Origin of the sequence: Streptomyces sp. HD (assembly GCF_028369295.1) — a bacterium.
GTDB lineage: Bacteria > Actinomycetota > Actinomycetes > Streptomycetales > Streptomycetaceae > Streptomyces.
In genome coordinates, this window is sequence record NZ_JAQMYP010000015.1 from 115,344 (window position 1) to 173,014 (window position 57,671).

The 57,671-nt window shown below is 71.0% G+C and carries 40 protein-coding genes and 1 pseudogene (2 of these 41 cut by a window edge); 22 read left to right on the forward strand and 19 right to left on the reverse strand.

The window, feature by feature from the left end; all coding sequences use genetic code 11:
* From POF73_RS17050 to POF73_RS17070, 5 genes are all read left to right on the forward strand, one after another.
* Positions 1–432 carry the 3' end of a sugar ABC transporter substrate-binding protein gene (locus POF73_RS17050; protein WP_272116123.1) on the forward strand. The gene continues 669 nt to the left of window position 1, outside the view, so only the last 432 of its 1,101 coding nucleotides appear in the window; its start codon lies off the left edge, out of view; the stop codon is at positions 430–432.
* Between the two features lie 200 nt (positions 433–632).
* Positions 633–1,427 (forward strand): ATP-binding cassette domain-containing protein, encoded by a 795-nt coding sequence (locus tag POF73_RS17055; protein ID WP_272116025.1) that lies wholly within the window; start codon positions 633–635, stop codon positions 1,425–1,427.
* Complete coding sequence (locus POF73_RS17060; protein WP_272116027.1) at positions 1,424–2,719, forward strand: sugar ABC transporter permease; 1,296 nt, start codon at positions 1,424–1,426, stop codon at positions 2,717–2,719. Before POF73_RS17055 ends, POF73_RS17060 begins: the two co-directional genes overlap by 4 nt.
* A gap of 294 nt (positions 2,720–3,013) precedes the next feature.
* Positions 3,014–4,942 (forward strand): 1-deoxy-D-xylulose-5-phosphate synthase, encoded by a 1,929-nt coding sequence (dxs, locus tag POF73_RS17065; protein ID WP_272116029.1) that lies wholly within the window; start codon positions 3,014–3,016, stop codon positions 4,940–4,942.
* Between the two features lie 176 nt (positions 4,943–5,118).
* Complete coding sequence (locus POF73_RS17070; RefSeq protein ID WP_272116032.1) at positions 5,119–6,642, forward strand: amino acid permease; 1,524 nt, start codon at positions 5,119–5,121, stop codon at positions 6,640–6,642.
* 142 nt (positions 6,643–6,784) lie between these two features.
* Here POF73_RS17070 and POF73_RS17075 read toward each other — a convergent pair whose 3' ends face one another.
* Entirely contained in the window at positions 6,785–7,165 is a 381-nt protein-coding gene (locus tag POF73_RS17075; protein WP_272116034.1) for an NTP pyrophosphohydrolase, read from the reverse strand.
* Between the two features lie 140 nt (positions 7,166–7,305).
* Here POF73_RS17075 and POF73_RS17080 point away from each other — a divergent pair, with 140 nt between their 5' ends.
* Positions 7,306–8,124 (forward strand): class I SAM-dependent methyltransferase, encoded by an 819-nt coding sequence (locus POF73_RS17080; protein ID WP_272116036.1) that lies wholly within the window; start codon positions 7,306–7,308, stop codon positions 8,122–8,124.
* A gap of 67 nt (positions 8,125–8,191) precedes the next feature.
* Here POF73_RS17080 and POF73_RS17085 read toward each other — a convergent pair whose 3' ends face one another.
* Positions 8,192–9,082, reverse strand: a complete 891-nt coding sequence (locus POF73_RS17085; RefSeq protein ID WP_272116038.1) for an NAD(P)-dependent oxidoreductase — start codon at positions 9,080–9,082, stop codon at positions 8,192–8,194.
* Positions 9,083–9,192: 110 nt separating this feature from the next.
* Between POF73_RS17085 and POF73_RS17090 the strand changes: the two genes are divergently transcribed.
* Entirely contained in the window at positions 9,193–10,209 is a 1,017-nt protein-coding gene (locus tag POF73_RS17090) for a hypothetical protein (protein WP_272116040.1), read from the forward strand.
* Between the two features lie 91 nt (positions 10,210–10,300).
* On the opposite strand, the gene POF73_RS17095 is transcribed toward POF73_RS17090, so the two are convergent.
* Together POF73_RS17095 and POF73_RS17100 are read right to left on the reverse strand one after the other, a co-directional pair.
* The gene (locus tag POF73_RS17095; RefSeq protein ID WP_272116042.1) at positions 10,301–12,427 is read right to left on the reverse strand and encodes a 3-hydroxyacyl-CoA dehydrogenase NAD-binding domain-containing protein; all 2,127 of its coding nucleotides are present in this window, start codon (positions 12,425–12,427) and stop codon (positions 10,301–10,303) included.
* A complete protein-coding gene (locus POF73_RS17100; RefSeq protein ID WP_272116044.1) occupies positions 12,424–13,650 on the reverse strand; it encodes a thiolase family protein in 1,227 nt (408 codons plus the stop codon). Before POF73_RS17100 ends, POF73_RS17095 begins: the two co-directional genes overlap by 4 nt.
* A gap of 145 nt (positions 13,651–13,795) precedes the next feature.
* Here POF73_RS17100 and POF73_RS17105 point away from each other — a divergent pair.
* Positions 13,796–14,461: pseudogene (locus tag POF73_RS17105) on the forward strand (carbohydrate ABC transporter permease); the annotation flags it as partial.
* Between the two features lie 23 nt (positions 14,462–14,484).
* On the opposite strand, the gene POF73_RS17110 reads toward POF73_RS17105, so the two are convergent.
* The 8 genes from POF73_RS17110 to POF73_RS17145 form a co-directional block, all read right to left on the reverse strand.
* On the reverse strand, positions 14,485–15,765 hold the full coding sequence (locus POF73_RS17110; RefSeq protein ID WP_272116048.1) for a ribonuclease D: 1,281 nt from the start codon (positions 15,763–15,765) through the stop codon (positions 14,485–14,487).
* A gap of 270 nt (positions 15,766–16,035) precedes the next feature.
* A complete protein-coding gene (locus tag POF73_RS17115) occupies positions 16,036–16,557 on the reverse strand; it encodes a hypothetical protein (protein ID WP_272116050.1) in 522 nt (173 codons plus the stop codon).
* 99 nt (positions 16,558–16,656) lie between these two features.
* The gene (locus POF73_RS17120) at positions 16,657–17,862 is read right to left on the reverse strand and encodes a putative T7SS-secreted protein (RefSeq protein ID WP_272116052.1); all 1,206 of its coding nucleotides are present in this window, start codon (positions 17,860–17,862) and stop codon (positions 16,657–16,659) included.
* Between the two features lie 10 nt (positions 17,863–17,872).
* Positions 17,873–18,184, reverse strand: a complete 312-nt coding sequence (locus POF73_RS17125) for a WXG100 family type VII secretion target (protein ID WP_272116054.1) — start codon at positions 18,182–18,184, stop codon at positions 17,873–17,875.
* 173 nt (positions 18,185–18,357) lie between these two features.
* A complete protein-coding gene (locus tag POF73_RS17130; protein WP_272116057.1) occupies positions 18,358–19,065 on the reverse strand; it encodes a hypothetical protein in 708 nt (235 codons plus the stop codon).
* A 128-nt stretch (positions 19,066–19,193) separates the two neighbouring features.
* Positions 19,194–19,514 carry a DUF4333 domain-containing protein gene (locus tag POF73_RS17135; RefSeq protein ID WP_272116059.1) on the reverse strand — a complete coding sequence of 107 codons (321 nt, stop codon included), beginning with the start codon at positions 19,512–19,514 and terminating at the stop codon, positions 19,194–19,196.
* Positions 19,515–19,855: 341 nt separating this feature from the next.
* A complete protein-coding gene (locus tag POF73_RS17140; protein WP_003997051.1) occupies positions 19,856–20,518 on the reverse strand; it encodes a response regulator transcription factor in 663 nt (220 codons plus the stop codon).
* A 228-nt stretch (positions 20,519–20,746) separates the two neighbouring features.
* On the reverse strand, positions 20,747–21,424 hold the full coding sequence (locus POF73_RS17145) for a DUF3000 domain-containing protein (RefSeq protein WP_272116066.1): 678 nt from the start codon (positions 21,422–21,424) through the stop codon (positions 20,747–20,749).
* Positions 21,425–21,528: 104 nt separating this feature from the next.
* Here POF73_RS17145 and hemE point away from each other — a divergent pair, with 104 nt between their 5' ends.
* The gene (hemE, locus tag POF73_RS17150; RefSeq protein WP_272116068.1) at positions 21,529–22,596 is read left to right on the forward strand and encodes a uroporphyrinogen decarboxylase; all 1,068 of its coding nucleotides are present in this window, start codon (positions 21,529–21,531) and stop codon (positions 22,594–22,596) included.
* 149 nt (positions 22,597–22,745) lie between these two features.
* Here the strand turns inward: hemE and POF73_RS17155 are convergent, their stop codons facing one another.
* Positions 22,746–22,841 carry a class III lanthipeptide gene (locus POF73_RS17155; RefSeq protein ID WP_272116070.1) on the reverse strand — a complete coding sequence of 32 codons (96 nt, stop codon included), beginning with the start codon at positions 22,839–22,841 and terminating at the stop codon, positions 22,746–22,748.
* A 70-nt stretch (positions 22,842–22,911) separates the two neighbouring features.
* Positions 22,912–24,987, reverse strand: a complete 2,076-nt coding sequence (lanKC, locus tag POF73_RS17160; protein ID WP_272116126.1) for a class III lanthionine synthetase LanKC — start codon at positions 24,985–24,987, stop codon at positions 22,912–22,914.
* A gap of 959 nt (positions 24,988–25,946) precedes the next feature.
* Here lanKC and POF73_RS17165 point away from each other — a divergent pair.
* Positions 25,947–26,279 (forward strand): hypothetical protein, encoded by a 333-nt coding sequence (locus tag POF73_RS17165; RefSeq protein ID WP_272116071.1) that lies wholly within the window; start codon positions 25,947–25,949, stop codon positions 26,277–26,279.
* 95 nt (positions 26,280–26,374) lie between these two features.
* Here POF73_RS17165 and POF73_RS17170 read toward each other — a convergent pair whose 3' ends face one another.
* Together POF73_RS17170 and POF73_RS17175 are read right to left on the reverse strand one after the other, a co-directional pair.
* Entirely contained in the window at positions 26,375–27,802 is a 1,428-nt protein-coding gene (locus POF73_RS17170) for an FAD-dependent oxidoreductase (protein ID WP_272116073.1), read from the reverse strand.
* A 27-nt stretch (positions 27,803–27,829) separates the two neighbouring features.
* A complete protein-coding gene (locus POF73_RS17175; RefSeq protein ID WP_272116075.1) occupies positions 27,830–28,867 on the reverse strand; it encodes a DUF4349 domain-containing protein in 1,038 nt (345 codons plus the stop codon).
* Positions 28,868–29,027: 160 nt separating this feature from the next.
* Here POF73_RS17175 and hemG point away from each other — a divergent pair, with 160 nt between their 5' ends.
* Together hemG and hemQ are read left to right on the forward strand one after the other, a co-directional pair.
* Positions 29,028–30,488, forward strand: coding sequence for a protoporphyrinogen oxidase (gene hemG / locus POF73_RS17180; protein ID WP_272116077.1), 1,461 nt, complete (start codon positions 29,028–29,030; stop codon positions 30,486–30,488).
* 5 nt (positions 30,489–30,493) lie between these two features.
* Complete coding sequence (gene hemQ / locus POF73_RS17185) at positions 30,494–31,225, forward strand: hydrogen peroxide-dependent heme synthase (protein ID WP_272116079.1); 732 nt, start codon at positions 30,494–30,496, stop codon at positions 31,223–31,225.
* 89 nt (positions 31,226–31,314) lie between these two features.
* Here the strand turns inward: hemQ and POF73_RS17190 are convergent, their stop codons facing one another.
* The 3 genes from POF73_RS17190 to POF73_RS17200 all read right to left on the reverse strand — a co-directional run bounded on the left by POF73_RS17190 (position 31,315) and on the right by POF73_RS17200 (position 36,199).
* Complete coding sequence (locus POF73_RS17190) at positions 31,315–32,934, reverse strand: alpha/beta hydrolase (RefSeq protein ID WP_272116082.1); 1,620 nt, start codon at positions 32,932–32,934, stop codon at positions 31,315–31,317.
* A gap of 151 nt (positions 32,935–33,085) precedes the next feature.
* Positions 33,086–33,880, reverse strand: coding sequence for a DUF4142 domain-containing protein (locus POF73_RS17195; RefSeq protein ID WP_272116084.1), 795 nt, complete (start codon positions 33,878–33,880; stop codon positions 33,086–33,088).
* 489 nt (positions 33,881–34,369) lie between these two features.
* A complete protein-coding gene (locus tag POF73_RS17200; RefSeq protein ID WP_272116086.1) occupies positions 34,370–36,199 on the reverse strand; it encodes a multinuclear nonheme iron-dependent oxidase in 1,830 nt (609 codons plus the stop codon).
* A gap of 300 nt (positions 36,200–36,499) precedes the next feature.
* Between POF73_RS17200 and POF73_RS17205 the strand changes: the two genes are divergently transcribed.
* The 10 genes from POF73_RS17205 to POF73_RS17250 form a co-directional block, all read left to right on the forward strand.
* Complete coding sequence (locus POF73_RS17205; protein ID WP_272116088.1) at positions 36,500–37,519, forward strand: ArsR/SmtB family transcription factor; 1,020 nt, start codon at positions 36,500–36,502, stop codon at positions 37,517–37,519.
* Positions 37,520–37,651: 132 nt separating this feature from the next.
* Positions 37,652–38,071: a hypothetical protein gene (locus POF73_RS17210; RefSeq protein WP_272116090.1), complete on the forward strand. Its 420-nt coding sequence runs from the start codon at positions 37,652–37,654 to the stop codon at positions 38,069–38,071.
* Positions 38,072–38,301: 230 nt separating this feature from the next.
* Entirely contained in the window at positions 38,302–40,524 is a 2,223-nt protein-coding gene (locus POF73_RS17215) for a glycoside hydrolase domain-containing protein (protein WP_272116092.1), read from the forward strand.
* A gap of 134 nt (positions 40,525–40,658) precedes the next feature.
* On the forward strand, positions 40,659–41,300 hold the full coding sequence (locus tag POF73_RS17220) for a hypothetical protein (protein ID WP_272116094.1): 642 nt from the start codon (positions 40,659–40,661) through the stop codon (positions 41,298–41,300).
* A gap of 481 nt (positions 41,301–41,781) precedes the next feature.
* On the forward strand, positions 41,782–44,577 hold the full coding sequence (locus tag POF73_RS17225) for an AAA family ATPase (RefSeq protein ID WP_272116096.1): 2,796 nt from the start codon (positions 41,782–41,784) through the stop codon (positions 44,575–44,577).
* 373 nt (positions 44,578–44,950) lie between these two features.
* Positions 44,951–45,604, forward strand: coding sequence for a response regulator transcription factor (locus tag POF73_RS17230; RefSeq protein ID WP_272116098.1), 654 nt, complete (start codon positions 44,951–44,953; stop codon positions 45,602–45,604).
* A 6-nt stretch (positions 45,605–45,610) separates the two neighbouring features.
* The gene (locus POF73_RS17235) at positions 45,611–46,888 is read left to right on the forward strand and encodes a sensor histidine kinase (protein ID WP_272116100.1); all 1,278 of its coding nucleotides are present in this window, start codon (positions 45,611–45,613) and stop codon (positions 46,886–46,888) included.
* A 284-nt stretch (positions 46,889–47,172) separates the two neighbouring features.
* Positions 47,173–48,114, forward strand: coding sequence for a ParB/RepB/Spo0J family partition protein (locus POF73_RS17240; RefSeq protein ID WP_272116102.1), 942 nt, complete (start codon positions 47,173–47,175; stop codon positions 48,112–48,114).
* A 220-nt stretch (positions 48,115–48,334) separates the two neighbouring features.
* Positions 48,335–50,410, forward strand: a complete 2,076-nt coding sequence (locus POF73_RS17245) for an ABC transporter ATP-binding protein (RefSeq protein ID WP_272116105.1) — start codon at positions 48,335–48,337, stop codon at positions 50,408–50,410.
* A gap of 394 nt (positions 50,411–50,804) precedes the next feature.
* Positions 50,805–57,671, forward strand: the 5' portion of a protein-coding gene (locus POF73_RS17250) for a non-ribosomal peptide synthetase (protein ID WP_272116108.1). 1,635 nt of this gene lie beyond the right edge of the window; only the first 6,867 of its 8,502 coding nucleotides appear in the window; its start codon is at positions 50,805–50,807; its stop codon lies beyond the right edge, outside the window.

Sequence of the window (57,671 nt, forward strand, 5' to 3'; positions counted from 1 at the left end):
ATCTCGGCGGTCGGCAAGAACAACATCGCCGGCGTCTACTCCGCCAACGACGGCATGGCCGGCGGTGCCATCACCGCCCTCCAGGCCGCCGGCCTCAAGGTCCCGGTCACCGGCCAGGACGCCGAGCTCGCCGCCGTGCAGCGCATCGTCGCCGGCGACCAGTACATGAGCGTGTTCAAGTCCTACCCGCAGGAAGCCAACGTCGTCGCCGAGATGGCCGTCGCGCTGGCCAAGGGCGAGAAGCTGGACTCCATCGCCAAGGACAAGGTCTCCAGCGGCAGCGCGCAGGACATCCCGGCCGCCCTGATCCCGGTCGTGTCGCTGACCACGGAGAACATCAACGACACGGTCATCAAGGAAGGCTTCTACACGATCGACGAGATCTGCACCGGCAAGTACAAGGACGCCTGCGCCAAGGCCGGCCTCAAGTAGACCGGCACCGGCCGAGCAGTACCGGTCCCTTTCCAGGTGCGGGAATTCGTCCTTGAATTCCCGCACGGGACATGACTGCTCGCTCCAGACTCCTCCGGCGCCCCGCGCATACGACAGCCCCGCAAGCTCGGTGCGGGGCGCCGGACGGAACCCCCCAATCTCTCTGTACAACCCTTCCGCCGGGTCAGGCGGCGAAGGAGATGGTTCACGTGTCCGCTACGCCCGTGCTGGCGTTGCGCGGGGTCTCCAAGCGCTTCGGTGCCGTTCAGGCGCTCACCGACGTAGAGCTTGAGGTCCACGCCGGTGAAGTGGTCGCCCTGGTGGGCGACAACGGCGCCGGAAAGTCCACGCTGGTCAAGACGATCGCCGGCGTGCACCCCATCGATGAGGGCGTCATCGAATGGGAAGGCAAGGCCGTTTCGATCAACCGGCCGCACGACGCCCAGAGCCTGGGCATCGCGACGGTCTACCAGGACCTCGCGCTGTGCGACAACATCGACGTCGTAGGAAACCTGTACCTGGGCCGTGAGGTCCGCAAGTGGGGTGTCCTCGACGAGGTCGAGATGGAGCGCCGCTCGCGCGAGCTGCTCCAGACGCTGTCGATCCGCATCCCCAGCGTGCGGATCCCGATCGCCTCGCTGTCCGGCGGTCAGCGCCAGACCGTGGCCATCGCCCGCTCCATGCTCGGCGAGCCCAAGCTGGTCATCCTCGACGAGCCCACCGCCGCCCTCGGCGTCGAGCAGACCGCCCAGGTCCTCGACCTGGTCGAGCGGCTGCGCGAGCGTGGCCACGCGGTCATCCTCATCAGCCACAACATGGCCGATGTGAAGGCCGTCGCCGACAAGGTCGCCGTACTGCGGCTGGGTCAGAACAACGGCGTCTTCGAGGTCAAGACGACCTCGCAGGAGGAGATCATCTCCGCCATCACCGGCGCCACCGACAACGCCGTGACCCGCCGTGCGGCACGCAGCGGGAACGGGGAGGCTTCCAAGTGAGCATCGACAAGACCTCCGCGACGGCGCAGGACGAGCACGAGGTCCTCAACACCGAGGCGGCCGCGGCCGCGGTGACCGCCGTCGACCCCCGCCTGCTGGTGCAGGAGCAGGGTCTGGCCGGCTACATCACCGAGTTCCGGCGCAAGATGAAGGCCGGTGAGCTCGGCTCCCTGCCGGTCATCCTCGGCCTGGTCGTCATCTGCGTCATCTTCCAGAGCCTGAACTCCGCCTTCCTGTCCGCGCAGAACATCAGCGACATCACCGTCACGATGGTCGGCACGGGCATGATCTCCGTCGGCATCGTCTTCGTGCTGCTGCTCGGCGAGATCGACCTGTCCGTCGGCTCGGTCAGCGGCGCGTCCAGCGCCATCGCCGCCGTCCTCGCTGTGAACCAGGGCTGGCCCGAGTGGGCGGCCGTACTCTTCGCCGTCGCGGCCGGCGCCGTCATCGGTGCGGCGCACGGCTTCTTCTTCGCGGTGCTGGGCGCTCCGGCGTTCGCCGTGACGCTGGCCGGTCTGCTCTTCTGGCTCGGCTTCATGCTCCAGACACTGGGCGAGAACGGCACGATCAACCTCGACAGCGAGGGGCTGATCGGCAAGCTGACGACGTACTTCTTCACGGACGTCGCGGCGGCGTACGGCCTCGCGGCCGTGATGACGGCGGTGTTCTTCCTCACGTCGTTCCTGAGCAACCGCCGGCGGGACGCGGCGGGCATCCCGTCCCGGCCGCTGAGCGACACGATCCTGCGGACCGTGCTCCTCGGTGTCGTCTCCTTCGCCGCGGCGATCATGTACAACCAGTACAAGGGCCTGCCGCTGGCCACCGTGATCTTCCTGGTGTTCCTGGTGGGCACGGACTTCCTGCTGCGGCGTACCTCGTACGGCCGCAAGGTCTTCGCGCTCGGTGGCAGCGTCGAGGCCTCGCGTCGTGCCGGTATCAACGTCACCGCGGTGCGGATCTCCGTGTTCGCGATCTCGGGCGGGTTCGCCGCCATCGGTGGTCTCTTCCTGGCCTCGAAGATCGCGTCCGCCAACCAGAGCGCCGGTACCGGTGACCTGCTGATGAACGCCATCGCGGCGGCCGTCATCGGTGGTACGTCGCTGTTCGGCGGGCGTGGCCGGACCTGGAACGCGCTGCTCGGTGTGCTGGTGATCGTCTCGATCCAGTACGGGCTCCAGCTGGAGTCCATCGCCGAGCCGGTGAAGTACATGATCACCGCCGGCGTTCTGCTGACGACCGTTGTGATCGACTCGATCACCCGGAAGACGCAGAAGACCGCAGGGCGCGCGTAGCGGGGGACGCAGTAGCGCCGTAGGGGCGTGGGTGAACTGGCGGGTGCCGGTCCGTTGTGGCCGGTCGCGCAGTTCCCCGCGCCCCTTTGCGGCGTTGTGGGTCGCGCCCACGCGGCGGTAGCCGCATATGGACACAGCCCCGCGCCCCTTTGCGGCGTTGTAGTACAGCGTGTTGTTGGGTAGAGCCGAATGCGTGATGTACGACTCCCGGGCCGGGAACCTTCCGCCTGAGCGGAACATTAGACTCGACAAGCCCGGCAACAGCTCGAACAGCTCTACTGCAAGGAGGCACGGGTGCCGCTGCTGACCCGCATCACGGGACCGCGCGATCTGGACCGGCTCAGCCCTGAGCAGCTGGTCCAGCTGGCAGAGGAGATCCGGACCTTCCTCGTCGACGCGGTTTCCAAGACCGGCGGCCACCTCGGCCCCAACCTCGGTGTGGTCGAGCTGACCATCGCCCTGCACCGCGTCTTCGACTCGCCCAAGGACAAGGTGCTCTGGGACACCGGTCACCAGTCCTATGTGCACAAGCTGCTCACCGGGCGGCAGGACTTCTCCCGGCTGAAGAAGAAGGGCGGCCTGTCCGGCTACCCCTCGCAGGCCGAGTCCGAGCACGACGTCATCGAGAACAGCCACGCGTCCACGGTCCTCGGCTGGGCCGACGGGCTCGCGAAGGCCAACGAACTGCTCAAACGCGACGACCATGTCGTCGCCGTCATCGGTGACGGCGCGCTGACCGGCGGTATGGCCTGGGAGGCGCTGAACAACATCGCCGAGGCCAAGGACCGCCCGCTCGTCATCGTCGTCAACGACAACGAACGGTCGTACGCCCCGACCATCGGCGGTCTCGCCAACCACCTGGCCACGCTGCGGACGACCGACGGGTACGAGCGCTTCCTCGCCCGCACGAAGGAGATCCTCGACCGCACGCCCGTCGTAGGCAAGCCCCTCTACGAGACCCTGCACGGCGCCAAGAAGGGCCTCAAGGACTTCATCACGCCGCAGGGCATGTTCGAGGACCTCGGGCTCAAGTACGTCGGCCCCATCGACGGCCACGACATCGAGGCGCTGGAGTCGGCGCTCGCGCGGGCCAAGCGCTTCGGCGGGCCCGTCATCGTGCACTGCCTCACCGAGAAGGGCCGCGGCTACCAGCCCGCCCTCCAGGACGAGGCCGACCGCTTCCACGGCATCGGCCCCATCCACCCCGACACCGGTCTGCCGATCAAGGCCTCGGGCGCCGACTGGACGTCCGTCTTCGGCGACGAGATGGTCAAGCTCGGCAAGGAGCGCGAGGACATCGTGGCGATCACCGCCGCGATGCTCCAGCCGGTCGGCCTGAAGAAGTTCGCGGACACCTTCCCGGACCGGATCTACGACGTCGGCATCGCCGAGCAGCACGGCGCCGTGAGCGCGGCGGGCCTCGCGACCGGCGGCGTACACCCCGTCTTCGCCGTCTACGCCACGTTCCTCAACCGCGCCTTCGACCAGGTCCTCATGGACGTCGCGCTGCACAAGTGCGGGGTCACCTTCGTGCTCGACCGGGCCGGCGTCACCGGCACCGACGGCGCCTCCCACAACGGCATGTGGGACATGTCGATCCTCCAGGTCGTGCCCGGCCTCAGGCTCGCCGCCCCGCGCGACGCCGACCAGGTGCGGGCGCAGCTGCGCGAGGCCGTCGAGGTCAAGGACGCGCCGACCGTCGTCCGCTTCTCCAAGGGCGCCGTCGGCCCCGCCGTGCCCGCCGTGGGCCGCGTCGGCGGCATGGACGTCCTGCGCGAGCCGGGGACGGACACGCCCGACGTGCTGCTCGTCTCGGTGGGCGCGCTGGCCCCCATGTGCCTGGAGATCGCCTCGCTCCTCGACAAGCAGGGCATCACCACCACCGTCGTCGACCCGCGCTGGGTCAAGCCCGTCGACGAGGCCATGGCCCCGCTCGCCGAGCGCCACCGCGTCGTCGTCACCGTCGAGGACAACAGCCGCGTCGGCGGCGTCGGCTCGGCGGTCGCCCAGGCCCTGCGCGACGCGGGCGTCGACGTCCCGCTGCGTGACTTCGGCATCCCGCCGCGCTTCCTCGACCACGCCTCCCGCGCCGAGGTGATGGCCGAGATCGGCCTCACCGCCCCCGACATCGCCCGCCAGGTCACCGGGCTCGTCTCCAAGCTGGACGGCCGCTTCGACCGTACGACCGCCGAAGTCGACTCGGTGGAGCCCGCCCGGGACTGACCCGCCCCGGACCGGTCCACCGGGGACCGGCAACAGCGGTACGGCCGGATGGGCCGGTTCCGCCACCCGTGTTGGTGGCGGAACCGGCCCATCTGTGTGAATCCGCCCACGCCGGGGCATGCGTACCACGCCCCCTCTCGATCATGTCGGGGACGACAAGCGTGGGAGGTACGACCGTGAGCAGTACCCTCTTCCGGACGAAGAGAGTCGAGCAGTCCATCCTCGATACCGAGGAGCCAGAGCACGCGCTCAAGAAGTCCTTGTCCGCGCTGGATCTGACCGTCTTCGGTGTCGGTGTCATCATCGGCACCGGCATCTTCGTTCTCACCGGCACCGTCGCGAAGAACAACGCCGGACCGGCGGTGGCCCTGGCCTTCGTCACGGCCGGCGTCGCCTGCGCGCTGGCCGCGCTCTGTTACGCCGAGTTCGCGTCCACGGTCCCGGTCGCCGGGTCCGCGTACACGTTCTCGTACGCCTCGCTGGGGGAACTGCCCGCCTGGATCATCGGCTGGGACCTGGTCCTGGAGTTCGCGCTGGGCACGGCGGTGGTGGCCGTCGGCTGGTCCGGCTACATCCAGTCCCTGATGGACAACGCGGGCTGGGAGATGCCCGCGTCCCTGGGCAGCAGAGAGGGCGCCGACGTCTTCGGCTTCGACATCCTCGCCGCCGCCCTGGTCCTCGTCCTCACCTTCATCCTCGTGCTCGGCATGAAGCTGTCCGCGCGGATCACGTCCCTGGTCGTGGCCATCAAGGTGGTCGTCGTCCTGACCGTGATCATCGCCGGCGCGTTCCTCATCGACGGCGACAACTACGACCCGTTCATCCCCAAGACCCAGACGGTCGAGGCCGCCGGCAATCTCGACGCCCCGCTGATCCAGCTCATGTTCGGCTGGGCGCCCTCCAACTACGGCGTGATGGGCATCTTCACCGCAGCCTCGGTGGTGTTCTTCGCCTTCATCGGCTTCGACGTGGTGGCGACGGCCGCCGAGGAGACCAAGAACCCGCAGCGTGACATGCCGCGCGGCATCCTCGGTTCCCTCCTCATCTGCACCACGCTGTACGTCGCCGTGTCGATCGTCGTCACGGGCATGCAGCACTACACCAAGCTGTCCGTCGACGCCCCGCTGGCCGACGCCTTCAAGGAGACCGGACATCCCTGGTACGCCGGTTTCATCAGCTTCGGCGCCGCGGTCGGCCTGACGACGGTCTGCATGATCCTGCTCCTCGGCCAGACCCGGGTCTTCTTCGCGATGAGCCGGGACGGACTGCTGCCGCGCTTCTTCTCCCACGTCCACCCGCGGTTCAAGACCCCGCACCGGCCGACCATCCTGCTCGGCGTGATCATCGCGGTCCTCGCCGGCTTCACCCCGCTGACCGAACTCGCGGCCCTGGTGAACATCGGCACCCTGTTCGCCTTCGTGGTCGTGGCGATCGGCGTCATCATCCTCCGTAGGACCCGCCCCGACCTGCACCGGTCGTTCCGCACCCCGTGGGTGCCGGTCCTCCCGATCCTGTCGGTCCTCGCCTCGCTGTGGCTGATGATCAACCTGCCCGCCGAGACATGGGTCCGGTTCGCCATCTGGATGGTCGTGGGCTTCTTCGTGTACTTCCTCTACGGCCGCACCCACAGCCGCCTCGCACGGCATGAGGAGACGACCGTGGGCGAGGTGACAAAGCCGCCGCGCGGAGACGCCGAGTAGTCGAGCCGCACGGTTGACGGATGGCCTTGCGGCCCGAATCTCCGGCCCCGTACGTCCTGCCTCGGCGGGAACTGCGGGGCCGGACAGCGTTCACCACTGGTTACGGCTATTACGGCTATTACGGCTATTACGGCTATTACGGCTACGACGGCCCCGGCCGCACCGAACGCGGCCCCGCCACCTCCGCGCCCAACTCCGTCACCCTCCGCCGCAGTTCACGGTCCGCGGTCACCACCAGGCAGGGCCGGCCCCCCGCCCGCCCGACGAGCTCGACCATGTGATCGTCCCCGCTCCCGGCCGCGGACTCCACCCGCACCCCCGGCACCGGCTCCACGCCACGCGCCGCCCCCTCCACCACGAGCACGATCTCGACGGGCCCCGCACGCCCCGGCACCCCGTCCGACGCCAGCCGGTCCCGCAACCGCTCCGCGGCCCCCCGCCGGTCCCGCCACCATCCGTCGGGCACCGATCCGACCACGTTCGCGGCGTCGACGATCACGAGCAGGGGGACGTCCTCAGTCATGCGGCAAGGGTCCCATGGCGGGACACGCCGGTGACCTGACCGGGCGTCGTGTGCGGAGCCCGGACGGCGTGTGCCGAGCCCGGGCGGTTCGGGTATCTGGTGAGGTGACCCTGCATGCGCCGACCACCGGAGCCGACGACGTGACCGAACAGTCCGCCGCACACGACGCCGCCGTCACAGACAGGGCCCGCCTCACCGGCAGCGCCTACCGCAGCGGCCGGGACCTGGCCGCCCGTCAGGCGCTCTACCGGTGGCAGACGCCCCGTCACGACCTGCCCGGTCTCGTCGCCGAGCAGCTCAGGGGCGTACGCGGGCGAGTGGTCGACGTCGGGTGCGGCAACGGCACGTTCATCCAGCGGCTCCGCGCGGACCGGCCCGACCTGGCGCTGCTCGGACTGGACCTCTCTCCCGGCATCCTCGCGGGCGTCCCCGGACCAGTCGCCGTGGCGGACGCCACGCGGCTGCCGTTGGCCACGGGGAGTGTCGGCGCGGCCTTGGCGCTGCACATGCTCTACCACGTCCCGGACATTCCCCGGGCGATCAGGGAGCTGTCCCGCGTGGTCGCCCGTGACGGCGTGCTGGTCGCCTCCACCACCCGTGCCCGGGACAAGGCGGAACTCGAAGACCTGTGGCAGCGGGCCGCGGGCGACGTCCTCGGCACCGGACGCGGCCCGGCCCGTATCGCGCTCGGTGCCCGCTTCACCCTGGAGCAGGCTCCGGCCCTGCTGGGGGAGGAGTTCGGCCGGGTGGAGACGATCGAACTCCCCGGCACCGTCACGGTCCGGGAGCCCGGGCCGGTCATCGCACACATGGCGTCCTACCGGGCGTGGGCGGACCAGTACGACGTGCCGTTCGAGGCCACGATCGAGCGGGCCCGCACAATCCTCGTCGACCACATCGCCCGGTACGGGGCCTTCGAGGTCAGGTCCATGGCCGGCATCCTCGTCTGCCGTCGCTGAACGCCGACCCTGCTGCCGGCGGCAGCGCCTGGCTCCCGTGCTCCCGTACCCCGTTGCCCAGTGCAGATCAGGCGTCCTCGGCATCCTCGAAGCTCGCGAAGTACGCCGCCGCCATGTCCTCGTCCCCGTGCCCCAGCGCAGCCGCCCGTTCGAAGCGTTCCGCGCTCGCCTCGGCCACGTCCAGGCGGGCGCCGTGCCGCTCACCCGCCTCCACGATGAGCCGCGCGTCCTTCGCCGCCGTGGTCACCGCGAACGCGGCCGGGGACAGCCGGTCGTTCAGCACCAGGCCGGTCTTGGCCCGCAGATACCCCATGTCGAGCGGGCCGCCGTCGATCACCTCGAAGAAGCGTTGCGGGTCCACGTCCAGGGCCTTGGCGAGTGCCAGCACCTCGCCGGCCGCGTTGGTCACCGCGAGCACCCAGCTGTTGGCGACCAGCTTCAGGCGGGTCGCGGTGCCCGCCCCGCCGTCCTCGCCGGTCCACACCGTGCGGGCGCCGACGGCGTCGAACACCGGCGTCACCGTGTCCCGTCCCTCGACCGGCCCGGCCGCCAGCACGGTGAGCTGACCGGCCTCGGCGGGCTGACGGGTGCCCAGCACGGGGGCGTCGTAGAAGACCAGGCCGTGCTCGCGGGCGAAGGCGGCCAGGTCGGTGATGAAGTCGATCCCGGCCGTCGTCGACTGCATCCACACGGCATCGGCACGCAGCCCGGGCGCCGCCTCGTGCATGACGTCCAGCGTCGCGGGACCGTCGTACAGCATGGTCAGGACGACATCGGCGCCCTGGACCGCCTCGGCGGGGGTGTCGGCGACGAACGCGCCGTCGGCGGTCAGCGGCTCGGCCTTGGCGCGGGTGCGGTTCCAGGCGCGGACGCCGTGTCCGGCTCGCGCCAGGTTGCGGGCCATCGCGGCGCCCATGATGCCGGTGCCCAGGACGCTCACGGTGAGCTTGTCGGTCATGACGTCGACTTCCTGTTCTCGTACGGACGTTGCTGCTGACGTTGCTGCTGTGATCCAGCTTGCCCGGGGCCGGGGCCACCCGGCGCTGCACCCCCGAATAGAGTGAACCGGTGAACGGCGACTGGCTCATCCGCGGCCGCGACGGCCGCCTCAGCGTCTATCTGCCGACCGACGACGCCGTGCTGTGCCGGGCGGAACTCGGACCCGGCGGCCCCTGGGAACCCCCACGCCGGGTCGGCGGCGACCAGAAGCTGCGCCCGGGCCCCGCGGTCGGCCACGGCGCCGACGCCTACGCCCATCTGGCCGCCTGGCGTCCCACCAGGGCGGGCGAGGCGGGCCTGGTCCACTCCACGCACTTCCGGCCGCGGCTTGCCGCCCTGGACTGGATCTCCATCGGCCACCCCGACAAGTCCGGCGACAGCACCGGCACTCCCGCCGTCACGGTCGACGCGGTGGGGCGGGCCCATGTCTTCGTCCGCAACAGGGCGGGCGGCGTCAGCATGCGCGGTCAGAAGGAGGTCGGCGGCTGGGGGCCGTGGCGCGACCTCAAGGGCAGCGAGGTGGACGACCGGACGGCGGCGGTTACGGGGGAGTCCGGGCTGGTCGAGCTGTACGCGACCGTCCCCGGCGCCCTCCTGCACTGGCGGCAGGAGAAGCCGGGCAGCGTCCCGGTCCTGGAGGAGGCGGTGGAGACCCCGGTCCGGGCGGGCAGCCTGCACGCCCTGGCCACCTCCGCCGAGCACACCACCCTCTTCTACGCCGACGACTCCGGCGACCTGTGCGCCTGGCGCCCCGGCACCAAGCCGGTCACCCTGCTGGCGTCCGCCGGCCCCGGCCCGGTCTCCGCGATCCGCTGCGAACTCGACGGCCACGACTGCACGTTGCTAGCCCAGCGCTCGGCGAGCGGCCGCATCGCCTTCGCCGCGTATCCGACGGAGCAGGAGTCGGCGGGCGCCTGGTGGACCGAGTCGGGACCGCAGCTCCCGGCGGACGCGGTCGTCGCGCTGACGGTCGACGAGGACGAACGCGTCGTCGCCGCCTCCCTGTCCCCGTCCACCGGCCGACTCCTCGTCACCCGGCGCAAGGACGAGCCGGGGCTGGCGCTGGAGGCGTGGCGCGAGGTCTGATCACCGGCGACGCGAAGGGCCCCCGCCACAGCGGCGGGGGCCCTTCGCGTGTGCACAGGTACGCGCGTACGAGTACCTGCCACGAGTGCGGTTACGCCGGAACCGAGGCCACACCCGGCGCCAGGAACTTCTTGCCGTTCACGCGCTCGGAGACACCCTCGCGGTCCAGGTACGGCGTGATGCCGCCCAGGTGGAAGGGCCAGCCGGCGCCCGTGATCAGGCACAGGTCGATGTCCTGGGCCTCGGCGACGACGCCCTCGTCGAGCATGAGCCCGATCTCCTGCGCCACCGCGTCGAGGACCCGGTCGCGGACCTGCTCCTCGGTGAGGACCGAGTCGCCCTGCTTCAGCAGCGCGGCGACCTCCGGGTCCAGCTCCGGCTTCCCGGAGTCGTAGACGTAGAAGCCGCGCTTGCCCGCCTTGACGACGGCCGCGAGGTTCGGCGAGACCGTGAAGCGGTCCGGGAAGGCCCGGTTGAGGGTCTCCGAGACGTGCAGACCGATCGCGGGACCGACCAGCTCAAGGAGGACGAGGGGAGACATCGGCAGGCCCAGGGGCTCCACCGCCTTCTCCGCCACCTCGACCGGGGTGCCCTCGTCGATGACGTTCTGGATCTCGCCCATGAAGCGGGTGAGGATGCGGTTCACGACGAACGCCGGAGCGTCCTTGGTGAGGACCGCGGTCTTCTTCAGCTTCTTGGCGACGGCGAAGGCCGTGGCCAGCGAGGCGTCGTCCGTCTTCTCGCCACGGACGATCTCAAGCAGCGGCAGGACCGCGACCGGGTTGAAGAAGTGGAAGCCGACGACCCGCTCGGGGTTCTTCAGCTTCGACGCCATCTCCGACACGGAGAGGGAGGAGGTGTTGGTGGCGAAGATCGCGTGCGCCGGGGCGACCGCCTCGACCTCCGCGAACACCTGCTGCTTGACGCCGATCTCCTCGAACACGGCCTCAATGATGAAGTCGGCGTCCGCGAAGCCCTCGGCCTTGTCCAGCACACCGCTGACCAGGGCCTTCAGACGGTTGGCCTTGTCCTGGTTGATACGGCCCTTGCCGAGCAGCTTCTCGATCTCGGCGTGGACGTAGCCCACACCCTTGTCGACGCGCTCCTGGTCGATGTCCGTGAGGACGACCGGGACCTCCAGGCGGCGCAGGAAGAGCAGCGCCAGCTGCGAGGCCATCAGGCCCGCGCCGACCACGCCGACCTTGGTGACCGGGCGGGCCAGGTTCTTGTCCGGGGCGCCGGCCGGGCGCTTGCCGCGCTTCTGCACCAGGTTGAAGGCGTAGATGCCGGAGCGCAGTTCGCCACCCATGATCAGGTCGGCGAGCGCCTTGTCCTCGGCGTCGTAGCCCTGCTGCAGGTCGCCGTTCTTGGCGGCGGCGATGATGTCGAGGGCGCGGTAGGCGGCCGGAGCGGCCCCGTGCACCTTGCTGTCCGCGATGAAGCGGCCCTTGGCGACGGCCTGGTCCCAGGCCTCACCGCGGTCGATCACCGGACGCTCGACCTCGACGTCGCCCTTCAGCACCTGGGCGGTCCAGATCAGCGACTGCTCCAGGAAGTCGGCGCCCTCGAAGATGGCGTCGGCGATGCCGAGGTCGAAGACCTGCTGGCCCTTGAGCTGCTTGTTCTGGTTGAGGCTGTTCTCGATGATCACCGAGACGGCCTTGTCGGCGCCGATCAGGTTCGGCAGGATCGTGCAGCCGCCCCAGCCCGGGACCAGGCCCAGGAACACCTCGGGGAGCGAGAACGCCGGCAGCGCCTTCGAGACGGTGCGGTACTTGCAGTGCAGACCGACCTCGACGCCACCGCCCATCGCGGCACCGTTGTAGTAGGCGAAGGTCGGCACGGCCAGGCCCGACAGCCGCTTGAAGACCTCGTGGCCGCCCTTGCCGATGGCCAGCGCGTCCTTGTGCTCCTTCAGCAGCTCGACGCCCTTGAGGTCGGCGCCGACGGCGAAGATGAACGGCTTGCCGGTGATGCCGACGCCGACGATGTCGCCGTCCGCGGCCTCCTTCTCGACCTGGTCGATGGCGGCGTTCAGGTTCGCCAGCGACGCCGGGCCGAAGGTGGTCGGCTTGGTGTGGTCGAAGCCGTTGTCCAGCGTGATCAGGGCGAAGCGCCCGGCGCCGGACGGCAGGTCGAGGTGACGTACGTGCGCGGACGTCACGACCTCGTCCGGGAACAGCTCGGCCGCGCCCTTCAGGAGTTCGGTGGTGCTCACTTGTTGCCTCCGGCGTCCTTGTGGTTCGGGTTCTCCCAGATCACCGTGGCGCCCATGCCGAAGCCGACACACATGGTGGTGAGGCCGTAACGGACCTCCGGCTGCTCCTCGAACTGGCGGGCCAGCTGCGTCATCAGACGCACACCCGACGAGGCGAGCGGGTGGCCGTACGCGATGGCGCCGCCGTACTGGTTGACGCGCGCGTCGTCGTCGGCGATGCCGTAGTGCTCCAGGAAGGCGAGCACCTGGACGGCGAAGGCCTCGTTGATCTCGAAGAGGTTGATGTCCTCGATCGACAGACCGGCCTTGGCGAGGGCCTTCTCGGTGGCCGGGATCGGGCCGTAGCCCATGACCTCTGGCTCGACGCCCGCGAAGGCGTACGAGACGAGGCGCATCTTGACCGGCAGGTTGTTCTCGCGGGCGAAGTCCTCGCTCGCGATGATCGAGGCGGTCGCACCGTCGTTCAGACCGGCCGCGTTACCGGCCGTGACGCGGCCGTGGACGCGGAACGGCGTCTTCAGACCGGACAGGCTCTCAAGCGTCGTACCCGGGCGCATCGGCTCGTCGGCGGTGACCAGGCCCCAGCCCGTCTCGCCCGCCTCGGCGTTGGTCCGGCGTACGGAGATCGGCACCAGGTCCTGCTGGATCTTGCCGTTGGCGTACGCCTTCGCGGCCTTCTCCTGCGAGCGCACCGCGTACTCGTCGGCGCGCTGCTTGGTGATGGTGGGGTAGCGGTCGTGCAGGTTCTCCGCCGTCATGCCCATGAACAGCGCGGACTCGTCGACCAGCTTCTCGCTCACGAACCGCGGGTTCGGGTCCACGCCCTCGCCCATCGGGTGGCGGCCCATGTGCTCGACACCACCGGCGATGACGGCGTCGTAGGCACCGAACGCGATCGAACCGGCGACGCTCGTCACGGCGGTCAGGGCGCCGGCGCACATACGGTCGATGGAGTAGCCGGGCACCGACTGGGGGAGGCCGGCCAGGATGCCCGCCGTACGACCGAGGGTCAGGCCCTGGTCACCGATCTGCGTGGTCGCGGCGATGGCGACCTCGTCGATCTGCTTCGGGTCCAGAGCCGGGTTGCGGCGCAGCAGCTCCCGGATCGCCTTGACGACGAGGTCGTCGGCGCGGGTCTCGTGGTAGATGCCCTTCGGGCCCGCCTTGCCGAACGGGGTGCGGACGCCGTCGACGAAGACGACGTCCCTGACGGTACGAGGCACGATGGCTCTCCTCCAGAGGTGCGGGACGCTGAGCGCTTGCTCATGGCCATGCTACTTATGAGTAACGTAGCTGCCCAGTCCCGGGGGCGGGAGCGGCGAAGGTCACACCGTCGGGGTGCCGTGGACCCTCTCGGGGTCAGTACATCTCCACAACTACGCGACGGCGTTCCAGGACGGCCGTATGCTCCCGGCCCTCGCCAACACGGCGATCATCCTGGTCTTCGCCATCGGCGGCACGGTCCTCATCGGCTCGATGACGGCGTACGCCATCGACAGCTTCACCTTCCGCTTCAAGAAGCTGGTCGTGGCCCTGTTCCTGGTCGCCGCCCTGGTCCCGGGAGTCACGACCCAGGTGGCGACCTTCCAGATCGTCAACAGCTTCGGCATGTTCGACAGCCTCTGGGCGCCGATCGTCCTCTACATGGGCACGGACATCGTCTCGATCTACATCTTCCTGCAGTTCGTCCGCTCGATCCCGACCTCCCTGGACGAGGCGGCCCGCCTGGACGGCGCGAGCGCCTTCACGATCTACCGCCGGATCATCTTGCCTCTGCTGAAACCGGCGATCGCGACGGTGGTGATCGTCAAGGGCATCACCACCTACAACGACTTCTACATCCCGTTCCTCTACATGCCGTCCGAGGACCTTGGCGTGATCTCGACGTCGCTGTTCCGCTTCAAGGGCCCGTTCGGCGCCCACTGGGAAACGATCTCGGCAGGAGCCGTACTGGTGATCCTGCCGACCTTGATCGTCTTCCTGCTCCTGCAGCGCTTCATCTACAACGGCTTCACGAAGGGCGCGACCAGGTGAGAGGCCCTTCGGGCATACGGCGACTAGGCGGACAGCGCGGCCACCAGAACCGGCGTGACCTGCTCGACCTGCCAGCCCCGAGCCCCATGAGCGGCCAGCGCCTCCGCCACCGACTCGGCGCTCACCACCTTCGGCGGCTCCCAGCACACCCGCCGCACCGTATCCGGAGTGATCAGGTTCTCCTGAGGCATGTTGAGCTGCTCGGCCAGCGCCGAGATCGCGGTCCGAGCCGCGGTCAGCCGAGCCGCAGCGACCGGATCCTTGTCGGCCCAGGCGCGCGGCGGCGGAGGACCGGTGACGGGCTGCCCGGGCGCCGGCAGCTGCGACTCGGTCAGGGCCTTCGCGCGGTCGACGGCGGCCTGCCACTGCTCCAGCTGCCGCCGCCCCATCCGATGACCGAAACCATTCAGCGCGGCAAGGGCATGCGCGTTCCCCGGCAGGGCGAGCGCCGCCTCCACGATGGCCGCGTCGGACAGCACCTTCCCCGGCGACACGTCCCGCTTCTGAGCGATACGGTCCCGGGTCTGCCACAGCTCCCGCACCACACCCAGCTGCCGGCGCCGCCGCACCTTGTGCATCCCGGACGTCCGCCGCCAGGGATCCTTGCGCGGCTCGGCGGGCGGCGCGGACGCGATCGCGTCGAACTCCTGCAGCGCCCACTCCAGCTTCCCCTGCCGGTCCAGCTCCTTCTCCAGCGCGTCACGCAGATCGACCAGGAGCTCGACGTCCAGCGTCGCGTACCGCAGCCACGGCTCGGGCAGCGGGCGGGTCGACCAGTCGACGGCCGAGTGCCCCTTCTCCAGGACGAACCCGAGCACGCTCTCGACCATCGCGCCGAGGCCGACTCGGGGGAACCCGGCGAGCCGCCCGGCCAGCTCGGTGTCGAACAGCCGGGTGGGCACCATGCCTATCTCACGCAGACACGGCAGATCCTGGGTGGCGGCGTGCAGCACCCACTCCACACCGGACAGCGCCGCGCCGAGCCCGGACAGGTCGGGACAGGCCACGGGGTCGATCAGCGCGGACCCCGCGCCCGCGCGGCGCAGCTGCACCAGGTAGGCGCGCTGGCCGTAGCGGTAGCCGGACGCGCGTTCGGCGTCGACGGCGACGGGGCCCGAGCCCGCGGCGAAGGCGGCGATCACCTCGGCGAGCGCGGCCTCGTCGGCGATCACGGGCGGAATGCCCTCGCGGGGTTCCAGCAAAGGGATCGGCGCCTCCGTAACAGAAGATCCGCCGTCGTCCGGAGGGGCGCCTCCGGTGGTTCGCAGTGAACTGTCTGCTGCGGTCTCTTGGGCGTCGGTCACATGTCAAGGGTATCTGTATGCGCGAGCGCCTGACCTGCGCCTTCTGGACACGTTGGCCCTGACCTGCAGAAACACGGCTAGCGCTTTCTCGCGCCATACCGATGCTTCTCGGCCATCTCCGCCTTCGACATGGCTTCCGGCCCGCCGGAATCCCCCGAAAGCAGCCCATCACAACCCCGAAGATGATATCCACCACCCCCACGAACCGCCGGGGGTGCGCCGCCGGCGGCCCTGTCAGCTGCGAATGCTTTCGCGAAGACCGGGAACCGGCTAGCCCTCCGCGGTGGGGGTGGCCGGGCGGAGGGTGGAGACGAAGGTCTGGAAGTCCTCAAGGACGTCCTGGAGCTGGCTCGCCCTCGCGGTCAGCGCGATCTCGATCTCGGCGCGTTCGCTGCGCCGCTGCTCGTTCTCCAGCACCAGGATGAACTGGCTCTGCGCGAGCTCCATCGGCTGCCCGTTGACGGTGGCCTGGATGCGCAGGTTCTGCACGATCCCGGGGGCGTCGATCAGGCCCGGCGCGGGCGAGGTGCCCACCTCGGTGCGCTTGACGATCTCGACGGCGCCGACGTTCTCGCGCAGCCGCCGCACCGACTCCTCGGCGAGGCCGTGCAGGCTCGACGAGCCTTCGAGAGTGTGGCCGGTGACCGTGATGTTCGGCATGAAGCCCTGGCCCCGGGAGGCCATGTGCACCGCGACGAAGGCGGCGTGCGGGGCGCCGACCTCGTCCGGGGGCGCGGACTGCCAGCCCTGCGGGAGCTCGACGTTGAGCGGCACCGGAAGTGTGCCCGGCATGGTGGATCAACTCCTTGCGGTACGGGTTCCGACGGTACGGGAAGCGAGGGGGGAAGAGGCGACGGCGGGGAGCCCTGGGCGGGGCTCCCCCGCGGCAGGTCAGTCGAACCAGTCCCCGATCGCGTCGACCGCGTCGCCGGCCGCGTCGGTGACCTTGCCCGGGTCGATCTCGATCTGGCCGCCGAGCTTGCCGCCGACGCCCAGGGCGACGCCCACGTCCCCGCCGATGACGAACTTGCCGTCCTTCATGCCGGCGTCGAAGTGGGCCTCGGCGCCGGCACCGGCCCAGGTCTCCGCCGTGCCACCGACACCGACACCGGCGACGGAGGCGTGCCCCTCGGCGGTGGCCTTGGCACCGGCGAAGGCCTCGCCGCCCACGTGGACACCGTCCGTGCCGATGGAGCCCTTTACGCCGGCCTCGGCGCCCACGTACGCCTCGCCCTTGCCGGAGGCCTCGAACACACCGACCCCGTACTTGCCTTCGGCCGTGGCCTGGGCGAGGTAGGCCTTGCCGGACGCCTGAGCGGTGGCGTTGCCGTCCACGAGCCCCACTCCGGCGGAGGCGTCGACGCCGAGGAGATTGACGCCGGCCTTGCCGGAGACCTCGCCGCCCGCGAACTCACCGCGGCCCCTGGCCTCGGCGCCCCACACCTTGGCGTCGGCCGAGACGGAAGGGCCGGCCACGGTCACGCCCGGGCCCTTGCCCTCGCGCAGCGCTTCCCGCTGCGCCTGCGTCATGTTCTTGTGGTCGCCCCAGGCCCCGACGGGCTTTGTCTCGGGTGCCCGTTCCAGCTCGGTGCGCTGAATCTTCTTCGACGTCGCGCCGGTGTCGTCCTGCGTCGCTTCGGAGGCCCAGAAGAGCCAGTCGGGCGCGTTGTCGCCCTCGCCGCCCTGCGCCTTGAACTTCTTGGCCACCGCGTCGCCCTCCGACTCGACATGGGCGCGCGCCGACTCCAGCAGTTGCTCGCCGCCGCTCTCGTCGCCCCCGTCGTACAGCCGGATGGCCTCTTCCGCCTGCCCCTGGGCCCACGTGAGGGCCCTGGCGTAGTCCCGCAGTGCTCCTGCGGCCGCGCTGAGCGAATCCGAGCCGCGGTACCACTTCTGCTTCTGGCCCGAGAAGTCCTCCCAGAAGGCGTCGCCGGCCTGGCCGTGCCAGCTGGGAATACGGACGGAGTCGAGCTCGTCCCCGATGCCGTCGAGGGTCTTCGCATGGCCGTCGAGCTTGTCCGCGTCGTCCGTGAGCTTCGACGGGTTGCCCGGGATCAGTTCGCGAGGGTCCCGGGTGGACCCGAGTTGTGCCGCCATTGCTTCCCCGTCAGTAGCTCGGGCCGGCGACCGCGGGGCCGGTGAAGTGGTTCTGGGACTCCCGCTCGGAGCGCTCGTAGGACGCGGCGTTCTCGTCCAGCTTTGCCGACGAGTTCTCCCCGTCCTCCTTCATCGGGCTCTTGATGGCCTGCATCCAGGTGGCCATCAGCTGCCCGAACTCCTTGGCCGCGTCGCCGTGGCCGAAGTCGCCGCTCGCTTTTCCGAGTTCGTCGAGCTTCACCTTGTCGCTCTTGCCCACGGAGTCCTTGATCTTCTTGGAAGCCGACCGCAGTTCGGACGGCTCCACATCGAACTGGCCCATCCGCTCCCCCCTCTACGTCCAAGGGGCGCGAACGCGCGTCCGTGCCCTGATTGTTGAGAACGTAAAGAGGGTCTCCCAAGGCAAAGACTCGGCGGCACCGGCCCTGGGCCTCACATGATTCCTACCGGGAAGCTTCATAGCGCGACCGCATCGTGCGCCTCTGGGCGGCTGTCCTACGGCGCCTGCGGAGGCCGGGCAGGTGACAGGGATCCCAGGTGGCCCGCGGCGTCGACGAGATACTCAAGGGGTTCGTCGAACGTCTCACCGCTCAGCTTGGTCCGCGCCCGCGAGGTGATCAGCTGACCGTCGTGGAGGCGGAGCGGCATCTCCAAGGCGCGAGGGTCGGACGTGAGGAACTCCGCCAGACCGCCGAGCAGTACCGGCCGGGCACGCTCCTCGTCGCGGGAGACGATGTGGAAGTCCTTGTCGAGCCCCGGGATTCCCAGCTCCATGGCCCGTCCCCGCAAGAGGGTGTCGAACCAGCCGTCGCGGTAGACGCGCAGGTCCGGAACCTCCACGCCCAGGTTCAGGGCCCAGATGGAGTGGACGATGACCTGCGTCGACTCGGAGTCGATGTCGCTGTTGTAGTAGCGGTACTCGAAGGCGCGGAAGCCGAATCCGCGGTAAGTGCCGCTGACGACGTTGTCCCCCATGACGCCGCTGGCCTTGACCGGGAGTGGCTCGGCCCCCTGATACGCGTCGACGAGGCTCGGCACGCCCTCCTCGTAAGTCCACCCGCGGCTCTCGGCGAACGACCGCAGCTGCGCGTACGCCTCTTCGGACCGGCGCTTCTTGCGGGCCTTGCCCCGGCGGTCCCACACGACGAGAGCCACGACGCCGCCACACGCCAGCAGGAACAGGACTGCTTCGATTCCACTCATGGTGCCAGCATCCCCGGAGGCCCCTCCGCGGGCCCGACCCCCCGGCGCTCCATCACAATCCGCACCTCGCGGTCACACATTTCCCCCGCGCCCGCCGGGACGGCCCAGCGGGCGCGGCCCGGTCCGGCTCAGGAGGCGGTCTCGTCGACCTTGATGTCGTAGCGGATCGTGCTGTTCTCGACGGAGTTGACCTTGACGGTCACACCGAAGCTGGTGCCGTCGGTCGCGGTGAGCTTGCAGCGCAACGAGGTGCCGACCTTGCCGACGAGGTCCTCGGGGCAGGTGACGTCCGGCTTGGGCTGACCCGTCTGCGCGGCGAGCTTCTCGGCCACCGAGTTCGCCACCTCGTCCTTGGCCAGCTTGGCCTCCGACGAGCAACCCACCAGCAGCGCGGCGGCGGCTGCGGCGGCGAGGCTCCAAGAGGCCAAGGAGGAGGGGGACTTGGGCATGGCGGGCTCCGTTTCGGGGCGAGAGGATCACGAGGGCCGGAAGGCGGCGCTCGTCGGTGCGCATGCCTATCAGTCCGGGCCGCCCGCCCCGCCGGTCTTCACAGCCTCCCGCTCCGGCCCGCGAGTGATCTTCACTTGCGCGGGTCAGGCCGTCGCATGGACAGCGCCCGCCACATGGACAGCGCCCGCCGACGGAACGTTCCGTCGGCGGGCGCTTGAGGGGCGTGAACCGGTCGGGTGAGTGAAGGGCCCGGTTCACGACAGGTAGGGACGTGGAGGGGGATCAGCGGCCGATCCCGTTCACGTCAGGGCACGATCAAGGGTTCAGTAGGTAGCAGGTATCAGTGGATGATGCCCGTCCGCAGGGCCACGGCGACCATGCCGGCGCGGTCACCGGTGCCGAGCTTGCGGGCGATGCGGGCGAGGTGGCTCTTGACGGTCAGGGCGGACAGGCCCATCGAGACGCCGATCGCCTTGTTCGACTGGCCCTCCGCCACCAGCCGCAGCACCTCGACCTCACGACCGGAGAGCTCGCGGTAGCCGCCCGGGTGGCTCGGGGCACCCGGGTGGCGACGGTGCATACGGGCGGCGGCGGCGCCGATGGGGGCGGCACCTGGCCGGGTGGGGAGCCCGACGTTGGTGCGGGTGCCGGTGACGACGTAGCCCTTCACACCGCCCGCGAGGGCGTTGCGTACGGCGCCGATGTCGTCGGCGGCGGACAGGGCGAGGCCGTTGGGCCAGCCCGCGGCCCGGGTCTCAGACAGGAGCGTGAGGCCGGAACCGTCGGGCAGGTGGACGTCGGCCACGCAGATATCGCGGGGGTTGCCGATGCGGGGACGAGCCTCCGCGATGGACGAGGCCTCGATGACGTCGCGCACACCGAGCGCCCAGAGATGGCGGGTGACGGTGGAGCGGACGCGGGGATCGGCCACGACCACCATGGCGGTCGGCTTGTTCGGGCGGTAGGCGACCAGGCTTGCGGGCTGCTCAAGGAGAACGGACACCAGGCCTCCTGGGGTGCGGGGACGGCTTTCAAGGTCACAGTCGTCTTCGGCACCAAACCCGTGGCCCTTTAGGGAAAGATCACGATTTAGTGAGTAACAATCGGGGCAATTCAGACACGTGGTCGATCGTTCGGTGAGTGAATCGGTTCGATCAAGGACTATTTCCTGACCGAAAGTGGCCGTATCGACAAAGTGACGGTCAAGTCCGTGGTGTCGTGTCGCCGGTGGTCAGCGGGCCTGCGGGTCACGGCGCTGCGGCAGTGTCACCACCGAAGCGTCGCCCGGCCCCGCCGGCGGCAGGCCCGCGACCTGGGCGAGCAGATCGCACCAGGACGTCAGGTGGGCCGCCGTGTCCGGCACGCCGCCCAGGCCCTCGCGCGGGGTCCAGGAGGCGCGGATCTCGATCTGCGAGGCCGCCGGACGTTCGGACAGGCCCCCGAAGTAGTGGGAGCTCGCCCGTGTGACGGTGCCGCTCGGTTCGCCGTACGACAGTCCGCGCGCCTGGAGCGCACCGGTCAGCCAGGACCAGCACACGTCGGGCAGCAGCGGATCGGCGGCCATCTCCGGCTCCAGTTCCGCCCGCACGAGCGTCACCAGACGGAAGGTGCCCCGCCAGGCGTCGTGTCCCTCCGGGTCGTGCAGCAGCACCAGACGGCCGTCGGCCAGATCCTGGTCGCCGTCGACGACGGTGGCCTCCAGCGCGTACGCGTAGGGGGCCAGTCGCTGGGGTGCCTTGGTCTGCTCGACCTCGATCTGCGGCCGCAGGCGGCTGCTGCGCAGAGCCTCTACCGCGGCGCGGAAAGCCGGTGGTGCCGTACTGCGTGAATGCCGGTCCGCCTCCCCGCCGTCCCTTGCCTCATCCATTCCCCCGGTGCCGTCCGACAGTCTTCCCTGAGCCGCAGCCATGCCGGGAAGATTAAGGGGAACGGGGGCTTCGTGCAGGGAGAGACACCCGGACAACACGGCAACCCCGGCGCCGGGGCTTTCGCCGCCGTGCGAGACTTGGCCCCGTGAGTGCCAACCAGACGCCGCCTTCGGCCACGCCCGACGCAGTCAAGGATTCCGCCTTCCTCAAGGCGTGCAGGCGCGAACCCGTGCCGCACACCCCGGTGTGGTTCATGCGTCAGGCCGGGCGCTCGCTGCCGGAGTACCGCAAGGTGCGCGAGGGCATCCCGATGCTGGAATCCTGCATGCGGCCCGAGCTGGTCACCGAGATCACCCTGCAGCCCGTGCGTCGGCACAACGTGGACGCGGCGATCTACTTCAGCGACATCGTCGTCCCGCTCAAGGCCATCGGCATCGACCTCGACATCAAGCCCGGTGTCGGCCCGGTCGTCGAGCAGCCCATCCGCACCCGCGCCGACCTGGCCCGGCTGCGTGATCTGACCCCCGAGGACGTCTCGTACGTCACCGAGGCCATCGGTCTGCTCACCGGCGAGCTCGGCTCGACCCCGCTCATCGGCTTCGCCGGGGCACCTTTCACCCTCGCGAGCTACCTCGTCGAGGGCGGTCCGTCGCGCACGTACGAGAACGCCAAGGCGATGATGTACGGCGACCCGGAGCTCTGGGCCGACCTGCTCGACCGTCTCGCGGACATCACGGCCGCCTTCCTGAAGGTGCAGATCGAGGCCGGCGCCTCCGCGGTGCAGCTCTTCGACTCCTGGGTCGGCTCCCTCGCCCCCGCCGACTACCGGCGTTCGGTGATGCCCGCCTCCGCGAAGGTCTTCGACGCCGTTGCCGGGTACGGCGTGCCGCGCATCCACTTCGGTGTCGGCACCGGTGAGCTGCTGAAGCCGATGGGCGAGGCCGGCGCGGACGTCGTCGGCGTCGACTGGCGTGTGCCGCTCGACGAGGCCGCCCGCCGGGTCGGTCCCGGCAAGGCGCTCCAGGGCAACCTCGACCCGACCATCCTGTTCACCACGCAGGAGGCGGTCGAGGTCAAGGCCCGCGAGGTGCTCGATGCCGCGGCCGGCCTTGAGGGGCATGTCTTCAACCTGGGCCACGGGGTCATGCCGTCCACGGACCCGGACGCGCTGACCCGGCTCGTCGAGTACGTCCACACGCAGACCGCGCGCTGAGGGCCGGCTGACGCCGAAGCGCGCAAGGGGCTGGGCTACGGGCATGGTCCGCCTCAATAATGGTTCACAACGACGGAACCGGGTGTGAGGCGATAGTGGCGCCTCACACCCGGTCCTTTTCCCCGTGAGGGGTCCCCTCAGGAGGGGATTCAGCAGCCCGTGCTGGCCGAGGAGGTTGGGAGCTCCGCCTCGTCGCCGGCGGTCTCCAGGCCCTGCAGGTCGAGGATCTGGTCCATGATGTGCACCTCCTTTCGCGCTCCATGAGTGAACCGGGGAACACCGGACACACGGGGTGTCCGAACCCACGATCAGAGATCAGTGGGGGTCTGTGGGGCCGCCCGCGGGGGACGGCCGGTCGGTGAAGAAGGGCAGGAACCGGCCCTGTGCGCCCATCACTCCCTGGGTGGCGAGCAGGACGCCCGCCGTGCCCGTGGAGGCGTCCATGGACAGCTTCATCAGCAGGTCGCCGGGGAAGGCCAGATGCCCTTCGTAGGACAGCGCGTACCAGCCGAGCCGCTCCAGATGCCGGGCCACCACCTGGTCCTTGGCCAGGGACGGATCGCGGCGACCGGCGCGCTCCAGGGCGGCGACGAGTCCGGTGCGGCCCATGAACAGCTGGGGCATGACCACGAACTCCGGTGTGCAGGCGGCCAGCAGGGCCGGCAGCTGCTCCCGCAGCCGGGCGTCCTCGTGCACGGTGAGCGCCTCGTCCGCCACCAGGGCGATACCGGCGCTGTCCACGTCGAGGTAGCACAGGGTCCGTACGCCCGCCTCCTCCACCTGCAACGAACCGTTGGGCGTCGTCACACAGCGGTCGAGGTCGCGGTGCAGGGCGGCCACGGACCGTTCGAGGTGGGCCGACTCTCCCCACACCTCGTACAGCCGCAGGAAGAACAGGGCCACTCCGGACCAGCCGCGCATCAGACCGGCCTTGACGGGCGGCAGTTGGCTTGCGCGGGCCGTCCCGCCGTGCCACGCGGCGGTGACCGGACGGTTGGCGTGCAGTGCCTCGCCGAGCAGGTCGGCGATCCGGCGGATGTCGTCGTCGAAGGCGACGGTCTGCCAACGGTCCGCCAGGTGGAGGTAGTTGAGGCCGATACCGGCCAGACCGTCGTACAGTCCGATGCCCCGGGCCTCGCGGGACGGCGCCATGGCCTGGTCGATGAGCTTCCTGGCGGCGTCGGTGTGGCCGAGGTGGTCCAGGACGTTGGCCACGCCGTGGGTGCCGTTGTAGAAGCCCTGGCGGGGTCTGGGTGCCCCGGCCGCTTCGAGCAGCCACTCCTGGTGGGCGTCGGCCACCGGGAAGCCGCAGGCGGACAGCGTCCAAAGGACGCCCGCGGCGCCGTTGGCGAAGGTGGCGCCTCCCGTTGTGAACTGCTCGCAGTCGCCCGGGAAGAGCCGGTCGGTGCGGGCCGGGTCGGCGGAGGCCGCGATCGCCGAGGCCATCGACACGGCCGCCTCCCTGGTGTGCGGGGCGGGACGGAGCGGTGCTGCGGGGGAGCCCTCGGCGGGCAGCAGCAGCTCGCGCACCGGGTCGAGCCAGCCGTCGGGCAGCGGGAACCGTTCGGCTATGAAGTCCAGTTGCTGGGCGACCTTCGAGGGGTCCAGGGCGCGCAGCTTCTCGTACGGCAGGAACAGGGCCGCCTTCAGGGAGGCCAGGCAGTAGCGGTCGAGGTCGAGGCCGCGGTGGCCGGACTCGGCCGAGAAGCCCATGGTGGCGACGGCCGGCAGATGCCCGGTGTCGGCGGCGTCGAAGGACGCCTCGTAGTCGATCAGGGCGACCGAGCCGTCGGGGCGGACGAGCACATTGCCGTAGTGCAGATCGCCGAAGCCGACGCCCCGGGCGTGGAATCCGGCCAGGACCCGCTCGATGCGGTCGAGGACGGCCACCACGCGCTCGGTGTAGGCGGCGTAGTCCGCGGGGGAGGAGTTCTCGGAGACGATCATCGGGTGGATGCGGGCCATCCACACCCAGAGGTTCGACGAGTCCACGTATTCCATCGCCAGGAATTCATGGCTGTCCATCGTGAAGTGGTCGAGTAATTCCGGGGCACCCTCCGCGCCGGCCAGGCGCTGCAGCGCCCACTTCTCCCGGCGCAGCCGATTGACCGCGTCATCGGATTTCATTTCGAGGCCGGCACCGGGTCGTGCCTCCTTGAGGACGCAGGCCTTTCCGTCGGATATGCGTTCGGCGGGATAGACTCCGCCGACGTTCGAGAAATGCATGGCGCGCTGGATTCGGTAAGGGCATTCCGGTCCGGTCCTGCGGCGCTCCAGCAGTTCCCCGATGAAGGGCGGGACGGGGGCCCAGTCGGGGACGGTGAACACCGGGCGGCGCAGGTCGGGGGTCAGGGTGCCGTCGGCCTGGTCGCGGCCGGCCGAGACATGGATCTTCCAGCCCTGCTCGGGCGCTCACAGGAAAGAGGATCCTGGTCACGGGTGTCATCACCCAGTCCTCCATCGCCGGCACGGGCCACGCGGTAGGCGCCGGTCAGGTTGGTGTCCATCACAGCCGCGAAGTCCGGCTCGGACATCACCGCGAAGGCACGGTCGCGGGTGAGCGGCTTCAGGGGGGACTCGCTGTTTGGGTCATCACGCACCGTGACATGTCCTGACCGTAGGTTCATTCGAGCGGATCAGCGAGCCGAAAGGTTCACGCACGGAGACGGAGTGGTGTCTCGTTGGGTCGGTTGTCCTTTTTGGGACATACGCATTGTGTCCGATCTGGTGGGATGTGGGCGGTTATTTCAGCGGTATTTCGGGGTGTTTACGCCCCTATCCCCGTCCAGGGGAACTCGCCTTTCTGCTTCGTCCAGGGCAGCTCGTCCTGGAGGGTGGGGGTGGCAACTGACGGGCTACTCGCCAGTTCTGTAATCGCCGGGGTCGAGGCCGTCGTGGGTCCTGCGTGGACGGTCGTCAGGAATACCGCTCCGACTATCGTGGCAAAGAAAGCGTGAGCCCTGTCCATGCAATGTCCTCTCGATTGGCGGATTAAGGAGCAATCCGGACAGTGGCTAGGTTGCCCGGGCGTGCTTTCGGTGTTGTTTTCATGGAATTTTCAGAAGGGAAGCCCTGGTCGACGGCTATGTTCCCACTCTTCATGAAACCTTCATTGAAACATCAAGGAATCATTTTAGTGGGGTCAGATCAACTCACACAACCCATGTTGTGAGAGTATTTCGCCCGGTGTTCGGTAAACTTTGCCGAGCGCTGAAGTAAATTCAATAGGGCTCGGTCCGGCCAACCCGGGTGGCGAACCGGTGAACGTCGCCCGCGCCGCGTGCGTATGTCTCGGCAACCGCCCGCGGCACGGGGAAGGCGGGTCGCGGGGACTACGTGAGGAACAGGCGATGAACGACCGAGTTACTCCTCCGGCGATTCATGCGTTGCCCGACGGTGAGGCCGAGCTCGCCGTGGTGGTGCGGCTGCCGTGGGAAGACGTGGCCCGGCTGGGGCAGGAGGCGGGGCGGCTCGCCGCGCAGATGCAGCGGCCGGTGACGCTTGATGAGGCCGTCAGTCATCGGTTGCGCTCCGCGCGGTCCGCCGCGCACGCGAAGCCGGCGGGGGAGCAGCCGGCTGCCGCCGCAATGCCGAGTGTGAGCGCGTCCGTGTCGTCGTTGCCGTCTCGGCCGCCGGCTGAGCAGGCTCGGCAGGCCATTGAGAGGATCAACGGTTCTGCCTGAACGCCGTAGGGGCGCGGTGGTTCGGCGGCTGCGGCCCGTTGTGGCCCGTCGCGCAGTTCCCCGCGCCCCTGGGGGCGTCGGCCGCGCCGTACTGTTCATGAGGTTCCGGCGTTCACCGCCTTCGCCGCCTTCCTGGCTGCCACCAGTACCGGGTCCCACACCGGAGAGAACGGAGGCGCGTAGCCCAGGTCCAGGGACACCATCTGTTCCACCGTCATCCCGGCCGTCAGTGCCACCGCCGCGATGTCCACGCGTTTGCCCGCGCCCTCCTTGCCGACGATCTGTGCGCCCAGGAGTCGGCCGGTGCGGCGTTCCGCGAGGAGTTTGACCGTCATCATCGCGGCGCCCGGGTAGTAGCCCGCGCGGCTCGTGGACTCGATCGTCGCCGTCACGTACTGCAGGCCCGCCCTGCGCGCGTCCTTCTCGCGCAGGCCCGTGCGGGCGATCTCCAGGTCGCAGACCTTGCTGACGGCCGTGCCGACCACGCCGGGGAAGGTGGCGTAACCGCCGGCCGCGTTCGTGCCGATGACCTGGCCGTGTTTGTTGGCGTGGGTGCCGAGGGGGATGTGGCGTTCGCGGCCGGAGACCAGGTCGAGGACCTCCACGCAGTCGCCGCCCGCCCAGATGTTCTCGTGGCCGCGTACGCGCATGGCCAGGTCGGTCAGCAGGCCGCCGTGGTCGCCGAGGGGGAGGCCGGCCGCTCGCGCGAGCTCGGTTTCCGGGTGGACTCCGATGCCCAGGACCACCACGTCCGCCGGGTATTCGGTGTCCTCCGTGGCCACCGCGCGGACGTGACCGTCCTCGCCGGTGAGGATCTTGGTGACCTCGGCGTCGTTGACCATCGTGATGCCCAGGCCCTCCATGGCCTCGTGCACCAGACGGCCCATGCCCGCGTCGAGCGTGGACATGGGCTCGCTGCCACGATTGACGACCGTCACCTCGTAGCCGCGGTTGATCAGCGCCTCCGCCATCTCCACGCCGATGTAACCGGCGCCCACCACGACCGCGCGGCGGCCACGCGTGCGTGCCAGCGTGTCGATCAGGGCCTGGCCGTCGTCCAGGGTCTGCACGCCGTGGACGCCGGGGGCGTCGGCAGCCGGCATGTCCGGGCGGATCGGGCGGGCCCCGGTCGCGATCACGAGCTTGTCGTACGACGTCCAGGACTCGGCGCCGGAATCGACGTCACGCGCGCGTACCCGCCCCCCGGCCACGTCGATCTCCGTGACCTCCGTGCGCATGCGCAGGTCGATGTCCCGCGCGCGGTGCTCCTGCGCCGTCCGGGCGATCAGCCGGTCGCGTTCGAGGACGTCACCGCCCACCCAGTACGGGATGCCACAGGCCGAGAAGGAGGTGAAGTGACCGCGTTCGAACGCCACGATCTCCAGTTCGTCGGCGCTCTTCAGGCGCCGCGCCTGCGACGCCGCGGACATTCCCGCGGCGTCGCCCCCGATCACGATCAGTCGCTCTCGCGTATTCGGCACACCCGGCACACCCGTCGCGGTACTCGCACCACTCATGCTCATGCGAACACGCTACGAGCGCCCGGCATTTCAGTCCTGCCCGCCACCCTGCCCGTCACCCTGCGCACCGCCCTGTCCGCCGACGTTCCCGTCACCCGCGCGCGTGGGCCGCGGCGCCGGGTGGGCCGTCGGCAGCGGGCCCAGTGCCGTCGTCGCGGGCGCCGCGGCCGGGCGGCGCGGCAGCCGGGGGCGCAGGACCTTCAGCCACAGCAGCACGATCAGCGCCGCCACCGCGGCGAAGGGCAGCACGGCGCCGAACGTCACCGCCAGCCAGCGCAGCATCGTCACGAACGCGTTCCAGCCGCCCGCGAGCGCGTCCAGGAAGCCGGGATCGTCGTCCTTCGCGGCCTTCTTCACCGGCGTCTCGGAGAGGGAGAGGGTGATGGTGGCCAGGCTGGTGCGGTCCTTCAGGGACGTCTGCTGGGCCAGCAGCGCCTCCAGGTCGGCCTGGCGGGTGCTCAGCTCGCCCTCCAGCGTGACCACGTCGCTGAGCTTGGTCGCCCGGTCCATCAGCTCCCGGATCCGGGCCACGCTGGCGCGCTGCGACTTGATCCGGCTCTCCACGTCGACGACCTGGTCGGTGACGTCCTGCGCCTTGGCACTGCGCTCGATCAGCCTGCCCGCGCCCTCCAGTTCCGTGAGGACCTCGGTGTACCGGTCGACGGGGACCCGCAGGACGACGCGGGTGCGCTCATGGCCCTCGTCGTCGCGGGTCGTGGTCTCGTTGCCGACGTAGCCGCCCGCGTTCTCGGTGGTGGCGCGGGCCTCGTCCAGGGCCTTCGGCACGTCCTTGACCCGCACCGTCAGCGAGGCCGTACGGATGATGTGGCTCGCGCTCACCTTGGGCGCCGAGGAGGCCCGGCCGGCGCCGGAGCCGCTGTCCGGGGCGCCCTCCCGCGCACTCGCCTGCGGCTGCGCCGCATCGGCGGCCGCGTCCCCGGCGGCCTTGCTGGAGCCCCCCGAGTCGTCGGAGGCGCTGCAGCCGGTGAGCGTCAGGGCGGCGGCCAGCACAAGGCCGGCCAGGGCCTGAACTGGTCGTGCGGATCGTGCGGATCGTTGTGCGCGCATCTGGGCGTACCCCCGAGGGTCGTCGTGACGACTGACGCTTCTTCGACGCGGGGGCGCGGCGGAACGTTGGCGGGAAACGGTCCCGATGCGGTCACGGTCGGGACTCGTGGAGGACACCGGTGCCCGGAAGATTGTCAGTGGGGTCTGAGAGGGTGTGGCCATGCGCGAAGCACAGACTCGTACGGAAACGGGCCAGGTCGTCGTCATCGGGGGCGGTATCGCGGGGCTCGCCGCGGCGCATCGCCTGCTGGACACGGGCCGGCGGGTGACCGTGCTGGAGGCGTCGGACCGGCTCGGCGGCAAGCTGCTGCCCGGCCGGATCGCCGATGTGCGCGTGGACTTCGGCGCCGAGTCGATGCTGGCCCGCCGGCCCGAGGCCGTCGCCCTCGCCCGCGAGGTGGGCCTCGCCGGCCGGCTCCAGCCGCCCGCCACCGCGACCGCCTCGATCTGGACTCGCGGCGCCCTGCGCCCGATGCCCAAGGGGCATGTGATGGGCGTCCCCGGCACCGCGTCCGCCCTCGCCGGAGTGCTGTCCGAGGACGGCCTGGCCCGCATCGAGCGCGACGCCGACCTTCCCCGCACCGAGGTCGGGGACGACGTGGCGGTCGGTGAGTACGTGGCGGCCCGCCTCGGCCGGGAGGTCGTCGACCGTCTGGTCGAGCCCCTGCTCGGCGGTGTCTACGCGGGCGACGCGTACCGCATCTCGATGCGCTCGGCGGTCCCGCAGCTCTACCAGGCCGCGCTGACCCACGACTCCCTCACCGAGGCCGTCCGCGAGATCCAGGCCAGGGCCGCCGCCAACCAGCAGACCGGGCCGGTGTTCATGGGCATCGAGGGCGGCGTCGGCCGGCTTCCCCTCACGGTCGCGGAGTCGGTGCGCGCGAGGGGCGGCGAGATCGTGACCGGCGCGCCGGTGACCGAGCTGCGCCGCGAGGCGCCGACCGGATGGCGCGTCGTCGCCGGCGACCGGGTGCTGCACGCCGAGGCGGTCGTGGTCGCCGTACCCGCCCCGGCCGCCGCCGGCCTGCTGCGCGCCGAGGCCCCCGAGGCCGCCGCCGAGCTGGCCGGCATCGAGTACGCCTCCATGGCCCTGGTCACCCTCGCCTACCGCCGCGCCGACACCGACCTCCCCCCGGGCAGCGGCTTCCTGGTGCCGCCGGTCGACGGGCACACCATCAAGGCGTCGACGTTCGCCTCGCAGAAGTGGGGCTGGATCGCCGACGAGAACCCGGACGTGGTGGTGCTGCGCACCTCCGTCGGGCGGTACGGCGAGACGGAGATCCTGCGGCGCGACGACGACCACCTCGTGGACGTCTCCCGCCGGGACCTCAAGGCGGCGACCGGCCTCGACGCCACCCCCCTGGAAACCCGCGTCACCCGCTGGACCGACGGCCTGCCCCAGTACCCGGTCGGCCACCACGCGCGCGTGGCCCGCGTCCGTGAGCACGTCGCCAAGCTGCCCGGCCTCGCGGTGTGCGGCGCGCAGTACGACGGCGTGGGCATCCCGGCCTGTATCGCGAGCGCCTACGCCGCGGTGGACCAGATCCACGGTGACCTGAGCGCTGTGCAGGAGCTCACCGCCCACCCGGTGCAGAGTCTGCACGGCGGAGCGGGAGAATAGGGGACATGAGTGACGACGCCTCCACCACCGAGTCCGGCAGGATCCCGAACAAGGGCAAGCTGGCCAAGGACCTCAACGATGTCATCCGCTACACCCTCTGGTCCGTCTTCAAGCTGAAGGACGTGCTCCCCGAGGACCGCGCGGGCTTCGCCGACGAGGTCCAGGAGCTGTTCGACCAGCTCGCCGCCAAGGACGTGAAGATCCGCGGCACGTACGACGTGTCCGGGCTGCGCGCCGACGCCGACGTCATGATCTGGTGGCACGCCGAGACCAGCGACCAGCTGCAGGAGGCGTACAACCTCTTCCGCCGCACCAGGCTGGGCCGCGCGCTCACGCCGGTCTGGTCGAACATGGCGCTGCACCGCCCCGCCGAGTTCAACCGCTCGCACATCCCGGCGTTCCTCGCCGACGAGACGCCGCGCAACTACGTCAGCGTCTACCCCTTCGTGCGCTCCTACGACTGGTACCTGCTGCCCGACGAGGACCGTCGCCGCATGCTCGCCGACCACGGCAAGATGGCCCGCGGCTTCCCGGACGTCCGCGCCAACACGGTCGCCTCGTTCTCGCTGGGCGACTACGAGTGGCTCCTGGCGTTCGAGGCCGACGAGCTGTACCGCATCGTCGACCTCATGCGCCATCTGCGGGCTTCCGAGGCCCGGATGCACGTCCGCGAGGAGGTGCCGTTCTTCACGGGGCGTCGTAAGAGCGTGGCCGAGCTGGTCGAGGGCCTCGCCTAGGAGGGTTCTTCGAAGTCACGCAGCCCCGCACCCCGTAAGGGGGCGCGGGGCTGCGTCAATGTGCGGCTCCGCCGCGTGGGCGCGATCGGCTAGGGACGGGCCGCGGCCTCATGACCGCGCTTGCGCGGAGCGCTCGGCTTCGGCTCGGGGTGCCCCGCGCACTCCGCCTGCCGTGCCGGGAGGCGGCCCTCCAGCAGATAGGCGTCGACATGACCGTTGACGCAGGCGTTCGGGCCGTACGCGATGCCGTGCGTGCCCGCGTCCCGCTCGGTCACCAGGACCGACCCCGACAGCCGCCGCTGCATCTCCAGCGCCCCCGCGTACGGCGTGGCGGCGTCCCGCTCGGCGGCCAGGATCAGGATCGGCGGCACCTCACCCGGCCCGGTCCGCACATCGAGGGGCTCCTGCCGGGGCGCCTGCCAGTAGGCGCACGGCAGGTTCATCCACACGTTGTCCCAGGTCTCGAACGGCGCCACCCGCGCGAGCTGGGTGTTGTCCCGGTCCCAGACCGCCCAGTCCGTCGGCCAGGGCGCGTCGTTGCACTCCACGGCCGTGTAGACCGCGCTTGAGTTCTCGTCCTCGGCCGCGGCCTCCGTCACCGGCGAGGCCAGCTCGACCAGCGGCTTCACATCGCCCTTCAGATACGCCGACAGCGCCTGCGCCCGCGCGGGCCAGTAGTCGTCGTAGTACCCGGCCTGCAGAAACGCCTCCTGCAACTGCCCGGGCCCGACCCTCCCGCCCGCCGGCTTCCCGGCCAGCCGCTCCCGCACCTTGTCGTAGCTGCGCAGCACCTCCTCGGCCGTGTCACCGAGGCCGTACACCCGGTCGTGCTTGGCCACCCACTCCCGGAAGTCCGCCCACCGTCCCTCGAACGCGGCCGACTGGGTGAGGTTGCTGCGGTACCAGATCTGGGCCGGGTCCGGGTTCACCGCCGAGTCGAACACCATCCGCCGCACATGGGAGGGGAAGAGGGTGGCGTACAGCGCGCCGAAGTAGGTGCCGTACGACGCGCCCATGAACGTCAGCTTCCGCTGGCCCAGCGCGGCGCGCAGGACGTCCAGGTCACGGGCGTTGTTGAGGGAGTTGTAGTGCCGCAGCGCACTGCCGGTGCGCCGGGCGCAGCCGCGTGCGTAGGCCTTCGCCCGGACGATGCGCTCGCGCTTGTACGACTCGGTGGGGTGCGTCGGCGCGTCCACGGGCCCCTTGAAGAACTGCTTGGGGTCCTGGCAGGACACCGGCGCGGACGGCCCCACACCGCGCGGGGCGTAGCCGACGAGGTCGTACGCCCCGGCCAGCCGCTTCCATGCGGGCAGGACACCGATCAGCGGGAAGTGCAGGCTGGAGGAGCCGGGCCCGCCCGGGTTGTAGACCAGGGCGCCCTTCGTCGGCACCCGGCGCTTGCTGTTCTGCGGGTCCTTGTGCGTGGCCGGCATCCTGCTGACGGTGAGCCGGATCTGCTTGCCCTCGGGGTGGGCGTAGTCGAGCGGGACGGAGACCTTGCCGCACTTCACGGTGGCCGGCAGGTCCAGCTTCTTGGGGCAGTTGCCGAAGGTGATACCGGCCGCCTCGGCGCGCGCGGCGGCCACCGCGGCGCCCTGCTGCTCGTCCGCCCGAGGGGCGGCGACGGCATCGGTGCTGCCGGCCGGGGCGGCGGAGAGGGTGGTCAGGAGCAGAGCCCCGGCGACCGAGTAGAGGGCGGGAGCTCTCATCACGTATCCCTTCAGTGCACGGCAGCGACAAAAGGGATATTTGGTTCGTCTGTTGATGAAGGCAAGCACCAGCCGCCGGTGTCGGCGTCATTGCCCCCGATGCGTCACCGGCGCCAACGGTGCGACCGCCTCGGCGCGAGGACGTGTCTCTTCAGGATGTGCCGGAATTGTCGGGCGGGGGGCTGGTGGCGGCCGGCGGCAGCGTGTAGGTCGGGGCCGGGGGCGAGGGTGGGGTCACCGGGACGGCCGGAGCGGGGTCGGCGGTCGGGCCGGGTGGCGTGGGGGGCGGGGTGAGCGGAGGGGTGCTGTCGGCGACCATGTCGCGGGCCATGGCGTCGTAGTCGACGTACCCGGTGGCCTCCAGGACCGTGATGTGGTCCAGCACCGTGGTGTTGGCGTCGTCGGCGAGCTTGCGGACGAGGGAGTTGCGGGTGCTTGCCCGCACCTGGGCGACGACCGAGAACACCTTGCCGTGCGCCAGTCGCAGGATGTTGGCGAACTGCCGGTCGTACTCCGCGCCCTGGGCCGAGTCCAGGGTCGCCAGCCATCCCTGCTGCTGCTCGGAGGGCTCGTTGGGCAACGCGAGGCTGAGCTTGGCGGCGACGTCGCGCACCCGCTCGTCGAGGAACGTGTGCCCCTGGACGAGGTGGCGCCCCGCGGTCCGTACGGCTTCGGTGGTGCCCTTCTGCTGCGCCTGCTCACCGGCGGGCAGCTCCCACAGGCCGGCCAGCCGGACCTTGGTGATGAACTCGCGGTCCAGTCCGGACAGCGGCCCGTACCCGGTGGAGACGGTCTCGGCGTTGAGCGCGTCCAGACCGGTCCCGGACCGGTCGGCGTACGACCAGATCGGGAAGATCATCGCCAACAGCGTCGCCGTCAGGCCCGTGATGATGAGCCCGGTGCCGCTGAAGATGCCTCGGCCGTTGATGGGTGGTCGCGGTCGCATGGTGCCTCCTGTTGCGGCACCGCACGTTAGTGCGCTTCGGGGGTTGGGTTGGCATATTACTTCGGGGTACGCCGGGGCCTACGCCAACTGCCGTACGGGACCGAATGGTTGCAACGGGGGTCGATACGGGCGAATAGGGGAGTGAGGGGGCGTGACGGTTCGTGGCGAAGGCGGGTGAAACGGTCACTGTGTCTTCGCTGTGCGCCCGGAATGTTAATCGACGCACACTCGCGGAGGCGGCACGCCTAGTCGCGGGGCGGCCGAGGGCGTACGCCGGGTACGCGAGGTGAGTCGGGGGCCGGGGTGGCTGCGCGCCGTGAGTCGGGGGGGGGCTGGGGTGGCTGCGCGAGGTGAGTCGGGGGGCTGGGGTGGATGCGCGCGGTGGGTCGGGTGCTCAGGCGGCCGCGCGAAGTGGGTAGGAGGCGGCGGCCGCGCGAAGTGAGTAGGAGGCGGCGGCTGCGCGAAGTGGGTAGGGGGCGCCGGCTGCGTTCACCGCCGCAGCAGCACCCGGCGCGTGGCCCGCGCCAGCCGCACCCCCGGCCGACGTGACCGCGGCTTCGGCCCCAACCGCTCCAGCCACCACTCCCGCAACTCCGCCCGCATCCGCGCGTCTTCGAGCCGCCCCTCGGACAGCAGATACCCGGCGAAGTCCAGCGCGTCGCGCCGATAGCCGTCGGACATCGGGTGCCCGTGCGTGTACGCGACGAAGGCCCGCCGATACCCCTGTCCGAGGATCACCGGCAACTCCGGCGCGACCTTCGCCACGACGTCCGCCCGCTTCCCGGCGAGCGCCCGAGCCTGTACCCCGAGCCGCACCCGGTCGAACCCCTCCGGCACCGGCGTCCCGGCGACCAGCGCGGACAACAGGGCGGCCTGCGCGAGGGCGAGCCGCTGACGGGCGAGCTCTACGGCCACGGCGACGGACGCCGAACCCTGCCCATGGGCTGCCGCCGGCTCACCGGCTGCCACCGCTTCACCGGCCGCGTCCGGCTCCTCGGCTGCCGCCTGTTCACCGGCTGCCTGCGTTTGAGGAGCTGCCTCTGGCTCCTCGGTTGTGGCCTGTTCAGGGGTGGTCTCCGGTTCACCGGCTGTCGCCTGTTCACCGGCTGCCTGCGTTTGAGGAGCTGCCTCTGGCTCCTCGGTTGTGGCCTGTTCAGGGGTGGTCTCCGGTTCACTGGCTGCTGCCTGTTCACCGGCTGCCTGCGTTTGAGGAGCTGCCTCTGGCTCCTCGGTTGTGGCCTGTTCAGGGGTGGTCTCCGGTTCACCGGCTGCCGCCTGTTCACCGGCCGCCTCCGGCTCACCAGCTGTCTCCGGCTCGTCCGCCGCCCCCTGCTCACCCGCGGCCTCCCGCAAGACAGCCACGGACTCCCGCAAGTCACCCGCGGCCTCCCGCGAGGCCCCCGCCTCGGTAGCCGTGGCCGTGCCGCCCGGGCCCGGTGTCGACGCCGTGTCCGTGTGTGCGAAGGCCCTCTCCCAGGAGGCCTCCCGTTCGGCGGCCCCCTTCTCCAGAGCTCCCCGAATCGCCGTCAGCTCCCGCTCCAGCTCACCCGGCTCGGGGAAGTTCTCGTCCCTCTCCAGCAGCACCCCCGGCGGGGACACCCGGGAGGCGAGGTCGGTGAGGATGTCGAGGACCGGCTGGGGGACGGGGTGGGCGTGGCTGTCGTGCCAGACGCCGTCCCGTTCGAAGCCGCCCGCGACATGGACGTACGCGATGGCCTCCAGCGGCAGCTCGGCGAGCGCCTTGGCCGGGTCCTCGTCTCGGTTGACGTGGTTGGTGTGCAGGTTGGCGACGTCGATGAGGAGCCGTACACCGGTGCGGTCGGCGAGCTCGTACAGGAACTGTCCCTCGGTCATCTCCTCGCCCGGCCAGGAGATGAGCGCGGCGATGTTCTCCACGGCGAGCGGCACGGGCAGCGCGTCCTGGGCGATACGGACGTTCTCGCACAGCACGTCCAAGGCGTCCCGGGTGCGGGGGACGGGCAGGAGGTGCCCCGCCTCCAGCCGCGGGGACGCGGTCAGCGCACCGCCCGCCCGTACGAACGCGATGTGCTCGGTGACCAGCGGCGACCCCAGCGCCTGCACCCGCTCGGCGAGGGCGGCCAGCCGGTCGGCGTCGGGCCGCTCCGCGCCGCCCAGCCCGAGCGAGACGCCGTGCGGAACGACGGTCACGCCGCGCTCCCGCAGCCGCAGAAGAGATTCCGGAAGGTGTCCGGGGCAGACGTTCTCGGCGACGGTCTCGACCCAGTCGATGCCCGGCATGCGCTCCACGGCGTCCGCGATCTCCGGACGCCATCCGATCCCCGTGCCCAGTCGCTCCATCGTCGTCCCCTCCTCGGCCTCTTCCGTACCCGCTGTCCCGTCTCCTCGGACGTGCCGGATGTGACGGGGGTATGGCCCCGGCACCGTGATCCGAACCCCCCGGGGACGACCTTCAGAGCAACATTTGAGGTTGGCGCCCACGCCCCGCACCTCACGGCCCACCACTGCCAGGAGGTACGGGCGTCGCGCCACGGATGTTCAGGTACGGCGCCCGCGCGGTGCGCCGTACAACTCTTTCGGCCCCTGTGGACGTCTCATACGGCACGGACCGCACTAGGCGCTGCCAAGGGGGGACCCGCTTTGTTACGCGTTCACTTCACCGCCGAGGATCTGGCACGCGTCACGGTCGCCACGGAGCTGGATCCGCTGTGGGAGACGATGCTCGGGGTTCAGCAGCTGGGCCAGGCCGTGCACGGGGTGCCCGCGCTGCAGTCCTGGCGGCGGCGGGCCCGGGGCGTCATCGGGCAGGCCGGGGCGGCCGCGGCGGTGCGGATGCTCGGCACCCTGCTGCCGGCCCGCGGCTACTTCCCGGACTTCCTCACCCCCGACGCGGCAGAGCACGGCCTCAAGTGCGGGCTGGACGCGATCCGCGGCACCCCGCCCGGGCGGTTGAGACTCGAACTGGGACAGCTCGCGGGCGGCACTCGGCCGCAGCGCCGGCCGCCCCCTGTCTGGGTGCGCAATCTCGCCTGCGGGGACCGCGAGGAGATGGCCGGCCTCACGGACGCCATCCGGGCCGTGCACGAGCGGGTGATCGCCCCCGACTGGACGGAGGCCGAGGCCCGGGTCGAGGGGGACCGCGCCCGCCGCGCCCGGACTCTGCGGGACGCCGGGCTGCACGGTCTGCTCGGTTCGCTGGGCCCGCTCGTGCGGTGGGAGCCGCCGGTGCTGCACGTGGACTATCCGGTGGACCGCGATCTGCGGCTGGCCGGGAGGGGGCTGCGGCTGATTCCGTCGTACTTCTGCCGGCGCGCCCCCATCGCGCTGGCCGACCCCCAACTGCGCCCGGTCCTCGTCTACCCCGTCGACCACGGCGCCTTCCGGGCCACGCGGGACACCTCCGGGACCACCCCGCAGGCACTGGCCGCGCTGCTGGGCCGCACGCGCGCGCGTACCCTGGCGGCGCTGCACGAGGCGGCCACCACCGGGGAACTCGCCCGCCGACTGCGCGTATCGCCCGCGTCCGCCAGCCAGCACGTGCATGTCCTGGTGGCCGCCAACCTCGCCCGCAGTCAGCGCGTCGGCAGCCAGGTGCTGCACACGCTGACACCGCTCGGTGCCGCGCTGCTGAGCGGCAGCTGTCCGCCACCGGAGCCATGACCTGCGGTTTTCGGCCCCTGCTGAAACGTATGGTCCGTCCGGCGCGGTACCCCTCACGCTGTTGGTGCCGAAGCCCGGGGGGCTCGACCGGCCCCCGAGTGCGTCACGGCACACCACATTCAGGGGGATCCCATGGCTCTGCAGCGGCTCGTCACCTTCGTGTCCTCGGCCGCCATGATCGCGGCGGCCTCACTGTTCGGGCTGAGCGCCGATGCCCGGGCCGCCGACGCCCAGGCCGCACCGAGGGCCGGCTGTTCGTCGATCGGCGGCGGGAAGTACAACTGCCATGTGTGGAGGACGGCTTCCACCTGGTGGTGCACCACCACCGACCAGACCGACAGCTGTGACGGCGTCCCGGCCGGAATCCTGTACGGCGGCACGAACTACTTCTACTGCCAGACCTGGGGCCACGAGTTCAGGTACGGCAGCTACTACAACCACTACTGGGCCCGCACGGACGACGACAGCGGCAACAAGCGCGTCTGGCTCCCCGTCGTCTGGATCAGCGGCGGCGTCAACGACGGCCCCATTCCCGGGCTCCCGCACTGCTAGGGGGCTTCTGATGGATCTCCGCGGCGTCGCGACGCCCGGCACGCCCTCTCGCCGCACCGGACGAAAGCCCTAGTAGCTCCGCTACGAGGACTTCCGCCCGGCACGCCGAGAGCACGCATCGAACGCCGCTCCTTCTCCCACGGAGATCCATCAGAAGCCCCCTAGGGCCATCCCGCCCCGACCGCACCACGTCTTCGTACTCGCCCTCTCCAGTGAAGGAACGCCCCCACATGGCAGACGAGTTGGTCCTGCGCGCCCAGAGATTCGTCAACCGGACCTATGGCGACAAGATCGGCATGACCGTGGAGGAGAACGGCCGTACCGGGTGGAGCACCATGTACGCCCTGACCAGGGCGCTGCAGTGGGAGCTCGGCATCAGCCCGGTCTCGGACTCGTTCGGCCCCACCACCCTGCGCACCCTGACGCAGAAGTTCCCCCGGCTCAACGCCACCACCGTGCCGTCGGCGAACTTCTGCCGCATCATCCAGTCCGCGATGTACTGCAAGGGCTACGACGGCGGCGACATCGACGGCATCTACAACGAGAACGTCCAGGCCGGCATCAGCAGGATGAAGCGGGACATGGGCGTCGACGGCGTCTACCCCGGCTCCGATCTGACCCCGAAGGTCTTCAAGGGCCTGCTGAACATGGACCCCTACGTCGTCGTCACCTACGGGGACCGGCCCGGCGACGAGGACATCCGCTCGATCCAGCGCTGGCTCAACGGGCGGTACATCCACCGCCAGGACTTCTTCGTGATCCCCTGCGACGGGCACCACTCCCGTGACGTGGCCAAGTCCATGCTGTTCGCCATCCAGTACGAGCTGGGCATGGCCGACGGCGTGGCCAACGGTGTGTTCGGACCCGCGACCCAGGCGGGCCTCAAGCAGCACACCCTCACCGTCGGCAGCACGGGCACCTGGGTGAACCTGTTCACCGCCGGCATGATCCTCAACCAGCGGCCGCACATCGCGTTCAGCGGCACCTTCACCTCCGAGCTGTCCTCGCAGGTGTTCGAGTACCAGGACTTCCTGCAGCTCTCACTGAGCGGCGACGGCGACTACTCCACCTGGGCGTCCCTGCTGGTCTCCTACGGCGACCAGTCCAGGTCGGGCTCCGCCTGTGACTGTGTCACCACCATCACCCCGGCCCGTGCCCAGGCCCTGCGAGCGGCCGGCTACTTCCGCGTGGGCCGCTACCTGTGCAACGTCCCGGGCGGCCGGGACAAGATGATCAAACCCGGCGAGCTCCAGACCATCGCGTCGAACGGCATGAGCTGCTTCCCGATCTACCAGACCTTCAGCAACGGCGCGTCCTACTTCACCTACAACCAGGGCACCCGCGACGGCCTGGACGCGATCGACTGGGCCAAGTACCACGGCTTCAAGGACGGCACCCGTATCTACTTCGCCGTCGACTACGACGCCTACGACCACGAGGTCACCTCCAACATCCTTCCGCACTTCAGGGGCATCCACCGCGCGGTGCAGGAGAACTCCCGCTACCGGATCGGCATCTACGGGCCGCGCAACGTGTGCCGCAGGGTGCGCGAGGCCGGGTACACCGACGCCAGCTTCGTCTCCGACATGTCCAGCGGGTTCTCCGGCAACCTGGGCTTCCCGATGCCCGGTGACTGGGCCTTCGACCAGATCGCCACCGTCTCCGTGGGGTCCGGTGACGGGGCCATCGAGATCGACAAGAACATCGTGTCGGGACGCGACCTCGGGCAGAGCAGCTTCGACCCCGGCGCCAGTACCGCCGGGCTGGACGTCGACTTCAACCCGGCGTACCGCGACGCCATGCTCCAGGAGGTGCGCTCGTACCTGGAGTCCATCGGGGTGCCCGAGACCGGCGGCGACGGCTGGACCGACAAGGACTGGGCGACCCTCGGCGGCATCTCCAACACCAAGGCGTTCGAGCTGGTCGTCTCCGCCGACTGGCTGTTCACCTCGCTCGCCCGCCAACTCCGGCTGCGCAAGGCCCTGATCCAGACTCCGGTGCTGTGGGAGCTGCGCAAGCTCAACCCGCTGGACTTCGCCGCCGACACGGCAGTCAAGGCAGGTGTGAAGGACGACTGCAGCACCGGCTGGGGCCAGATCTTCGCCTGGGTGGCGATCGAGGCCAGGAACTACTGCGTCCGGGAGGGCATCATCAACGGCCCGATCCTGGACCGGGGCCGGGACCTGGGATCGGTGTGGACCCAGCTGAACGAGGACGCGATCTACAACATCAAGACGGCGTCCTACCTGACGATCTACAACGCCCATCAGATCAGCCGGCCCCGACCGGCACCGGACACCGGCGAGGCCGACTCCGAGCAGATCCTCGCCCGCTACAACGGCCCCCTCACGGTGGACGGCAAGCCGAACGAGCCCGCCCTGGAGTACGGCCGTCAACTCATCGGCCTCTACCGGGTGTTGGAGAAGTACTACCGGCTCTCCCGCAACCAGTGACGCGCCGGCGACGGCAACGAGGACAGGCACCGACGGCAACGAGGACACGCACCGACGGCAAGGCGAAGACATGCCGGCGACGGCGAAGACATGAAAGTGAAGGGGACGACAGCGTGACAACTGGCATGGCAGGCATGACCCGACGCGATGCCGTCAGGCGCACCGCCGCCCTGGGCACCGTAGTTCTGGCCAGTGGCTCCCTGCTGACTCTGCCCACGGCGGCGTCGGCCGCGGAGAGACCCGGGCCCGGCACCGCAGCCGGACGGCCCACCTCGCCCAACGGCTGGGAGCTGGAGGAGCGGGCGAACGACGTCTCCACGGTGTGGACGCGCCGGGCCCCGGGCACCCCCTGCGACCTGGACGTACGCCTCGGCGACGTGGAGACCGTCCTGGTGCATGTCGTGCGGCGCTTCCACTACGAGATCGACGAACTGCGCGCCGGGGACCTGACCGGCTGGCGCGCACCGTCCCGGGTGCGGCTGGACCGGGCGGAGGGCAACCAGGCCTCCGGCACGGCCGTCGCGATCCGGCCCGGCTCCTACCCGCCCGGCGCGAAGGGTGGGTTCTTCCCGCCGCAGCTCCTGGTGGTCCGCGACATCCTCGCGGAGTGCGACGGCGTCGTTCGGTGGGGCGGGGACGACGACCGGCCCTACGAGGCGCTGTTCTCCATCGACGTACCGCCCGGTGACGAGCGGCTGACGGCGCTCGTGACCAGACTGCGCACCTGGGCCGAGGAGCCCGGCAAGGGTCCCGGAACCCCCGTGGACGTGACCTGACCGCCGCTTCACCTCGATCGACGCCCCGAAGCCGATAACCGGCTTCGGGGCGTCTTCCGTCATGTGCCACGCTGACCGAAAGCTGACGGAATCCTTTCGCCGTAGAGGTCTATACCGGTGTCGGTAACGCGCCCGCGTCGGCCGCGTGATCGTCCGTGGGTCCTTGGGGAGTCCCCGGGGGTGCGAGCGTGCCAGGTCAGCCGGATTTCCCCCGCCGGCCTTCCGGATCCGCATTGATTTCAGCCATCTGAAAACCGCGCAATGGATATCATTCAATGCGGAATAAAAGGGTCCGTTCGTGCGGTGAATGGCGTGAATTAAGTGTTGCCGGGAAGTCCCCGCGGCGAATCGGGCTGGTAGTTGATTTTTGCCTGTGGGAGAATATTCACAGGGATGGGTGGTCTCGTCCGAAAGGCTACGTCTGATCGGCTGCCCGTGCCGCGCGAGAATCAGCCGCCGAGACTGGGGGACAAGTCGGCTCATGAACTTGGTGGAGCGGGAAAAAGAACTGTCGATCATGAAGGGCATGCTTGACGCGGCCATGACCGGGCACGGCGGCGTGCTGTTGGTGAGTGGTGCGGTGGCGAGCGGAAAGACGGCGCTGCTACGCGCCTTCGAAGAGCGGGCGACTGCCGCTGGGGCACTGTTGTTGCAGGCCACGGCGTCGGACGCGGAGCGAGACATGCCCCTTGGGGTGATGGGGCAGCTGCTGCTCGCAATGGGGGCGCCGCACGAGGGTGTGGTCGGCGCCGCGCGGTCGCCGGACGGCGCCGCGCTTCCCGCGGCGGTCGTCACGGAACTGTGCGGGATTGTCCTCGAAAAGGCAAGGGAAAAGCCCGTGATGCTCATCGTCGATGATGTGCATCACATAGATTCGTATTCGGTTGAATGCCTGTTCTATCTGGCTCGCAGGATGACCAGAAAACGCATTCTTATGGTCCTCGCGGAGAGCAGCAGTGGGTTATTCGACAGTAGCCGCGTCCAGGTGGATTTTCTCCGTCTTCCGGGCTGCCGAAATATCCGGCTCGGCCCGCTGACCCGACGCGGTGTCGGCGACATGACCGGTGCCCATGGCGGAGAACGGTGGCGGACGCGCGCGCTCGTCGCACATCTGCACCGGACCGGTGGCGGCAATCCGCTGCTGACGAAGGCGCTCCTGGAGGACACGGCCGTGTCGCTCGCCGACGGCGACGCGCACGAACCCGATGCGTGCGTGCCGGGCGAGTCCTACGAGCGCGCCGTCACGGCGTGCCTCTACCGCGGCGACCCCGCGCTGCGGCACCTCGCCCGGGCGCTCGCCGTCCTCGGTCCGCAGGCCGCGCCCGCCGAACTGGCCGAAGTCCTGGGCACCGGCCGCGAGTCGGTGCACCGCGGCCTCTCCGCCCTCGGCGCCACCGGGCTGCTCGGCACCGGCTGGTTCCGGCACGAGGCGGGCCGCTGCGCGGTGCTGCGCGGCATGGAGCCCGCGGACCGGGCCCGCCTGGAGGCCCGCGTCGCCACGGTGCTGCACGAGCACGGCAGGTCCGCGACCGTGGTCGCCCGGCACCTGATGCTCGCCGAGCGCGTCGACGACGTATGGGCGCTGCCGACCCTGCTGGAGGCGGCCGACCGGGCGCTGGCCGACGACGACGTCGCCCTGGCGCTGTCCTGTCTGCGCGCCGCCCGTGATCTGTGCACCGACGAGGGGCGGGCCCTGGACATCAGGGCCGCGCTGACCCGGGCCGCCTGGCGGGTCAACCCGGCCATCGGCACCCGCTACCTGCCCGAGCTGACGACCGCCGCCCTGGCGGGCCGCCTCGGACACCGGCACTGCGCCGAACTGGTCGGCCATCTCCTGTGGTTCGGCCAGGTCGACCAGGCGCTCGCAGTTCTGCACACCGCTCAGCGCGGCGGCGCGGGCGCCGGACTGCGCCACCGGCTCGACGACATGCGGCTGTGGATGGCCCGCACGTACCCCGGACTGCCGCGCTCCCGCCGGGCCGAACGGGCCGACCCCGGCGGTACGGTACGGCGGGTGGTCCCGTCCCCGCGCAGCGTCCATGACCGGGTGGCGACCCTGGCACAGGCGGCCTCCGACCCCACGAGGGACGACGTCGTGGTCCGGGCGGAACAGATCCTCCAGGGCACCCGCCTCGACGACCACACGGTCCCCTCGCTGGTCACCACCCTGGACTCGCTCGTGCTCGCCGACCACCTCGACGAGGCGGCGTACTGGTGCGAGACGCTCCTCAAGGAGGCCACCGAGCGCGGCGCCCCCATGTGGCAGGCCCGGTTCGCGTCCGTCAAGGCCCGGATAGAGGTGCGCCTCGGCGGGTTGACCGCCGCCGAGGAGTCCGCGCGCACGGCGAACGTCCTCGTACCCGCCGAAGGCTGGGGTGTCGCCCTCGCGTCGCTCGTCGCGGTCGCCGTCTACGTGAACACCGCCATGGGCCGGCTCGGCGAGGCGGCCGACCAGCTCAGCGTGCCGGTCACCGAGGCGGCGTTCCAGACCCCCGACGGACTGCTCTACCTGTGGGCACGCGGCTGCTACTACCTCGCGGTCGGACGCCCCTACGCGGCGCTCGACGACTTCCGCGCATGCGGCGACACCATGACCGGCTGGGGCCTCGACCTGCCCGCCCTGGTGCCGTGGCGCACCGACGCCGCCCTGGCCCACCTGGCACTCGGCGACGAACGCCGCGCCCGCGCCCTGGCCGAGGAACAGCTCGCGCTGGTCGGCAAGGGAGCCGCATGGACGCGCGGGGTGTCGCTGCGGGTCCTCGCCCGCACCCTCGCCCCGTCGCGTCGCCTGCCGCTGCTGGGGGAGGCTGTCGAGATCCTGCAGGAGACCGGGCACCGGCTCGAACTCGTCCGTGCGACCGGCGAGTTGGCGCGCGCCCACCGCGAGCTCGGCGACCCCGGTCAGGCCCGCGCCTTCGCCCGCAGGGCACGCCAGCTCGCCGGCGAGTGCGGCATACCGGTCCCTGAAGCACCGCCCTCCCACACCGGCATGCCCGCCGCGCAGGACGGCGCGGGCACGCCCCGGACCCGGCAGCACCCGGTCGAACTCAGCGACGCCGAGCTGCGCGTGGCGACACTCGCCGCCCGGGGACTCACCAACCGGGAGATCGCCGCCAAGCTGTTCATCACGGTGAGCACCGTCGAACAGCACCTCACGCGCGCGTACCGAAAACTGGACGTCCAACGCCGCACCGACCTGATGGCCAAGATCGCCTCCGCCCCGGACCCCGACCAGGGACCGGGACACCGCCACCGCGCGGAGCGCCACCCGGCGTGAGAGGTCCGAGAAGAGGAGTCCTTCGGTCATCAGCGAGGTCACAACTCCCTGCGCGAGGTCACCACTGCCTGCCTGCCTGCCTGCCGGGCGGGCCTTACGGTCGGTTCCGCTCCGGTTGTTCTACGGGGCGGGCGGTCACAGCGCGGTCCGAAAGCGCGCCCGGGTCACAGGAGCCGGCGGGGCACGACAGCCGGTGCGCGGGACTCCGGCCGGGGACCGATCTGCCCCGATCCGGGCCTGTGGACGGGCGGTTCGCGCCGGTACGCTGCGATCTGCGCCCGGCGGACTGTGACCGGTGCGTGACGGGGGATCGGGCAGTCTCATGCGGCGTGATCAGGGGGGCCGCCGGCCCGGCCGGACGCGAGGAGTGTCGATGAGGGTGCTGGTGGTCGAGGACCACGCCGAACTCGCCCAGTCCGTGGCGCGGGTGCTGCGCCGCGAGGGCATGGCGGTGGACGTCACCTACGACGGCGCGGACGCGCTGGAACGCACGTCGGTCGTCGACTACGACGTCGTCGTCCTCGACCGGGATCTGCCCGGCGTGCACGGCGACGAGGTGTGCAGCCGGCTCGCCGACCAGCCGGTGCACGCCCGGGTACTGATGCTGACCGCGTCCAGCACCATCGCCGACCGCGTCGAGGGCCTGAGCCTCGGCGCGGACGACTACCTGCCCAAGCCCTTCGCCTACGCCGAACTCGTCGCCCGCATCCGCGCCCTCGGCCGCCGCTCCCAGCCGGCCGTGCCGCCCGTCCTCGTCCACGGCGATCTGCGGCTCGACCCGGCACGACGGATCGCGACCCGCGCCGCACGGCGTCTCGCGCTCACCCCGAAGGAACTCGCCGTCCTGGAGTACCTGCTCGCGGCCCAGGGGCGGGTGGTGTCGGCGGAGGAACTGCTGGAACGCGTGTGGGACGAGGCGACCGACCCCTTCACCACCACCGTCAAGGCGACCATCAACCGGCTGCGGCCCAAGCTCGGCGAACCGCCGCTGATCGAGACCGTCCCCCGCGGCGGCTACCGGATCTGAGGCACCATGCGACGTACCAAGCCCGCCGCCCCGCCGCTCGCCGGCGCCGCCCGCCTTCTCGCCGCCGCCGTACGCCGGCTGACACCCCGCCGGGTCCGGATGCGCCTCACCCTGCTGTACGGCGTGCTCTTCGTCGTCTCCGGCGCGGTGCTGCTCGCGATCACCTACCTGCTCGTCACGCACGCCTCGTCGAACGTCATCGTCGGCAGGGAGGGCGGCGACGTGTCCCGCACGACCCGGGGCCCCGGCTCCGGCCCCTCCCTCGGCCTGACGGACGGCACCCCGCCGAACCTGGACGCCGGCATGGGGAACCTGCGTGAACACGCCTACCGCCAGCATCAGCAGGGGCTGGAGAACCTGCTGGTGCAGGCCGGTATCGCCCTCGCCATCATGGCGGTGATCTCCATCGTGCTCGGCTGGCTGGTCGCCGGTCGGGTGCTGCGGCCGCTGCGCACCATGACGGGCACCATCCGCCGTATCTCCGCGCGCAACGTGCACGAACGGCTCGCCGTCGCCGGGCCCGCCGACGAACTGAAGGACCTCGCCGACACCGTCGACGGACTCCTGGGCCGGCTGGAGGTCGCGCTCGACTCGCATCGGCGCTTCGTCGCCAACGCCGCGCACGAACTGCGCACCCCGCTCACCCTGGAGCACGCGCTGGTGGAGGAGTCGCTCATGGACCGCGACGCCACCGTGGACTCCTACCGCTCCAACATGGAGCGCCTGCTGGCGAGCAGTCAGCAGCAGGCGCGTCTGCTGGAGTCGCTGCTCACCCTGTCCAGCAGCGAGCGCGGACTGGATCGCCGGGAGGCCGTCGACCTCGCCGACGCCGCCGAGCAGGCGGTCGGCATCCCGCGCCCCGACGCCGAACAGCGCGACCTCGACGTGCGGATCAGGACGTCGCCCGCCCCTGTGACGGGCGACGCCGCACTCGTGCAGCGGCTGGTGGCCAACCTCGTCGACAACGCCGTGGACTACAACGTCCCCGGCGGACACGTGCAGATCACCACGGCCACCAGGGGCCGGTACGCGGTGGTGCGGGTCGCCAACACCGGGCCCGAGGTCCCGCCGGACCAGGTCGAGCGGCTCTTCGAGCCCTTCCAGCGGCTCGGCCGCACCGCCGGCGGAGGCCATCACGGGCTGGGCCTGTCCATCGTCCGCACCATCGCCACCGCCCACGACGCCGTGCTCACCGCCCGCGCGCGGCCGGGCGGCGGACTGGTCGTCGAAGTCGCCTTCCCGGTGCGCAAGGACGCCGCGGTCCCCGCCCTGGCCCGGGCATGACGACGACCGGACGGTAATCACCCCGATAGGGGGCGGACGGGAATGACCCGGTAGGGGTCGGTAGGGGTGTCCAGGTCCGGAAAGGCGTTGTTAAGGTCGCCATGCGAACCGGTAAGTGGTAATGGGCACGAGATTCAGAGACTCGGCGAAACGTTCTGCCGCGGATTCGGCGTGGCCTGCGACGGCGGGAATGACGGGTTCCCTCCGTATGCGCGATGAGCGGGACCGGGTCACTAGGGGGAATTGAGTTGGCTACACCTGGCCACCCGCGCATCGATCGACTCATGGTTGTCGAAGTCGAGATCAGTTCTTTGTCCACGGGCGACTCGCCGAGGCTCTCCGGAGCCGATCAGGCACATGTGGAAGCCCTGGCGGCGGTGCAGACACCGCTGCCCCCGATCACCGTGCACCGCCCGACGATGCGGATCATCGACGGGGTGCACCGAGTACGCGCCGCTCAGGCCCGCGGCCAGAGCAAGATCGCGGCCAGGTTCTTCGACGGCGACACCGCCGACGCCTTCGTCCTGGCCGTGGAGTCCAACATCGCCCACGGGCTGCCGTTGACCACCGCGGACCGCAAACGCGCCGCGGACCGGATCATCAGCACCCACCCGCAGTGGTCGGACCGCATGATCGCCTCGGTCACCGGCATCGCACCGGGAACCGTCGCCGACATACGGCGGCGTTCGCAGGACGGCGCGGCGGGGCGGACGAGCAGGATCGGCCAGGACGGCCGGGTCCGCCCGGTCAGCGGCGCCGAGGGCCGCAGGCTGGCCAGCGAGATCATCGCCGAGAACCCGAGCCTGTCGCTGCGTCAGGTGGCCCGGGCCGCCTGCATCTCACCCGAGACCGTCCGCGACGTACGCAACCGCATGATGCGCGGAGAGGACCCGCAGCCACCGGGCCGACGGCAGAACCAGCGCCCAGAGGCCACCCACCGCGGGCCACTCGGGCCCGTCGGCGTGCCCCCGCGCGCCTCGGCCCAGGACCGGGCCGCACTCGTGGAGCGCCTCAAGGCGGACCCGGCGCTGCGGTTCAGCGACACCGGGCGCACCCTGCTGCGGCTGCTGAACCTCCACACCCTCGACACCGAGGAATGGGAGCGCATCGTCGACCGGGTCCCACCGCACTGCGGCGGCGTAGTCGCCCACCTCGCCAAGGAATGCGCCGAGATGTGGGCGGAGTTCGCGGAACGCGTCCAGCGCAAGGTCGCCGAGACGGCATAGCGCGCAGCGGAGTGTCCAACCGGCCGTTTTACACGGTCGGACAGCGTTTCTTCGGTGAATTCAGGCACCCGGGAATTCAGAGTTCCCGGGTGCTCGGGCATGCCATTTTCCGGTATATCGAATTGCCCACCGTCGGCCCTGGTCGGAGAAAAACCAGAACGGTAGTGTCCTGGTACGTGTGAAGCCGATGGAATGACGTATCCCAGGAGGTTTCCGTCGCGTGTTAATCAGCCAAGGTCCTGGTGGAATTACCGTCGGAGACCCGAACTCGTCCGACAGCAGGAACAAGAGGGAATCCCTGCGGCCCGGCACACCGCGCCGCGCCCTCACCTACATACGGCCGCACCGCCGCTCCCTGCTGTTCCTGCTGCTCACCACCGTGGTCGACTCGCTCGTCATCGTGGCGACACCGCTGCTGCTGAAGGAGATCATCGACAAGGGAATCCTCAAGGACGACCTGGGCCTCGTCATGGCCCTCGCCCTCACCGCCGCCGGACTCGCCGTGGTCGACTCGGTGATGCAGCTCGGCCAGAGCTACTTCTCCGGCCGTATCGGCCAGGGAGTCAGCCACGATCTGCGCGTCCAGACCTTCACCCACGTCCAGCGCCAGCCCATGGCGTTCTTCACCCGCACCCAGACCGGGCTGCTCACCAGCAGGCTCAACGCGGACGTCATGCTGGCCCAACAGGCCCTCGGTCTGCTGCTGACCTCGGCGACCAGTGTGCTCACCGTCCTGCTGGTCCTGGCCGAGATGTTCTACCTCTCCTGGCTGATCAGCCTGATCGCCGTGGCCCTGCTGCCGCTGTTCGTCGTGCCGGGCATCTACGTCGGCCGGCGCCTGCAGCGCTACTCCAGGGAACAGATGCAGTCCAACGCGGAGTTGGCGGGCATCGTCCAGGAGCGGTTCAACGTCAGCGGCGCGATGCTCGCCAAGCTGTACGGCCGCCCCAGGGCGGAGGCCGCCGCCTTCTCGGCACGCGCCGGCAAGGTGCGTGACGTCGGCGTGAAGTGGACCGTGTTCAGCCGGCTGTCGTTCATCTCCATGGGCCTGCTCGCCGCGCTCGCGACGGCGCTGGTCTACGGAGCCGGCGGCGCCCTCGTGCTGGACGACGTGTTCCAGATCGGCACCCTCGTCGCCCTCGCCGTACTCCTCGGCCGGCTGTACGGCCCCATCACCCAGCTGTCGGGCATGCAGGCGAACGCCCTGACCGCGCTGGTCAGCTTCGACCGCCTCTTCGAACTGCTCGACCTCAAGCCGCTCATCGAGGAGAAGCCCGGCGCGACCCCGCTGCCGTCGCCGGGATCGGGCCCCGCACCGCGCATCGAGTTCGACCAGGTGTCCTTCCGCTACCCGAGCGCCAGTGAGGTGTCCCTGGCGTCCCTGGAGTCCAACGCACACTCCCCGGGGGAGCGTTCGAGGAAGAGCCCGCAGGTCCTGCACGAGCTGTCCTTCGAGCTGCCGCCCGGCCGGCTCACCGCACTCGTCGGCCCGTCGGGCGGCGGCAAGACGACCATGACGCACCTGGTGTCCCGCCTCTACGACCCCACCTCCGGCAGCGTCCGCCTGGACGGCCACGACCTGCGGGACGTCACCCTCGACTCACTGCGCGACACCGTGGGCGTGGTCACCCAGGACGCGCACTTCTACCACGACACCATCCGCGCGAACCTGTCGTACGCCCGCCCCGAGGCCACCGAACCCGAACTCATGACGGCCTGTGACGCGGCGCAGATAGGGGAGCTGATCCGCTCGCTGCCCAGCGGCCTCGACACCGTCGTCGGGGACCGCGGCTACCGCCTCTCGGGCGGCGAGAAACAACGCCTCGCCCTGGCCAGGCTCATGCTCAAGGCCCCCTCCGTCGTCATCCTCGACGAGGCCACCGCCCACCTGGACTCCGAGTCGGAGGCGGCCGTCCAACGCGCGCTGACCACCGCCCTGCGCGACCGGACCTCCCTGGTCATCGCGCACCGCCTGTCCACCATCCGCGAGGCCGACCAGATCCTCGTCATCGACCGGGGCCGGGTCCGCGAACGCGGCACCCACGAGGAGCTCCTGGCGGCCGGGGAACTTTACGCCGAGCTCTACCGCACCCAGTTCGACCGACCGGCCGTCCGCGCCAACGGCTCCGACGGACAACTCGGGGCCGCCGCACGGCCGCAGGTCATGAGCCTCGGGGACGGTCCGGTCATGGGCGGCGGTCCGATGCTCGGCACTGGGCCGATGCCCGGTGCGGGCCAGCTGGCCGGCGGCGACGGACTCGTGCTCGGCGGCGGCGTGCCACCGGGCGGCGACTAGGCGCTCCGCTGGGGGAGCCGTGATGGGGCCGTGGGTCGTCTGCCGGTTCGTCGTCTGCCGGTTCGTTGTGGCTGGTCGCGCAGTTCCCCGCGCCCCTTAGGGCGTTGCCGGACAGGGCGCTGCCCAGCGGCAGCCACGGCCACGAGACCCACGGCCGTGAGAGCCACGGCCATGAGACCCGCGGCCATGAGAGCCGCGGCCATGAGACCCGCGGCCATGAGAGCCGCGGCCATGAGAGCCACGGCCATGAGAGCCGCGGCCATGAGACCCGCGGTGACGAGAGCCGCGGCCATGAGACCCGCGGTCACGAGAGCCGCGGTGACGAGAGCCGCGGTCACGAGAGCCACGGCCACGAGACACGCATACGCACCGCCGCGCCGCCGAAGGGAGAGCGATGAGCAGCGAAGCGGATTCCACCCTGCCCCTGTCCGAGAGCCAGGAGGGGATCTGGCTGGCCCGGCGCATCGAGAGCTCGCGCGGCTTCTACACCATCGGCCAGCACGTCGAGATCCTCGGGCCGCTGGACACCGGAGCCTTCGAGAACGCGCTGCGCCGGGCGGTCGAGGAGACCGAGATCCTGCATGTGCGGTTCGAGGAGGAGCCGAGCGGCGGAGCGTCCCAACTGGTCCTACCGGCACCACAGTTGAGCCTGACGACGGTCGACCTCACCCCACACGAGGACCCGTGGGCCGCGGCCCTGGCATGGATGGGCGCCGAGCTGCACCGGACGGCACGGTCCGCCGACGGCGGCCTGTTCGCGTACGCGCTGCTCACCCTCGGGCCCGACCGGCACGTGTGGTACCAGCGCTACGACCACCTGCTGATGGACGGCTTCGGCTGCTCGCTGATGGCCCGCCGCGTCGCCGAGCTGTACACGGCGGCCCTGCACGCGGACCCGCCCCGCCCCGCGGGCCACGCGCCACTGCGGGAGCTGCTGGAGCAGGAGTCGGCCTACCGCGACTCCGAGGAGTACGCGCGGGACCGCCGCTACTGGCACGACCACTTCGCCGACCGGCCCGAGCTCACCGCCCTGCCCGGCCATCGCACCGCCGCTCCCGACGGCGCCGTACTGGCCACCGGCCACCTTCCGCCGCCGGCCGTGCGCGCCCTGCACGAGACCGCGGCACGTGCCAGGGTGAGCTGGCCCCGGCTGGTCGTCGCGGCCGTCGGCGCCTTCACCTGCCGGATGACGGGCGCCGACGAGGCCGTACTCAGCCTGCCGGTCGCCGCACGCCTCAACGGCCCGGCGCGGCGCACCCCGTGCACCATGGCGAACGTCCTGCCCTTCCGGCTGCGCGCCACCCCGGACATGAGCCTGGACGACCTCGCCCGTGCGGCCGGACCCGAGACCGCCGGTCTGCTCAGGCACCAGCGGTACCGGGGCGAGCGACTGCGCCGCGAACTGTCCTGGCCGGACGGCGGCCGCTGGCACTTCGGCCCCTTCGTCAACATCCTGCCCCTCGGGGAGAACCTCCGCTTCGGGGACTGCCGCGGCATCGTCCGGGACCTGTCCAACCGCCGCGTCGAAGAGCTGAGCGTCGTGGTGAGCGGCTGGTCGGACGACCAGGGCATGGCCGTCTCCCTGGAGGCCAACCCGGCGCACCACGACCAGGAGTGGGTGAGCGGCAGCCACCGGTCGCTGGTGCGATTCCTGGAGAGGCTGGTCGCAACCCCGTCCACACCGATCGGCCGAATCGACGCCGCGTCCGCCGGGCCGGTCCCCGGGGGCGTCCCTGGGAGGATGCCCGCGGATGCTTCGCGGCCGGTTCCTGCGGCTGGTCCTGGGCCGGTCTCCGGGGCCGACTCTGGGCCGGTTCCTGCGGCTGGGTCTGGGCCGGTTCACGGGGCTGATTCTGGGTCGATTCCCGGGGGCGTCCCTGGGACGATGCCCGCGGATGCTTCGCGGCCGGTCCCTGCGGCTGGTCTTGGGCCGGTCTCCGGGGCCGACTCTGGGCCGGTCTCTGCAGCTGTGTCTGGGGCGATTCCTGCGGCTGATCCTGGGCTGATTCCCGGGGGCGATCCTGGGCCGGCTCCTGCGGCTGGCCTTGGGCCTGTTCCTGCGGCCGACCCCGGGCCGGTCCCCGCAGCCGCCTCCCGGCCCGTGGCGGCTGCCTCACGGCGCACCCGTCCTGTCGCCCCGGCTGTCTCCCGCTCCGTCGCCGAGGACGGTCTCGGCCCCGTGACCGCCCCGCCGTCCGATGCGGCGCATGCCCCGCTGGTGCCGGAGCTGATCGCCGGTCAGGCGCTGCGGCGGCCCGACGCGGTGGCGCTGGCGGACGGCGCGGGCTCGTTGACGTACGGCGAGATGTGGCGGCGGGCCGGGCAGGTGGCCCGGCGGCTGGTGGGTGCGGGCGTGGGGCGGGGCGATCGGGTCGCGGTGGTGCTGGAGCGGTCCGCGGACCTGGTCGTGGCGCTGCTCGGGGTGTGGCGGACCGGAGCCGCCTATGTCCCCGTGGACCCCGGTCATCCGGCCGAGCGGGTGGCGCGAGTCCTCACCGACTGCGCCCCGTCGGTGGTGGTGTGCGCAGGCACGACGCGTGCGACGGTGCCGGAGAGCGGCGCCCGGGTGGTGATGTTCGACGGCTCGGGCAGGGACGGGGAGCCGGTTGCCGACGACGGCGCCGACGCCCCCCGCACCCCGACCGGTCCGCACGACGTGGCCTACGTGATGTACACCTCGGGGTCGACCGGCGCCCCGAAGGGCGTGGCCGTGCCGCATGCCGCCGTGGCCGCGCTGGCCGGTGAGCGCGAGTGGCATGTGAGCCCCGACGACACCGTGCTGATGCATGCGCCGCACGCCTTCGACGCCTCCCTGTACGAGGTGTGGGTCCCGCTCGCGGCCGGCGCCCGGGTGGTCGTCGCCCCACCGGGACCCGTGGACGCCCAGCGCGTGCGCGCTCACGTGGCCGCGGGTGTCACCCGGCTGCATCTGACGGCGGGCACCTTCCGGGTCCTCGCGGACCAGGAGCCGGACAGCCTCACCGGCCTGCGCGAGGTGCTGACCGGCGGCGACGTGGTGCCCGCCGCCTCCGTCGCCCGGGTGCGCGAGGCCTGCCCCGAGGTCACCGTCCGCCATCTGTACGGCCCGACCGAGACCACCCTCTGCGCGACCTGGCACCTGATCCGGCCGGGCGGGACGACAGCCCCGGTGCTGCCCATCGGGCACGCCCTGCCGGGACGGCACGCCTACGTCCTGGACGCCTTCCTGCGGCCCGTGGAGCCCGGTCTGGTCGGGGAGTTGTATGTGGCGGGCGAGGGTCTGGCGCTGGGGTATTGGGGCCAGGCGGGTCTGTCGGCGGAGCGGTTTGTGGCGTGTCCGTTCGTGCCGGGGGAGCGGATGTACCGGACGGGTGACCTGGTGCGGTGGACGGATGAGGGTGCGCTGGTCTTTGTCGGGCGTGCGGATGCTCAGGTGAAGATCCGTGGGTTCCGGGTGGAGCTGGGTGAGGTGGAGGCGGCGCTCGCTGCCCATCCGTCGGTGGCCCAGGCCGTGGTGACCGTCCGCGAGGACACCCCGGGTGAACGCCGCCTCGTCGGATACGTCGTCCCCGAGGGCCCGGACGGTGTGGCACCCGACGCCGTACGCGCCCACGCCGCCGGACTGCTGCCCGAGCCCATGGTGCCGGCCGCGGTCTGTGCCCTGGACGCGCTGCCCGTCACCCGCAACGGCAAGGTCGACCGCGCGGCCCTGCCCGCACCGGACTTCGCGGGCAAGGTCACCGGGCGCGCCCCCCGGACACCGGCCGAGGCGGCTCTGTGCGAGCTGTTCGCCGCCGTACTGAAACTGAACGAGGTCGGCGCCGACGACAGCTTCTTCAAACTCGGCGGCGACTCGATCATGGCGATGCAACTCGCCGCGCAGGCGCGCCGCGCGGGCCTGCTCTGCACCGCGCAGGACGTGTTCGAACACGAGACACCGGCAGCCCTGGCGGCCGTGGCCACATTCACCGAAGCGGCCCGGCCGACCGCCCCGGAGGGGACCGGCGCCCCGGCCGCCGAAGCCCTCCTGACGGACCTGACCCCGGACGAACTCGCCCGGCTGCGCGCCGAACGCCCCGGCCTCGTGGACGTCTGGCCGCTCTCCCCGCTCCAGGAAGGCATGCTCTTCCACGCCACGTTCGACCACGACAGCCCCGACGTGTACGCCAGCCAGCGCGTCCTGGCCCTCGACGGCCCCCTGGACGTGGCGCGCCTGCGCGCGTCCTGGCAGGCGCTCATCGACCGCCACGCCGTACTGCGGGCCTCCTTCGCCCGACGTGCCTCCGGCGAGCAGGTGCTGGTCATCGCGCGGGACGTGCCGCTGCCCTGGCGCGACACCGACGTGGCGGAGCTGCCCGCCCCCGAGGCGGCGGCAGCGGCCGCACGGCTCGCCGAGGCGGAGAAGGCCGAACGGTTCGACCTCACGACGGCACCGCTGCTCCGGCTGCTCCTGATCCGGCTCGGCGAACACCGTCACCGCCTGGTCATCACCAGCCACCACACCCTCCTCGACGGCTGGTCCATGGCGGTCGTCTTCGGCGAGCTGGCCCAGGTGTACGCCGCCGACGGTGACGCGCGGACGCTGCCCGCGGCGACTTCGTACCGTGCCTACCTGGCCTGGCTGGCCCGGCAGGACCGGGAGTCGGCGCGCCTGGCCTGGCGGTCGGCGCTCGCCGCGGCCGAGGGGCCCACGCTGGTGGTGCCCGAGGAGGCGGTCAGGGCAGCGGTCGTGCCGCGTCCGGTGCGGTTCGAGTTCAGTGACGAACTCACGCATGCCGTAGGCAGGTTGGCGCGTGCCCACGGGGTGACGGTCAACACCGTGGTGCAGGCCGCGTGGGCGCTGGTGCTCGCCCGGCTGGTGGGGCGCACGGACGTCGTCTTCGGCACGACGGTGGCCGGCCGGCACGCCGATCTGCCGGGTGTCGAGTCGATCGTCGGGCCGTTCATCAACACCCTGCCCGTCCGCGCCGCCCTGGCGCCGGACCGGCCGGTCGCCGAGCTGCTGACCGAACTGCGGGCACACCAGGTCGCCCTGATGCCCCATCAGCACCTGGGCCTGCAGGAGATCCGCCGGACCGCCGGTGACGGCGCGGTCTTCGACACCCTCGTCGTGTTCGAGAACCTGCCCGCGGCGCAGACCGCACCCGCCGCCGACGAGCCCGCGCTCACCCTGCGGCCCGTGGGGGAGCCCGAGGACCGCGGCCACTACCCGCTGGCGCTGATCGTCGTACCCGACGAGCGGCTGCGCGGACACCTCGTCGGCCGCCCGGACGTGATCGCGCCCGAACGCGTCACCGAACTGGTCCGCTGGCTCACCCGGGTCCTGGAACAGCTGACGGCCGACCCGGCACAGCCGCTGGGCCGCGTCGCCGTCCTGGGCGGCGGGGAGCGTGCGCTCGCCGTCGCGCGCGCTCGCGCGGCGGAGGAGACCGGCCCGTCCGGCACCCACGACGACGCCCTCGTGCCCGACGCCTTCGCCCGCCGGGCCGTGCAGGCGGCCACCGACGTGGCCCTGGAGGCGGACGGACGGACCGTCACCTACGCCGAGCTGGCCGCCGCGTCGGCCCGCCTCGCCCGGTACCTCGTCGGCGAGGGCGTCGGACCGGAGTGCCGGGTCGCCGTGCTGGCCGACCGCTCCGTCGAACTGATCGAGGCGCTGCTCGCCGTGTCGTTGGCGGGCGGCGTCCACGTACCGCTCGACCCCGGCCACCCGGCGGCGCGGCTGCGTCTGATGCTCGACGACGTCGCCCCGCCGGTCGTGCTGTGCACCCGCGCGACACGCGCCGCCGTACCGCCGGAGTACGGGGGCCATGTCGTGACCGTCGACGACCCCGCCATGGTCCGGACGATCGCCGGGCACCCCGACGGACCCGTCACCGACCGGGACCGCCGGACACCGCTGCGGGCGGCGCACGCCGCCTACGTCATCCACACGTCCGGTTCCACCGGAACCCCCAAGGGCGTCCTCGTCCCGCACGGCGCCCTGCGCAACCTCGTCACCGACCATGCGCGGCGCTACGCGCTGGACGCGTCCAGCAGGGTGCTGCAACTCGTCTCGCCCAGCTTCGACGTGTCGATGGCGGACATCTGGCCGGTGCTGTGCGCGGGCGGCCGACTCGTGCTCGCCCCGCCCGCACGGCGGCACGCGAGCGGCGAGGACCTCGTACAGCTGATGAGCGCCGCCCGCGTCACCCACGCGGCGATGACGCCGACGATGCTCGCGCAACTCCCGCCCCGGCACCTGCCCGCACTGCGCGTGCTGATCATCGGCGGCGAGACCGCGCCCGACGCCCTGCGCCGCCGCTGGACCGTCACCGGCCGTGCCGTGCACAGCGAGTACGGCGTCACCGAAGCGGCGGTCACGTCCACGGTGAGCCGCCCGCTGCACGCCGAGGACCGCCCCACCACGGGCCGTCCGATCGACCGCACCGCCGCCCATGTGCTGGACGGCTTCCTGCACCCGGTGGGCCCCGACACGGTCGGCGAGCTGTATCTCGCCGGCGCCGGTCTGGCCCGCGGCTATCCGGACCGGCCCGGGCTGACCGCCCAGCGTTTCGTGGCCTGCCCGTTCGCACCCGGCGAGCGCATGTACCGCACCGGCGACCTCGTGCGCCGCACCCGCACCGGAGACCTCGTCTACCAGGGGCGCGCCGACGCACAGGTCAAGGTGCGCGGCTTCCGCGTGGAACCCGGCGAGATCGAGGCGGCCCTCGCCGCACATCCCCGGGTCGGCCGCGCGGTGGTGGCACTGCGCCGGGACGGCAGGGGCGAGCGGCGCCTGGTCGGCTACGTCACCCCGGCCGCCGACGCCGCCGTATCCGCACCGCCCGAACGGCCGCTCCTGGACGGCGAGTCGGTCCGGGAGGCCGTCGCCGACATCCTGCCCGCCCACATGGTGCCGACGGCGGTCATGGTGCTGGACACCCTGCCGGTCACCCCGAACGGCAAGACCGACCTCCCGGCCCTGCCCGCCCCCGGCTTCGCCGAACGCGCCGTGGGGCGGGCTCCCGAGGGGGCGGCGGAGGAGGTCCTGTGCACCCTGTTCGCCGAGGTGCTGGGCCTGGAACGGGTCGGCGCCGACGACAACTTCTTCCGCCTCGGCGGTGACTCCATCACCTCCATGCAACTGGTCAGCCGTGCGCGCGGGGCCGGTGTGTCCTTCACCGCGCAGGACGTCTTCGAGCGCCCGACGGCGGCGGACCTCGCATCCGTCGCCCGCCTCGGCACCGGAACGGAGCCCGCCTGGGACATCGGTGTGGGCGAGGTGCCCTGGACCCCGGTG

What these genes read in the sequence shown, in the direction of transcription:
- POF73_RS17055 (WP_272116025.1), top strand. Translation starts at nt 633, where the DNA reads ATGGTTCACGTGTCCGCTACGCCCGTGCTGGCGTTGCGCGGGGTCTCC.
- POF73_RS17075 (WP_272116034.1), bottom strand. Translation starts at nt 7,165, where the DNA reads ATGACTGAGGACGTCCCCCTGCTCGTGATCGTCGACGCCGCGAACGTG.
- POF73_RS17085 (WP_272116038.1), bottom strand. Translation starts at nt 9,082, where the DNA reads ATGACCGACAAGCTCACCGTGAGCGTCCTGGGCACCGGCATCATGGGC.
- POF73_RS17115 (WP_272116050.1), bottom strand. Translation starts at nt 16,557, where the DNA reads ATGCCGGGCACACTTCCGGTGCCGCTCAACGTCGAGCTCCCGCAGGGC.
- POF73_RS17120 (WP_272116052.1), bottom strand. Translation starts at nt 17,862, where the DNA reads ATGGCGGCACAACTCGGGTCCACCCGGGACCCTCGCGAACTGATCCCG.
- POF73_RS17125 (WP_272116054.1), bottom strand. Translation starts at nt 18,184, where the DNA reads ATGGGCCAGTTCGATGTGGAGCCGTCCGAACTGCGGTCGGCTTCCAAG.
- POF73_RS17130 (WP_272116057.1), bottom strand. Translation starts at nt 19,065, where the DNA reads ATGAGTGGAATCGAAGCAGTCCTGTTCCTGCTGGCGTGTGGCGGCGTC.
- POF73_RS17135 (WP_272116059.1), bottom strand. Translation starts at nt 19,514, where the DNA reads ATGCCCAAGTCCCCCTCCTCCTTGGCCTCTTGGAGCCTCGCCGCCGCA.
- POF73_RS17145 (WP_272116066.1), bottom strand. Translation starts at nt 21,424, where the DNA reads ATGGCTGCGGCTCAGGGAAGACTGTCGGACGGCACCGGGGGAATGGAT.
- POF73_RS17165 (WP_272116071.1), top strand. Translation starts at nt 25,947, where the DNA reads ATGAACGACCGAGTTACTCCTCCGGCGATTCATGCGTTGCCCGACGGT.
- POF73_RS17170 (WP_272116073.1), bottom strand. Translation starts at nt 27,802, where the DNA reads ATGAGCATGAGTGGTGCGAGTACCGCGACGGGTGTGCCGGGTGTGCCG.
- POF73_RS17175 (WP_272116075.1), bottom strand. Translation starts at nt 28,867, where the DNA reads ATGCGCGCACAACGATCCGCACGATCCGCACGACCAGTTCAGGCCCTG.
- hemG (WP_272116077.1), top strand. Translation starts at nt 29,028, where the DNA reads ATGCGCGAAGCACAGACTCGTACGGAAACGGGCCAGGTCGTCGTCATC.
- hemQ (WP_272116079.1), top strand. Translation starts at nt 30,494, where the DNA reads ATGAGTGACGACGCCTCCACCACCGAGTCCGGCAGGATCCCGAACAAG.
- POF73_RS17190 (WP_272116082.1), bottom strand. Translation starts at nt 32,934, where the DNA reads ATGAGAGCTCCCGCCCTCTACTCGGTCGCCGGGGCTCTGCTCCTGACC.
- POF73_RS17195 (WP_272116084.1), bottom strand. Translation starts at nt 33,880, where the DNA reads ATGCGACCGCGACCACCCATCAACGGCCGAGGCATCTTCAGCGGCACC.
- POF73_RS17200 (WP_272116086.1), bottom strand. Translation starts at nt 36,199, where the DNA reads ATGGAGCGACTGGGCACGGGGATCGGATGGCGTCCGGAGATCGCGGAC.
- POF73_RS17210 (WP_272116090.1), top strand. Translation starts at nt 37,652, where the DNA reads ATGGCTCTGCAGCGGCTCGTCACCTTCGTGTCCTCGGCCGCCATGATC.
- POF73_RS17215 (WP_272116092.1), top strand. Translation starts at nt 38,302, where the DNA reads ATGGCAGACGAGTTGGTCCTGCGCGCCCAGAGATTCGTCAACCGGACC.
- POF73_RS17220 (WP_272116094.1), top strand. Translation starts at nt 40,659, where the DNA reads ATGACCCGACGCGATGCCGTCAGGCGCACCGCCGCCCTGGGCACCGTA.
- POF73_RS17225 (WP_272116096.1), top strand. Translation starts at nt 41,782, where the DNA reads ATGAACTTGGTGGAGCGGGAAAAAGAACTGTCGATCATGAAGGGCATG.
- POF73_RS17230 (WP_272116098.1), top strand. Translation starts at nt 44,951, where the DNA reads ATGAGGGTGCTGGTGGTCGAGGACCACGCCGAACTCGCCCAGTCCGTG.
- POF73_RS17235 (WP_272116100.1), top strand. Translation starts at nt 45,611, where the DNA reads ATGCGACGTACCAAGCCCGCCGCCCCGCCGCTCGCCGGCGCCGCCCGC.
- POF73_RS17240 (WP_272116102.1), top strand. Translation starts at nt 47,173, where the DNA reads ATGGTTGTCGAAGTCGAGATCAGTTCTTTGTCCACGGGCGACTCGCCG.